The 51,877-nt window shown below is 60.1% G+C and carries 69 protein-coding genes (1 of these 69 cut by a window edge); 53 read left to right on the forward strand and 16 right to left on the reverse strand.

Annotated features, from left to right (window positions below; translation table 11 throughout):
• Positions 1-5 precede the first annotated feature (5 nt).
• Positions 6-851, reverse strand: a complete 846-nt coding sequence (locus tag B9A31_RS06920; protein ID WP_084296782.1) for a S24 family peptidase — start codon at positions 849-851, stop codon at positions 6-8.
• Between the two features lie 96 nt (positions 852-947).
• Between B9A31_RS06920 and B9A31_RS06925 the strand changes: the two genes are divergently transcribed.
• A complete protein-coding gene (locus B9A31_RS06925) occupies positions 948-1,196 on the forward strand; it encodes a transcriptional regulator (RefSeq protein WP_084296783.1) in 249 nt (82 codons plus the stop codon).
• A 48-nt stretch (positions 1,197-1,244) separates the two neighbouring features.
• Here the strand turns inward: B9A31_RS06925 and B9A31_RS26955 are convergent, their stop codons facing one another.
• The gene (locus B9A31_RS26955) at positions 1,245-1,451 is read right to left on the reverse strand and encodes a hypothetical protein (RefSeq protein ID WP_143512014.1); all 207 of its coding nucleotides are present in this window, start codon (positions 1,449-1,451) and stop codon (positions 1,245-1,247) included.
• A gap of 68 nt (positions 1,452-1,519) precedes the next feature.
• On the opposite strand from B9A31_RS26955, the gene B9A31_RS06930 reads away from it, so the two are divergent.
• The 8 genes from B9A31_RS06930 (at position 1,520) to B9A31_RS06970 (ending at position 6,604) form a co-directional block, all read left to right on the forward strand.
• Positions 1,520-2,248, forward strand: a complete 729-nt coding sequence (locus B9A31_RS06930) for a DnaT-like ssDNA-binding domain-containing protein (RefSeq protein ID WP_084296784.1) — start codon at positions 1,520-1,522, stop codon at positions 2,246-2,248.
• Positions 2,245-2,928 (forward strand): replication protein P, encoded by a 684-nt coding sequence (locus B9A31_RS06935; protein WP_084296785.1) that lies wholly within the window; start codon positions 2,245-2,247, stop codon positions 2,926-2,928. Before B9A31_RS06930 ends, B9A31_RS06935 begins: the two co-directional genes overlap by 4 nt.
• 27 nt (positions 2,929-2,955) lie before the next feature.
• Positions 2,956-3,252, forward strand: coding sequence for a DUF1364 domain-containing protein (locus B9A31_RS06940; RefSeq protein WP_084296786.1), 297 nt, complete (start codon positions 2,956-2,958; stop codon positions 3,250-3,252).
• Positions 3,249-3,677, forward strand: a complete 429-nt coding sequence (locus tag B9A31_RS06945; RefSeq protein WP_084296787.1) for a VRR-NUC domain-containing protein — start codon at positions 3,249-3,251, stop codon at positions 3,675-3,677. The genes B9A31_RS06940 and B9A31_RS06945 overlap by 4 nt, the downstream gene beginning before the upstream one ends.
• On the forward strand, positions 3,674-4,963 hold the full coding sequence (locus tag B9A31_RS06950; RefSeq protein WP_084296788.1) for a tyrosine-type recombinase/integrase: 1,290 nt from the start codon (positions 3,674-3,676) through the stop codon (positions 4,961-4,963). Before B9A31_RS06945 ends, B9A31_RS06950 begins: the two co-directional genes overlap by 4 nt.
• Positions 4,964-5,234: 271 nt before the next feature.
• Positions 5,235-5,552 carry a hypothetical protein gene (locus B9A31_RS06960; protein WP_084296789.1) on the forward strand — a complete coding sequence of 106 codons (318 nt, stop codon included), beginning with the start codon at positions 5,235-5,237 and terminating at the stop codon, positions 5,550-5,552.
• Between the two features lie 11 nt (positions 5,553-5,563).
• Positions 5,564-5,953: an antiterminator Q family protein gene (locus B9A31_RS06965; protein WP_084296790.1), complete on the forward strand. Its 390-nt coding sequence runs from the start codon at positions 5,564-5,566 to the stop codon at positions 5,951-5,953.
• Positions 5,954-6,286: 333 nt separating this feature from the next.
• Positions 6,287-6,604 (forward strand): phage holin family protein, encoded by a 318-nt coding sequence (locus B9A31_RS06970; RefSeq protein WP_256204676.1) that lies wholly within the window; start codon positions 6,287-6,289, stop codon positions 6,602-6,604.
• A gap of 39 nt (positions 6,605-6,643) precedes the next feature.
• On the opposite strand, the gene B9A31_RS06975 is transcribed toward B9A31_RS06970, so the two are convergent.
• On the reverse strand, positions 6,644-6,880 hold the full coding sequence (locus B9A31_RS06975) for a hypothetical protein (protein ID WP_084296791.1): 237 nt from the start codon (positions 6,878-6,880) through the stop codon (positions 6,644-6,646).
• Positions 6,881-7,079: 199 nt separating this feature from the next.
• Here B9A31_RS06975 and B9A31_RS06980 point away from each other — a divergent pair, with 199 nt between their 5' ends.
• The 36 genes from B9A31_RS06980 to B9A31_RS07140 all read left to right on the forward strand — a co-directional run bounded on the left by B9A31_RS06980 (position 7,080) and on the right by B9A31_RS07140 (position 35,746).
• Positions 7,080-7,310: an Acb2/Tad1 domain-containing protein gene (locus B9A31_RS06980; RefSeq protein WP_084296792.1), complete on the forward strand. Its 231-nt coding sequence runs from the start codon at positions 7,080-7,082 to the stop codon at positions 7,308-7,310.
• Positions 7,310-7,474 carry a hypothetical protein gene (locus B9A31_RS27250; protein WP_178092334.1) on the forward strand — a complete coding sequence of 55 codons (165 nt, stop codon included), beginning with the start codon at positions 7,310-7,312 and terminating at the stop codon, positions 7,472-7,474. The genes B9A31_RS06980 and B9A31_RS27250 overlap by 1 nt, the downstream gene beginning before the upstream one ends.
• 71 nt (positions 7,475-7,545) lie before the next feature.
• Positions 7,546-7,704 carry a hypothetical protein gene (locus B9A31_RS27255; RefSeq protein ID WP_178092335.1) on the forward strand — a complete coding sequence of 53 codons (159 nt, stop codon included), beginning with the start codon at positions 7,546-7,548 and terminating at the stop codon, positions 7,702-7,704.
• A complete protein-coding gene (locus B9A31_RS06985) occupies positions 7,704-8,042 on the forward strand; it encodes an HNH endonuclease (RefSeq protein ID WP_084296793.1) in 339 nt (112 codons plus the stop codon). The genes B9A31_RS27255 and B9A31_RS06985 overlap by 1 nt, the downstream gene beginning before the upstream one ends.
• A 159-nt stretch (positions 8,043-8,201) precedes the next feature.
• Positions 8,202-8,702 carry a terminase small subunit gene (locus B9A31_RS06990; RefSeq protein WP_084296794.1) on the forward strand — a complete coding sequence of 167 codons (501 nt, stop codon included), beginning with the start codon at positions 8,202-8,204 and terminating at the stop codon, positions 8,700-8,702.
• Positions 8,703-8,705: 3 nt separating this feature from the next.
• Positions 8,706-10,385 (forward strand): terminase large subunit, encoded by a 1,680-nt coding sequence (locus tag B9A31_RS06995; protein WP_084296795.1) that lies wholly within the window; start codon positions 8,706-8,708, stop codon positions 10,383-10,385.
• Positions 10,386-10,592: 207 nt separating this feature from the next.
• Positions 10,593-11,834: a phage portal protein gene (locus B9A31_RS07000; protein ID WP_263857501.1), complete on the forward strand. Its 1,242-nt coding sequence runs from the start codon at positions 10,593-10,595 to the stop codon at positions 11,832-11,834.
• A 16-nt stretch (positions 11,835-11,850) separates the two neighbouring features.
• Positions 11,851-12,708, forward strand: a complete 858-nt coding sequence (locus B9A31_RS07005) for a head maturation protease, ClpP-related (RefSeq protein ID WP_060494734.1) — start codon at positions 11,851-11,853, stop codon at positions 12,706-12,708.
• A 2-nt stretch (positions 12,709-12,710) separates the two neighbouring features.
• Positions 12,711-13,892, forward strand: a complete 1,182-nt coding sequence (locus tag B9A31_RS07010; protein WP_084296796.1) for a phage major capsid protein — start codon at positions 12,711-12,713, stop codon at positions 13,890-13,892.
• Between the two features lie 47 nt (positions 13,893-13,939).
• Complete coding sequence (locus B9A31_RS26960) at positions 13,940-14,467, forward strand: hypothetical protein (RefSeq protein WP_143512016.1); 528 nt, start codon at positions 13,940-13,942, stop codon at positions 14,465-14,467.
• A gap of 4 nt (positions 14,468-14,471) precedes the next feature.
• Positions 14,472-14,813, forward strand: coding sequence for a head-tail connector protein (locus tag B9A31_RS07020; RefSeq protein ID WP_084296798.1), 342 nt, complete (start codon positions 14,472-14,474; stop codon positions 14,811-14,813).
• Positions 14,810-15,136: a head-tail adaptor protein gene (locus tag B9A31_RS07025; RefSeq protein WP_084296799.1), complete on the forward strand. Its 327-nt coding sequence runs from the start codon at positions 14,810-14,812 to the stop codon at positions 15,134-15,136. Before B9A31_RS07020 ends, B9A31_RS07025 begins: the two co-directional genes overlap by 4 nt.
• An 8-nt stretch (positions 15,137-15,144) precedes the next feature.
• Positions 15,145-15,315: a hypothetical protein gene (locus tag B9A31_RS27260; protein WP_178092336.1), complete on the forward strand. Its 171-nt coding sequence runs from the start codon at positions 15,145-15,147 to the stop codon at positions 15,313-15,315.
• Between the two features lie 3 nt (positions 15,316-15,318).
• Positions 15,319-15,819 carry an HK97 gp10 family phage protein gene (locus B9A31_RS07030; RefSeq protein ID WP_069942539.1) on the forward strand — a complete coding sequence of 167 codons (501 nt, stop codon included), beginning with the start codon at positions 15,319-15,321 and terminating at the stop codon, positions 15,817-15,819.
• Complete coding sequence (locus B9A31_RS07035; protein WP_084296800.1) at positions 15,812-16,198, forward strand: DUF3168 domain-containing protein; 387 nt, start codon at positions 15,812-15,814, stop codon at positions 16,196-16,198. The genes B9A31_RS07030 and B9A31_RS07035 overlap by 8 nt, the downstream gene beginning before the upstream one ends.
• 56 nt (positions 16,199-16,254) lie before the next feature.
• Complete coding sequence (locus B9A31_RS07040; protein WP_084296801.1) at positions 16,255-16,755, forward strand: hypothetical protein; 501 nt, start codon at positions 16,255-16,257, stop codon at positions 16,753-16,755.
• A gap of 39 nt (positions 16,756-16,794) precedes the next feature.
• Positions 16,795-17,124, forward strand: a complete 330-nt coding sequence (locus tag B9A31_RS07045) for a hypothetical protein (RefSeq protein WP_084296802.1) — start codon at positions 16,795-16,797, stop codon at positions 17,122-17,124.
• A 107-nt stretch (positions 17,125-17,231) separates the two neighbouring features.
• The gene (locus tag B9A31_RS07050) at positions 17,232-17,375 is read left to right on the forward strand and encodes a hypothetical protein (protein WP_371851085.1); all 144 of its coding nucleotides are present in this window, start codon (positions 17,232-17,234) and stop codon (positions 17,373-17,375) included.
• 42 nt (positions 17,376-17,417) lie between these two features.
• Positions 17,418-17,753, forward strand: coding sequence for a hypothetical protein (locus B9A31_RS07055; protein ID WP_084296804.1), 336 nt, complete (start codon positions 17,418-17,420; stop codon positions 17,751-17,753).
• Between the two features lie 53 nt (positions 17,754-17,806).
• Complete coding sequence (locus B9A31_RS07060) at positions 17,807-20,998, forward strand: phage tail tape measure protein (protein WP_084296805.1); 3,192 nt, start codon at positions 17,807-17,809, stop codon at positions 20,996-20,998.
• Between the two features lie 44 nt (positions 20,999-21,042).
• On the forward strand, positions 21,043-21,627 hold the full coding sequence (locus B9A31_RS07065; RefSeq protein ID WP_084296806.1) for a hypothetical protein: 585 nt from the start codon (positions 21,043-21,045) through the stop codon (positions 21,625-21,627).
• Positions 21,627-22,229: a hypothetical protein gene (locus B9A31_RS07070; protein WP_084296807.1), complete on the forward strand. Its 603-nt coding sequence runs from the start codon at positions 21,627-21,629 to the stop codon at positions 22,227-22,229. Before B9A31_RS07065 ends, B9A31_RS07070 begins: the two co-directional genes overlap by 1 nt.
• Positions 22,230-22,231: 2 nt before the next feature.
• Entirely contained in the window at positions 22,232-22,630 is a 399-nt protein-coding gene (locus B9A31_RS07075) for a DUF6950 family protein (RefSeq protein ID WP_084296808.1), read from the forward strand.
• Complete coding sequence (locus B9A31_RS27420) at positions 22,627-29,808, forward strand: phage tail tip fiber protein (protein ID WP_084296809.1); 7,182 nt, start codon at positions 22,627-22,629, stop codon at positions 29,806-29,808. The genes B9A31_RS07075 and B9A31_RS27420 overlap by 4 nt, the downstream gene beginning before the upstream one ends.
• A 63-nt stretch (positions 29,809-29,871) precedes the next feature.
• Entirely contained in the window at positions 29,872-30,216 is a 345-nt protein-coding gene (locus tag B9A31_RS07085) for a hypothetical protein (protein ID WP_256576181.1), read from the forward strand.
• The gene (locus tag B9A31_RS07090) at positions 30,216-30,947 is read left to right on the forward strand and encodes a hypothetical protein (RefSeq protein ID WP_084296811.1); all 732 of its coding nucleotides are present in this window, start codon (positions 30,216-30,218) and stop codon (positions 30,945-30,947) included. Before B9A31_RS07085 ends, B9A31_RS07090 begins: the two co-directional genes overlap by 1 nt.
• Positions 30,948-30,957: 10 nt before the next feature.
• Positions 30,958-31,443 carry a hypothetical protein gene (locus B9A31_RS07095; protein WP_084296812.1) on the forward strand — a complete coding sequence of 162 codons (486 nt, stop codon included), beginning with the start codon at positions 30,958-30,960 and terminating at the stop codon, positions 31,441-31,443.
• Between the two features lie 9 nt (positions 31,444-31,452).
• On the forward strand, positions 31,453-32,037 hold the full coding sequence (locus tag B9A31_RS07100; RefSeq protein WP_084296813.1) for a tail fiber assembly protein: 585 nt from the start codon (positions 31,453-31,455) through the stop codon (positions 32,035-32,037).
• A gap of 62 nt (positions 32,038-32,099) precedes the next feature.
• Complete coding sequence (locus B9A31_RS07105) at positions 32,100-32,330, forward strand: hypothetical protein (protein ID WP_084296814.1); 231 nt, start codon at positions 32,100-32,102, stop codon at positions 32,328-32,330.
• 58 nt (positions 32,331-32,388) lie between these two features.
• Complete coding sequence (locus B9A31_RS07110) at positions 32,389-32,841, forward strand: structural protein P5 (protein WP_084296815.1); 453 nt, start codon at positions 32,389-32,391, stop codon at positions 32,839-32,841.
• Positions 32,838-33,155: a ubiquitination-like system serine protease family protein gene (locus B9A31_RS07115; RefSeq protein ID WP_084296816.1), complete on the forward strand. Its 318-nt coding sequence runs from the start codon at positions 32,838-32,840 to the stop codon at positions 33,153-33,155. Before B9A31_RS07110 ends, B9A31_RS07115 begins: the two co-directional genes overlap by 4 nt.
• Positions 33,140-33,655, forward strand: a complete 516-nt coding sequence (locus B9A31_RS07120) for a DUF2514 domain-containing protein (protein ID WP_084296817.1) — start codon at positions 33,140-33,142, stop codon at positions 33,653-33,655. Before B9A31_RS07115 ends, B9A31_RS07120 begins: the two co-directional genes overlap by 16 nt.
• A 155-nt stretch (positions 33,656-33,810) precedes the next feature.
• The gene (locus B9A31_RS07125; protein WP_143512017.1) at positions 33,811-34,491 is read left to right on the forward strand and encodes a hypothetical protein; all 681 of its coding nucleotides are present in this window, start codon (positions 33,811-33,813) and stop codon (positions 34,489-34,491) included.
• The gene (locus B9A31_RS07130) at positions 34,491-35,204 is read left to right on the forward strand and encodes a hypothetical protein (RefSeq protein WP_143512019.1); all 714 of its coding nucleotides are present in this window, start codon (positions 34,491-34,493) and stop codon (positions 35,202-35,204) included. Before B9A31_RS07125 ends, B9A31_RS07130 begins: the two co-directional genes overlap by 1 nt.
• Before the next feature lie 98 nt (positions 35,205-35,302).
• Positions 35,303-35,515, forward strand: a complete 213-nt coding sequence (locus B9A31_RS07135) for a hypothetical protein (protein ID WP_084296820.1) — start codon at positions 35,303-35,305, stop codon at positions 35,513-35,515.
• A gap of 24 nt (positions 35,516-35,539) precedes the next feature.
• Complete coding sequence (locus B9A31_RS07140; protein WP_084296821.1) at positions 35,540-35,746, forward strand: hypothetical protein; 207 nt, start codon at positions 35,540-35,542, stop codon at positions 35,744-35,746.
• On the opposite strand, the gene B9A31_RS07145 is transcribed toward B9A31_RS07140, so the two are convergent.
• Complete coding sequence (locus B9A31_RS07145; protein WP_084296822.1) at positions 35,709-36,404, reverse strand: SOS response-associated peptidase; 696 nt, start codon at positions 36,402-36,404, stop codon at positions 35,709-35,711. The genes B9A31_RS07140 and B9A31_RS07145 overlap by 38 nt on opposite strands.
• A gap of 108 nt (positions 36,405-36,512) precedes the next feature.
• Between B9A31_RS07145 and B9A31_RS07150 the strand changes: the two genes are divergently transcribed.
• Positions 36,513-36,806: a hypothetical protein gene (locus B9A31_RS07150; protein ID WP_084296823.1), complete on the forward strand. Its 294-nt coding sequence runs from the start codon at positions 36,513-36,515 to the stop codon at positions 36,804-36,806.
• Positions 36,803-37,108 (forward strand): hypothetical protein, encoded by a 306-nt coding sequence (locus B9A31_RS27425; RefSeq protein ID WP_084296824.1) that lies wholly within the window; start codon positions 36,803-36,805, stop codon positions 37,106-37,108. Before B9A31_RS07150 ends, B9A31_RS27425 begins: the two co-directional genes overlap by 4 nt.
• 139 nt (positions 37,109-37,247) lie before the next feature.
• On the opposite strand, the gene B9A31_RS07160 is transcribed toward B9A31_RS27425, so the two are convergent.
• From B9A31_RS07160 to B9A31_RS07180, 5 genes are all read right to left on the reverse strand, one after another.
• Complete coding sequence (locus tag B9A31_RS07160) at positions 37,248-37,598, reverse strand: hypothetical protein (RefSeq protein WP_084296825.1); 351 nt, start codon at positions 37,596-37,598, stop codon at positions 37,248-37,250.
• A 245-nt stretch (positions 37,599-37,843) separates the two neighbouring features.
• Positions 37,844-38,326: a DUF6998 domain-containing protein gene (locus B9A31_RS07165; RefSeq protein ID WP_084296826.1), complete on the reverse strand. Its 483-nt coding sequence runs from the start codon at positions 38,324-38,326 to the stop codon at positions 37,844-37,846.
• A gap of 104 nt (positions 38,327-38,430) precedes the next feature.
• Positions 38,431-38,916 (reverse strand): P-loop nucleotide/nucleoside kinase family protein, encoded by a 486-nt coding sequence (locus B9A31_RS07170; RefSeq protein WP_084296827.1) that lies wholly within the window; start codon positions 38,914-38,916, stop codon positions 38,431-38,433.
• A gap of 560 nt (positions 38,917-39,476) precedes the next feature.
• Complete coding sequence (locus B9A31_RS07175; RefSeq protein WP_019097706.1) at positions 39,477-39,713, reverse strand: Arm DNA-binding domain-containing protein; 237 nt, start codon at positions 39,711-39,713, stop codon at positions 39,477-39,479.
• Between the two features lie 158 nt (positions 39,714-39,871).
• Positions 39,872-40,546 (reverse strand): polysaccharide lyase family 7 protein, encoded by a 675-nt coding sequence (locus B9A31_RS07180; protein WP_016711143.1) that lies wholly within the window; start codon positions 40,544-40,546, stop codon positions 39,872-39,874.
• A gap of 238 nt (positions 40,547-40,784) precedes the next feature.
• On the opposite strand from B9A31_RS07180, the gene B9A31_RS07185 reads away from it, so the two are divergent.
• A complete protein-coding gene (locus tag B9A31_RS07185; RefSeq protein ID WP_016711142.1) occupies positions 40,785-41,111 on the forward strand; it encodes a DUF1654 domain-containing protein in 327 nt (108 codons plus the stop codon).
• Positions 41,112-41,148: 37 nt separating this feature from the next.
• Here B9A31_RS07185 and B9A31_RS07190 read toward each other — a convergent pair whose 3' ends face one another.
• Entirely contained in the window at positions 41,149-41,973 is an 825-nt protein-coding gene (locus tag B9A31_RS07190) for a S24 family peptidase (RefSeq protein ID WP_019097705.1), read from the reverse strand.
• A gap of 164 nt (positions 41,974-42,137) precedes the next feature.
• Here B9A31_RS07190 and B9A31_RS07195 point away from each other — a divergent pair, with 164 nt between their 5' ends.
• Complete coding sequence (locus B9A31_RS07195; RefSeq protein ID WP_016711140.1) at positions 42,138-42,452, forward strand: hypothetical protein; 315 nt, start codon at positions 42,138-42,140, stop codon at positions 42,450-42,452.
• Between the two features lie 75 nt (positions 42,453-42,527).
• Here the strand turns inward: B9A31_RS07195 and B9A31_RS07200 are convergent, their stop codons facing one another.
• Positions 42,528-42,710: a hypothetical protein gene (locus B9A31_RS07200; RefSeq protein WP_016711139.1), complete on the reverse strand. Its 183-nt coding sequence runs from the start codon at positions 42,708-42,710 to the stop codon at positions 42,528-42,530.
• Positions 42,711-42,804: 94 nt separating this feature from the next.
• A complete protein-coding gene (locus B9A31_RS07205) occupies positions 42,805-43,149 on the reverse strand; it encodes a hypothetical protein (RefSeq protein ID WP_025752674.1) in 345 nt (114 codons plus the stop codon).
• Positions 43,150-43,310: 161 nt separating this feature from the next.
• Here B9A31_RS07205 and B9A31_RS07210 point away from each other — a divergent pair, with 161 nt between their 5' ends.
• The gene (locus B9A31_RS07210) at positions 43,311-44,132 is read left to right on the forward strand and encodes a shikimate 5-dehydrogenase (protein ID WP_084296828.1); all 822 of its coding nucleotides are present in this window, start codon (positions 43,311-43,313) and stop codon (positions 44,130-44,132) included.
• A gap of 56 nt (positions 44,133-44,188) precedes the next feature.
• Here the strand turns inward: B9A31_RS07210 and B9A31_RS07215 are convergent, their stop codons facing one another.
• The 3 genes from B9A31_RS07215 to B9A31_RS07225 all read right to left on the reverse strand — a co-directional run bounded on the left by B9A31_RS07215 (position 44,189) and on the right by B9A31_RS07225 (position 45,641).
• Positions 44,189-44,431 carry a hypothetical protein gene (locus B9A31_RS07215; protein WP_019099472.1) on the reverse strand — a complete coding sequence of 81 codons (243 nt, stop codon included), beginning with the start codon at positions 44,429-44,431 and terminating at the stop codon, positions 44,189-44,191.
• Positions 44,432-44,528: 97 nt separating this feature from the next.
• Complete coding sequence (gene gloA / locus B9A31_RS07220; protein WP_016711135.1) at positions 44,529-45,056, reverse strand: lactoylglutathione lyase; 528 nt, start codon at positions 45,054-45,056, stop codon at positions 44,529-44,531.
• Positions 45,057-45,281: 225 nt separating this feature from the next.
• Positions 45,282-45,641, reverse strand: coding sequence for a histone-like nucleoid-structuring protein, MvaT/MvaU family (locus B9A31_RS07225; protein ID WP_016711134.1), 360 nt, complete (start codon positions 45,639-45,641; stop codon positions 45,282-45,284).
• A gap of 361 nt (positions 45,642-46,002) precedes the next feature.
• On the opposite strand from B9A31_RS07225, the gene B9A31_RS07230 reads away from it, so the two are divergent.
• Both B9A31_RS07230 and cobF read left to right on the forward strand, forming a co-directional pair.
• On the forward strand, positions 46,003-47,292 hold the full coding sequence (locus B9A31_RS07230) for an OprD family porin (RefSeq protein ID WP_019099471.1): 1,290 nt from the start codon (positions 46,003-46,005) through the stop codon (positions 47,290-47,292).
• Between the two features lie 67 nt (positions 47,293-47,359).
• Positions 47,360-48,103, forward strand: coding sequence for a precorrin-6A synthase (deacetylating) (gene cobF / locus B9A31_RS07235; RefSeq protein WP_084296829.1), 744 nt, complete (start codon positions 47,360-47,362; stop codon positions 48,101-48,103).
• A gap of 53 nt (positions 48,104-48,156) precedes the next feature.
• Here cobF and B9A31_RS07240 read toward each other — a convergent pair whose 3' ends face one another.
• Complete coding sequence (locus tag B9A31_RS07240; RefSeq protein WP_019099469.1) at positions 48,157-48,507, reverse strand: response regulator; 351 nt, start codon at positions 48,505-48,507, stop codon at positions 48,157-48,159.
• A gap of 247 nt (positions 48,508-48,754) precedes the next feature.
• On the opposite strand from B9A31_RS07240, the gene B9A31_RS07245 reads away from it, so the two are divergent.
• A protein-coding gene (locus B9A31_RS07245) for a response regulator (RefSeq protein WP_084296830.1) crosses the window boundary here: on the forward strand, positions 48,755-51,877 show its 5' portion. Its footprint extends 348 nt past the window's final position; only the first 3,123 of its 3,471 coding nucleotides appear in the window; the start codon lies at positions 48,755-48,757; its stop codon lies off the right edge, out of view.

Genomic DNA, 51,877 nt, shown 5'->3' on the forward strand with positions numbered 1-51,877 from the left:
CCTGGCTAGACCAGGTGGGCATTCCACACCAGCAGCACCCTGGCCTGGATGTAGGTCATGTCACGCCGAATCAGCCGATCCTTGTGCCGAGGGTTGTCCGAAATCATCTCGTAGTGGTCCTCATCAGCCACCTGCAGGCGCTTGATGTAGAGCAGGTCATCCCAGACGAATAGGTACACCCCATCGCCCACGAAGTCGCGGACGTTGATGTTCACTATCAGCGGGTCGCGGTGCTTGATGGTTGGCTCCATTGACTGGCCCCAGCCGGTGACCACCTTCAGGTGGTAATGCTGTTCGAATTCGACGCCGATTTCCCGCAGATGACTGGGACTGACGCGAATGTCCTTGAGCATTTCCGGGTAGTCGTGCGGGAGCTGACCGCCGCCCATTGCCGCGCGAATGTCGTAGTGGGCGATCCGAACCTCGTCGCCTACCAGTCCTGGTCGCGAGAAGTCGACGGTAACCACATTCCCTTCATCGCTTGCCTCAGCCGCAGCCATGAGCTGCGCACGGGCAGTCTCTGAAAGCCTCTTTCCCTGCTTGGCGAGCATGTTGCGGACGATATCGGCAGCAGAGGTGGAAACAGACTCATCTGGTGAAGGCTCGGAATCCGCGTCCGACAGGCTTTCGAAGGTAAACCCTGGGCGTAGACCCCAGTGCTCAGGGCCGACCACATCAGCGAAGTATGCGATGACATCCATCAGCTTGGATTTGTCGATTCGGCCGTTTTTCACCCAGCCCTGTACCGACGGAGGCTTCACCTGGAAGTCGTCTGCGATTTTCTTCTTCGATACGCCCTTGGCGATACGCGCGGCCTCAATGGCTGCGCCTAATTCTGGTCCGGTAAGCATTGCCTAATTAGGCCTATGCAGTTGTCGGTTAGGCAATGGCTTGTGCAAAATAAGGTAATGCCTTATCTTCACGAGTAAATCTCCTGGAGAGAAGTCATGAAATCAGCTGAAGCAGCCAAAGAAGCATCCCGCTTGCTGGGCAGTCAGGCGGAAATGGCGCGCAGGCTGAGCGTTTCGGCGCCGACTGTAAACCAATGGTGTTCAGGGGAGCGCTCAGTCCCAGCTAAGCGCGCCCTACAAATTGAAGCTCTAACTAATGGGGCAGTACGCCGCCACGATCTCTGCCCTTCGTTCCCGTGGAACCAAGTCAGTTGCAACTTGAACCAGCCGCAGTCCGCTGCTTAGGCATCAGCATCTGCGAAGTGCACTGTCGGCTCAGCTACAAGGCAGAACTCAGAGCAATTTCAGAGGCGGTGAAGTTTCCATGAGTCGAATTATCCAACGCCCGGCATTGCGCCAGTAGATGACCGAAACACCTGCTGATCCATCCAGTACCTGAATCGCAGGCATAAAAAAACCGGGTGGCAGCCCGGCTTCTTCAACAGCATCAAATCGAGGTCGATTATGCACCGCATGGCCGATGCAGGCAATACCACGCATTCCACGTCAGGTTTTGGTATTTCGTCGAATCTGACGCGTCAGGCTGTAAGTCATGGAGGGCGATCGTAATGGCGCGTATCCGCACCATCAAGCCTGAGTTCTGGACCAGTGAACAGGTCATGGAATGCTCGGCGATGGCTCGGCTCCTGTTCATCGGGATCTGGAACTTCTGCGACGATGCAGGCAACCACCCGATGTCCCCGAAGACCATCAAGGCCCTCGTTTTCCCTGGAGACGACATCACTGCGTTAACGGTGGAAGGGCTGCTCGCTGAGCTGGTATCGAACCGACTGATCACCATCTACGAGGCGGCATCGAAGCAGTACCTGCACGTCAACGGATGGCACCACCAGAAGATCGATAGACCTACTGTAAAGCACCCTGAATTCGTTGAGCCCTCGCCGAGTGCTCGTCGAGAAGTCGGCGAAGGCTCGTCTAGCGGTGATCGAGTCCTCACCCCCGGAAGGGAAGGGAAGGGAAGTAATACACACTCTCCGCGTGAGCCGTTCGCGATGTTCCTCGAATGGATTCCCGACCAGGTTCAGCTTGAGGCTTACGCCAAGCGTTCCGGGGTAGCTATCGACGAGTTCTCGGAAAAAGCCATTTCGGGTTTTGTCGTCCATCACGACGCGAAGGGGCTGGCCAAAACCGAGAGCCAGTGGATCGCCGACTTGGTCGGCTGGAGAAAGCGCGACCTTGCGAATGCCGCGAAGGTTGTTCCTCTGCGGGCAGGATCTGGTGGCCAGCAGCTCGACGACAGTGATACGTCGTGGATCGAGCAAGGAAGCGCCCAATGAATCCAGTCGCAGTTGTAACTCATGGCCTATGGGCCAAGGTTCAGTCTGGTCAGCACATCTCTGCTGGATACGATCTGCCCGATGACGTGAAGGCAGAGCTCAACCGGAAGACAGCGAAGGTGATCAACGATCTGTTCCGTGATCTGCGATCGATCTGCACCGCCTGGAAGCAGGCTTGGCCAGACCAGGCCACCTACGACGCGTCTAAGCAGCAATGGCTGACCGCCTTTCTTGAGGCCGGCATCTGCAATCCCGAGCAGTTGCAGTTCGGGCTAATGCGCTGCCGCCAGTCGGGTGCAGCATTCATTCCTCCACCCGGCGAGTTCATCCAGTGGTGCCAGCCATCGCCCGAAATGCTTGGCCTCCCAGCATTGGCGAACGCCTTCCGAGAAGCGACTCGCAATGCACATCCTGCGATGGCTGGCCGTGGCAAGTGGAGTCACGACGCGGTGTGGCACGCGGCCAAGGAGTGCGGCTTCGAGAACCTCAACAAACTGCCGTCCGATGCCAGTTCGAAGCTGTTCGAGCGCAACTATGTCATCGCGGTTCGTCGCCTCATGGCTGGTGAGCCGTTGCAGAAGATGCCCCTGGCACTTCCCTCCGAGGTAGCCGCCCGCCGTACCCCACAAGTCGGGAATTCTGCCCTGGCAGCCCTGCGTGCCCGCTTGGCGGGGCGCTGATCAATCAACCTGCAAGGAGGCGATTCTGTGCGCCAAACAAAACTGACCAAGGCCGCACGCGGCCGCGAATGCCAGGTGCGTATCCCTGGCGTATGCAACGGTAACCCCGAGACCACCGTCCTTGCGCACTACCGCCTGGCTGGCACCTGCGGCGTCGGCAAGAAACCACACGACATGCAGGGCGCCTGGTGCTGCAGCGCTTGTCACGACGCCTGCGACGGCCGCAGCCGGGGCATTGATCGTGAGACCGCCCGTCAGTACCACGCCGAGGGCGTCATGCGCACCCAGGCGCTGCTCATCCTTGAGGGGGTGCTGATCGCATGAATGCGCCCGCCCTTCGCCCGTTCAAGGCCAAGCCGGCCCGCGCAAAGCCCGTCGACAGGGAAGGGCAGGAGCAGGCTGCCCTGCTCGAAGAGATCCAGCTGCGCTATCCCGAGGTCTTCGAACTGATTTACCACGTCCCGAACGGCGGTCACCGACACAAGGGCGTGGCGCTGAAGCTCAAGGCGCAGGGCGTGAAGGCCGGAATCCCTGATCTGGTGCTGACCATGGCCCGAGGCGGGTACTTCGGTCTTTACATCGAATTCAAGGCGACCGTTGATCCGGCGCCCGTCTCGTCCAGCCAGCAAGCGTGTATCCGCCGGTTGAACGACCAAGGCTACCTGGCCGTTGTGTGTCAGGGGCATTTCGACGCCATGGAGTGCCTGAGGGCGTACCTGGCCCTGCCTAAAACGGAGGTTGCAGCATGACCAAAACCGCCGCTGTGAAAATCAGCGATGCAGAGATTCGCCGGCAGGCCGCCGGCCAGGTGCGTGACCTGCGCGCACTGGGCAACCAAGGCCTTTACTTCCGGTTTCACCGTTCCCGTGAGCGCGGGTCCTGGTACCTGATCCATAAAGGCAAGTGGTGCCGGATCGGCTCGTACCCTGACCTGAGCGCCGCAAAGGTTGCTGCAGCACTGCCGGATATCCGCTTGCGTCTCGAGGCTGGCGAAAGTTCAAGCCTGTCGAGCTGGTTGCTGACTGGCGAGTTGCTGGCCTGGTTCGCTGAGCGCATGTCCCGTGATCGCAGCCTGTCGGCCAAGCGCAAGAGCACGGCGGCGTCGGCTATCAAGCAGCACCTGATACCGCGCCTTGGTTCTACCCCTCTTGCCCTGATGGATAAGGCACTGCTCGATCGCGGACTGATGTGGCCGCTACAAGAGTCGCTGTCGATCGACTATGTGCGCTTGGTGTTCCAGCTGCTGGCTCTGGCCTTCCGGCAGGCCGCCAAGCTCGGGCTGATCAGCAGCAACCCCATGGCCGGCATCCGCTTCCGTGACTTCTCCAAGGCCAAGGTCACGGTCAAGCCGTCGCGACTGCGTGGTGTGCACCTGGAAGACTTGATAGCGCGCATGAAGAGCACGCTGGCCCACAACCCGCAACATGGCCTACTGGCCCTGATGATGCTGTGCCACGGCACCCGACTGGGCGAGACCCGCATGGCCCGCTGGAGCCATATCAGCCTGGCCGAGCGGGAGTGGTTCATTCCCGCCGAGCACACCAAGACCGGCGTGCAGCACCGCCTGCCACTGACCGACCAGGTGCGCTTCCTGCTGATGGCCTGCCGCGAGATCCAGATCAATCAGGGTTACGAAGGTGAGTTCTTGTTCCCGGGCCGGCAAGGCAAGCCCATGAGCGAGTCGAAGGCTTCTGCAGTGTTCTCGGTCATGGGGGAAGGCAAGTGGACCAGTCACGACCTGCGCAAGCTGGCCCGTACCAGTTGGGCCGATCTGGGTGTTGACCACCTGGTGGGCGAACTGATGGTCAACCACGCCATGGGCCACAACGTGAAGGTGTACATCCAGTCCGACGTTATGGCTCGCAAACGCGAGGCGCTGGAGAAGTGGCACGCACACCTTGATCAGAAGGGTTTCGAGTCGGTTCACGGCTTGACCGGCGATAGATCAGCGGATTCATGGATTCTCTCCAAGGCCGCAGAGCGCGCGGGCTTCGAGGCCCTTCCGGCATCCACCATAAGCGAGGATTCGAAATGACTGGAAAGCCCTCAGGGCCAGCCATGCCCGACTTGAACGCGATGTCTCCAGCGGCCCGCTCGGCGGCAATGCGCGGCGGGATGGAGGGTTGGGGTTTTGTCGGCGGGCTGCCTGGGCAGATCTGCTATCAGGAACAGGTTGATTCGAAGTCGCGACGGCGCTGCAACTGCGGCTGCGGGCGCCGGGCAACCCACCGGGGAATGGCCAACGGGGTCTGCTTGAAGATGGGGTGCGAGCTGTCGGTGCGGCGCTGGGTAAAGGCGTCCAACGCATGAGGAAGAGCCACGGCCCAGCCTTCAAGAAGGCTGTGATCGAGCTGGAAGAGTGCCCTTTGTGCCGTGGGAGAGCGGTCATTAAGGGTTTGTTTCACGAACTGCCGTGCGACCACTGTAACGCCTCGGGCTGGGTAGTGGCGGCAACTGGCGAGGCCCTGGCCCTGGATGAACTGGTGACCCAGCTCAGCATGAGGCTGCAGGGCGCGACACGGCAGATCGAGCAATTGAAGAACCCTCAGGCATCCGGGCCTGAGGCGACATATCAGGGAAGCAACCGGCGCGGCGCCGGCGGCACCAACTACACCGGGGATTGAGGGGGAAGGACATGAAAAAACGAACCTACGTAGACAAGGCCCTTGGTGACACCGCGTACATGCTCGAGCAATGGGGCTGGTGGCGCATGGATGGGATGGGCGTGCCTCAGTATGTCTGCCCGCTCTATGCACTCATGAAGGAGCACGTCCCAGCGGAAGGCGGGCTAAAGCAATACGTGATCACGGACGACCTAGCCCTGGCGGTGGACGGCGCCGTAGCCAGGCTGAACAAGCGCAACCCGCAGATGGGCGGATTCATCTGGTTGTACTTCGGCGCTAAGTGGCCTGCGTTGCGCATCGCCCGTGAGCACAAGATGGGTGAAGCCAAGGCGCGCGAACTGATCAGCACCGGAGTGGCATGGATCGACTGTGCTCTGGAGCAATTGCGCGAGGCTGCATAAAAAGCTTTCCGCGCGGATAAACACCTGTTTTCATAGCAGCGTGTCCAGCTTGCAAGAAACGCGACACAGACAAACCCCAGACATCGCGCTCTGGGGTTTTTCGTTTATGCGGATGACGCGCCCTGGCAGCAGGGCTAAGTCGGTAGTGGCGTTCAGTCAAACCCGTGCGGTCACTGATGGACAACGCGATGAGAGTCTGGGGTACGTGACCCAGCGATCCAGACCACCAAGCCGGGTAAGTGCCGGCCCTCCGCACCCATTCAAGGGCTCGCCATAACAGCGGGCCTTTTTCTTTTTCCGCTCCCCGCAACGGGAGGAATCGAGATGGCCCATATGCCGCCAGAGAAAGACCCATCCTTCTGGGTGCTTGTACTAACAGCCCTAAGAGAGAACGGCCTGGCTATGGGCCTGACATTCGCCCTGACCTGGTTGCGTATTCAATACGATGGCCAGGAAACCCGCCCAGTCCGACAGCTGATTGAGGCTACTCTTGGCGCGTTGATCGTGATGGTGGTTGGCCTGACCGTGAAAGAGTTCGGCCTGAGCATCGCCTGGTCGTTCGCCACTGCTGGCTTTGTCGGCGTGCTGGGCGTCGAGCAGGCGCGCCAGCTCGGTAGACGCTGGGCAGAGCGCAAGGTCGATGGCCCATAACCTGCGCCACAAAATCTAGGTGCGCGGTTTCGTGGTGTCTCATTCTGTGCGCAGTAATGGGAATCGCTCTTCAGGGTTGCGTGAACCAGCGTTCAGTTTCTCGCATTCTGCAGCCGCCGCCGTCCTACTGGTGAAGCCGCGCTTCAGCCTTTCCTTTTCTTGATTGTCGTAGATGTCGAAGCCGCCCGAAGTGGTGGCGGCATAGAACCGGTTACCGATTTGGAAGGACTCACCTTCGATAGGCACAGCCGGAACGATAACGAATCGTGGTTGCATGACTTAGGCCTCCCCAGGCAGATACCCAAGTATTAGTTCGATTGCAGAAAGCCAGCAATATGACTCATCGAGACGAATTGATGGCATTCCGTGTCACTAGCGTCAGTGGTCATCTGGCTCGTTCAATTAGGCCAAGAGTTGCTCCGCGCCACAAAACAGACATGCGCCGTTTCCTGGCGCGCCCACATGAGGATTCACCATGGACAACCAGCACAAGAAGATCACCGGCTACCACGACCTCTCCCAGAGCGAGATCGACGGCATGAACTCGATCAAGGCCCTGGAAGCCGACGCCGGCGAGCTGTTCAAGCAGATTGGCCAGATCGAGGGCGTGGATCAGCGCACCCTGGCCTTGGCCAAGACCAACCTGCAGCAGGGTTTCATGTGGTTCGTGCGCTCGATCGCTAAGCCCGCTGATCCTTTCAGCTGATGGCCAAGGCGCCTTACACGCGATGCAAGCTTTACGTGGACGGCGTTGATGGCATCGCGGTCGGCGATTTCATCACCACTGCAGCCGGTTCGGCCTACCTGGTGCAGACGCTGCGGGTGAATCGCAATCGGCCGGAGCGTAAGCACATGGACTGCCTGCGCTAGCCGATCGCCGAGGTGCCGCCTGATGCACGGTGCTATGAGATGACTTGGTACAAGAGGTGAGGAGCGCCGGCATGGCTAGGGTGTATGCAACGATCGTTTGCCGCCATCGCTGGTGGTTGAAGTACTACCTGGCTGGCGTGCTGGCCATGGCGCAGGTCACAGGATGTGAACCGAACCCCAGTCGGGTTGCCTATTGGGTCGGTCGCGGCCTGAAGGTTGAGGTGCGCTGATGGCCAGGCTCAAGACGCTCGGTTCTCGCATCAAGGAGAGCGCAGGCTCACGGGTCAAGGTGGTGAGCCCTGGCAGTTGGCGAAGCGGCATGACCAGCTCCCAGCGCGGCTATGGCTACAAGTGGCAGCAAGCCCGAGAGCGGTACCTGCGCGACAACCCGCTTTGCGTCTATTGCGAGCGGAACGGCCGCACAACTGCCGCCAGGATTGTCGACCACATCGTTGCTCACCGCGGAGACATGGCTCTCTTCTGGGATGAGACCAACTGGCAGAGCCTCTGTAAGCCGTGCCATGACTCCGTCAAGCAGGCCGAGGAGGCGGCGGGACTGGGTGGCTGAGGCGTCAGCGGATCGTCGAAACCCCGCGGACGGCGACCTAGCGGCACGCCAGTGACGTGCCGCGAAGGGGTAGGGGGGTCAAAAGCTAGGGATTCTCATCTAGCTAGACCGCCACCGACCCCACGTAGACATTTTTCTCCCCCCTAAAGGTTTTTGTTAATGGTGTTAACAGACAAACAGCGACAGTTTGTTGACGCTAAGGCCCGGGGCGCGTCCAACAAAGAAGCAGCGGAAGCCGCGGGCAGTAAGCCCTCGACGGCTGCTGCAGCTGGTTCGCGCTGGGCCAATGATCCGAAGATCGCATCCGCAATTCTGGCTCGTAGAGCAGAGCTCAGTGTTAACCCTGAGCCGAAAAGGCGGCGCAGCAAAGCGAAGGCCGATGAAGCCAATGAAGACCCCGTCGAGATCAATGAGGCCGACGGAGAGTTCCTGAGTTGCCTGCCTTCAACTGATGATCCATTGGTGTGGCTGCTCGCGCTGATGAACGAGCCCCGGGCGAAAGTCTTCGACCGGCGCAACGCTGCGCAGACCGCCGTGCCGTATATCCACGGGAAGAAGGCCGAGGCGGGCAAGAAAGAGCAGAAGGCGGAGGCCGCCAAAGAGGCTGGCAAGGGCAAGTATTCCCGAAGCAAGCCGCCCCTCACTGTCGTCAAGGGGTGACGCATGCTTTGGACCACGGCCTGCCCTGATTGGTGGCGGCGTCTGGCTGCCGGCGAATCCATCATCCCTGAACCGCTGTTCCCACTGGAGGCAGAAGAGAGCCTGGAGGTGTTCAAGGGGCTTCGCATTGTCGATGCCCCGGGCAGCCCGACTATTGAAAGCGCTTGCGCCCCATGGGTGCTGGCTTTCGCAGGGGCTGTATTCGGCAGTTACAACAGCGAGACCGGTGAACGCCTCATTCGGGAGTTCATGCTTTGCATCCCGAAGAAGAACAGCAAGTCGACTATCGCCGCCGCGATCATGCTGACGGCCCTGGTCCGCAATTGGCGCATGTCAGCCGAGTTCATCATCCTCGCCCCGACCAAAGAGATTGCCGACAACGCCTTCGTGCCGGCGAAGGACATGGTCAACAACGACGACGAGCTGAAGGACCTGCTGCATGTGCAGCCACATCTTCGGTTGATCACTCACCGTGAGACCGGCGCCACGCTGAAGGTGGTCGCCGCCGACAGTGACGTGGTGGGTGGCAAGAAGGCCGTTGGCGTGCTGATCGATGAGGCCTGGCTGTTCGGCAAGAACCCGAAAGCGGCTGACATGATTCGAGAGGCCACGGGTGGCCTGCTATCCAGGCCAGAAGGCTTCGTCATCTGGCTGACCACGCAATCGAACGAGCCGCCGGCTGGTGTGTTCCGGTCGAAGCTGAACTATGCGCGCGGCGTGCGCGATGGCCGCATCAACGACAATCGCTTCTTGCCGATCATCTACGAATTCTCGAAGGAGATGATCGACAGCGGTGCAGCCCGCAGGCCGGAGAACTTCCACCTGGTGAACCCCAACATGGGGTTCTCGGTCGACCGCCCGACGCTTGAGCGCCTGTTCATGCAGGCGGAGATCGATGGAGAAGCAGAGCTACGCGGCTTCCTGGCCAAGCACCTGAATATCGAGATCGGTCTTGCTTTGATGTCCGACGCTTGGGTCGGCGCTGAATTCTGGGAACCGCAAGGCGCTACTTGGCTCAGCCTGGACGAAATACTGAAGCGGTGTGAGGTGATCGATGTTGGCGGTGACGGGGGCGGCCTTGACGATTTACTTGGCCTAGCAGTCCTAGGGCGGGAGACCGGGTCGCGTAGGTGGTTCCACTGGGCTCATGCCTGGGCCCACCCTTCAGTGCTTGAACGGCGCAAGTCGGAAGCCCCCCGACTGAAAGACCTTGAGTCAGCTGGTGATCTGACCATCGTGAAAAGGATCGGCGACGACGTTGAGCAGTTCGCAGCCATAGTGGCCCACATCAATGAGAGTGGTCTGTTGGACAAGGTTGGGCTCGACCCCGCTGGCATTGGCTCTGTTCTCGATGCCTTGGCTGACGCGGGAGTCGAGGAAGACAAGATCGTCGGTATTTCACAGGGCTGGAAGCTGACTGGTGCAATCAAGACGACAGAGAGAAAGCTCGCGGAAGGCACCCTGCTGCATTGCGGTCAGCCGCTTATGGCCTGGTCATGCGGTAACGCCAAAGGCGTGCCGTCGGCCAACGCCTTCCTGATCAACAAGCAGGCCTCGGGCACCGCCAAGATTGACCCATTGATGGCCACATTCAACGCCGTTTCACTGCTCAGCCTCAATCCAGAAGGACGCGGGGGAATGGACAACTTCATGGCTGGTATTCGGGACCCACTGATCGCATGAACGCATTTCATATTTTCATCGCCTGCGCAGTGGTCGCTTTCTGCTTGGCATGCAGCGGGGTCTGGCTGTTGGCTGGTACCGGCTGGGCTTTGTTGGCGGGATCACTGAGCTTCTTCTGCATCGCCGGCTTCATCCGCAGAGGGCTTGTCAGTGATTAAAACCCTATCCCAGGCATTGGGCGCTGCTGCCACCAAGCCATCAGCCAGTATGAGTGAATGGCTGGGCAAGACTATCAAGCTGTCGGACGGAGGTTTCTGGAGTGCCTTTAACGGTGCCCAGTCCAGTAGTGGTAAGTCAGTCAGCGTCGACAAGGCCATGCGCCTGTCTACCGTGTGGGCATGCGTCCGTATCATCTCGACTTCTGTAGCCGGCTTGCCATTGAGCATCTACCGGCGGATGCCCGATGGTAGCCGAGAGAGCGCCCGCGACTTCCCGTTGTACGATGTGGTGCACAACAGCCCCAACGAAGACATGGCTGCCTTCCATTTCTGGCAGGCCGTCGTCGCCTCGATGCTGCTGTGGGGCAACGCCTACTGCGAGATCCATCGCTCTGCCGGGCGCGTCATCGCCCTGGACTTCCTGATGCCGTCGAGAGTCGACCTTGAGTTCGACGACGATGGACGACTCAGGTATTTCTTTAGGCCCCGAAAGGGAGCCCGCCGAGAGATCCAGCGGCAGGACATGTTGCACATCCCAGCATTCACCCTGGATGGCCGAGTCGGCCTTTCTGCTATTCGGTACGGCGCGGATGTGTTCGGTTCTGCGATGTCTGCAGATGATGCCGCCAACAGTACGTTCCGCAACGGCATGATGCCCACAGTCGCTTTTTCGGTCGACAAGACGCTAAACCCCGCTCAGCGCGTCGAGTTTCGTGAGTACGTTAAGACAATCTCCGGAGCATTGAACGCAGGCAAGAGCCCAGTGCTTGAGCAGGGCGTGAAGCCGGAGATGATCGGTATCAATCCTGCCGATGCACAGCTGCTGGAGTCGAGAGGACACAGCGTCGAGGAAATTTGCCGATGGTTCGGCGTTCCCCCCTGGATGGTGATGAAGACCGACAAGGGCAGTAACTGGGGCACCGGCCTGGAGCAACAACAGATCGCGTTTCTCACGTACTGCATCATGTCCTTCACGGCGCCGATCGAGCAGTGCGTGAACAAGTGGTGCATGACGGCGGTTGACCGGATCAAGTTCTACGCCGAGTACTCACTTGAAGCGTTCCTGCGTGCGGACAGCGCCGGCCGTGCAGCCTATCTCAGCACGATGGGGCAGAACGGCTACATGACCCGAAACGAGGGTCGGCGGAAAGAAAACCTTCCGAGCATGCCGGGTGGCGATGTACTGACCGTGCAATCCAACCTGGTGCCACTTGACCAGTTGGGCAAGCAAAACGATAGCCAGGCCGCAAGGGCCGCTCTGATGAACTGGCTCCAACAGCCGGAAAAGTAAATCACGGGAGTAATCCATGAAGCACAAGATCCAGTCTCGCGGCCTGCGCAGCGAGATGAGCCCGCGCGCGCTCGACAAATGGAATCCCGCGATCCAGGCGGCCGTTGAAAACACCTCGGACACCATCACGGTGTACGGGGTGATTGGTGAAGACTGGTACGGCGAGGGAGTCACGCTAAAACGAATCGATGCCGCTCTGCGGGCCATCGGTGAGCGGGATGTAACCGTCTACATCAACTCGCCTGGCGGTGACATGTTCGAAGGCATCGCCATCTACAACCGTCTGAAAGAACACAGCCACAAGGTCACCACCAAGGTGCTTGGCATGGCTGCCAGCGCCGCATCGATCATCTACTTGGCCGGAAGCGACCGGCAGGTGGCCAGCAGCGCCTTCCTGATGATCCACAACTGCTGGACGTTCCTCGCGGGCAACCGTCATTACCTGCGCGATGTGGCTGATGACATGCAGGAGTTCGATGCCGCGATGGCCGACCTCTATGCCGAAACCAGCGGCCAAGCTGTCGACGACATGGCCGAACTGATGGATGACGAGACCTTCATCCGTGGCAAGCGAGCTGTGGAACTGGGCCTGGCTACCGGCGTCCTGTCGTCAACCGAGATCACCGAGCGCGAGACCGAAGAGTCGACGCAGAGCAATGCGCTCAAGGCCATGGACGTCGCATTGGCGAAGGCTGGAATGCCTCGTTCTGAGCGCCGCGAACTGTTCGCCAATTTTAAGTCCGGCATGCCTCGCGCTGCCGGCGGGGGTACGCATAACGCTGCCCCGCCCGACAAGCCTAGCGCTGTCGCGCCAGACCTCTCCGCCTCTCTGAGCGCGGCAACCAATCTCCTCAATTCTCTGAAAGGAAAGTGACCATGGACTTTGAAGCCCAAGTCAAGGAACTCAACGCCAGCCTCAAGGGCATTGGCGATCAGATCAAAAGCCAGGCCGAGGCGACCGAGAAGCAACTCAAGGCTTCCGGTGAAATGAATACCGAAACCCGCGCCAAGGTCGATGAACTGCTGACCAAGCAGGGTGAGCTTCAAGCGCGCCTGGGCGAGGCAGAGCAGAAACTGGTGAATGCAAGCCGCGATCGGGGTCGTCAGGAAGAGCCACAGAAGTCGGTAGGCGCTCTCGTAATCGAAAGCGAAGAAATGAAGGACATGAACTCGTCCTTCCGTGGCTCCCGCCGTGTCTCCGTGCCGCGCGCGGCCATCACCACCGCAACCGGCGGTGACCTGGTACAGACTGAGCGCTTGCCGGGGATCATTGCCCCGCCTCAGCGCCGACTGACCGTCCGCGACCTGGTCGCGCCAGGTACAACCGAATCAAACTCCATCGAGTACGTCCGTGAAACCGGCTTCGTCAACAACGCCCGCACTGTGGCGGAGAGCACTGCCAAACCGTACTCCGACCTGACCTTCGGCCTGGCCACGGCGAACGTGCGGACCATCGCCCATTTGTTTAAAGCCAGCCGCCAGATGCTGGACGACGCTAAGGCGCTGCAGAGCTATATCGATGGTCGTGCACGCTACGGTCTCACCATGGCAGAAGAAGCGCAGTTGCTCTATGGCAACGGCACCGGGGTGAACCTGCAGGGCCTCATGACCGTTGCACAATTGTACGCGGCACCGGCTGGCGTAGCCGTAGTGGGTGAGCAGCGTATTGACCGCCTGCGTCTGGCGCTGCTGCAGGCCGAACTGGCCGAGTTTCCATCCGACGGCATCGTGCTCAACCCGATCGACTGGGCGGCCATTGAGCTGACCAAGGACGGTGAAGGCCGCTACATCATCGGCCAGCCCCAGGAAGGCACCAACGCGAAGCTCTGGAATCGCCCCGTGGTCTCTACCCAGGCCATGACCCAGAACGACTTCCTCGTAGGTGCGTTCAAACTCGGCGCCCAGATCTTCGACCGCATGGAAATCGAAGTGCTGATCTCGACAGAGAACAGCGATGACTTCGAGAAGAATATGGCAACGATTCGTGCTGAAGAGCGCCTGGCCTTCGCCATCTACCGCGATGAAGCGTTCGTTACTGGTCCGCTGATCACTCCTTAATTCCTTGCGCTGGGGCGTCAGGAATGGCGCCCCTCAGGAGTATTTCCATGGCACGTAAACAGGAAAAACCAGAGTCCACGGTTGAGCCGAAGGATACTGCCTCGACCACTGAGTCGAGCGGCAGCCAGCCTCAAGATGGAGCGTTGTCCCTCTCGCCTGGTGAAGCCGCCTCGCCAAATCCTGGCGAGGCGGGCGCTCCCGCAACTGATTCAGTCTCGGGCGCAGAGCAGACACCGCCAGAAGCACCGGAAGAATCGGGGGGCGGATTGGGCGTCGCCGCAGGGGACCTGGGCGCCAGTGCCGGAGCTCCCGCTACGGAAGCAGGGGCATCGGTAGGTGATGGCCAGAGCGGGCCGACGGTGATCGAGGCTGGCGACGATACCGACCAGCCAGCTGCAGGGGATCTGGTTGCAGCTAACCCAAATCCAGTGACTCTTCAGATCTACCCGATGCGATCCTACATGGATGAGGGCGAGCTGCGCCGCCGGGGCGGTCCAGCCTATGTGGTGCCACGCAGGCACGCGGAGGAGCTTGTGCAGCGAAAGTTGGCATCGCTCGAACCGCTGAAGGAGTGAAGACATGCCGGTGATCAGTTTGACCACAGCCCGTCATCACCTGCGAGACCCTGACGATGATGACGAGTACCTGGAGCTCCTGATCGAGGCGGCTGAAGGGCAGGCGATGGACTATCTGAACCGCCGCGTCTATGTCGATCAGCAGGAGCTGGATGATGCTGTCGCCGCCGGTGATGCTGGCGAGTCTCCCATGCTCAGCAACAAGCAGATCCAGGCCGCATGCTTGCTGATCCTCGGCCACCTTTACGCCAACCGTGAGGACGTTGTGATCGGGACTATTGCCACCGAATTGCCGAAAGGTTCGGTCGCGCTCCTGACCCCGCACCGTGTCGGGTGGGGGGTATGAGAGCCGGGCCGCTACGTCATCGGTTCGAGGTGACCCACCGACATGAAGAGCGCAATAAGTCCGGGGGAGCCACAGTGACATGGCTTCCTGCAGCCCGCCCTGAAATGTGGGGCGAAGTCCGCACCCCTTCTGGGCGAGTAACGGCAGTTGCTGAAAAGCTGAGCGCTGTTGTCACGGCCGAAATCATCGGCAGGCCGCGATCAGACATCTTTGCCGGGTCGCGTCTGACGCGCCGCGGGGTCACTTACCAGGTCGAGGCAATTTTGCCGGACAACGAGAACACCCTGATGAGGCTGCTCTGCTCATCAGTACCGAATCCATGAGGTGAACCATGAAAATTCGAGCATTGGGCCCGCTGACGGGTGCGTCTGGCGATCGTGAGAAAGGCGAAGAGTTCGAAGTCGCCAAGGAGTACGGCGAGGGGCTGATTGCTCGCGGCTACGCCGAGGCGGTGGAAGAGAAGACCGCCAAGCCGGCGAAGGCCGACCAGGCCAAGGAGTAAGCCGTGGCCCGCCGGTCAAGCATTCGCGGCGATATCCGGCTACGCCGCACGCTTCGCAACATCCACCGGACGATGGACAACGAGCTGCAGCCGGCGATGCTGGAGGCGGCAAACCGCATATTGGAAACCCAGCGGCAGTTGATGCCCAAGGACACCGGTGCGGCCGCCGCAGCGCTGAGGGTGTACGTCTCGCCCAGTGGCCTGGACGCCCAGATCGGGATCCGCGGCAAGCGAGACAACCGGCGGTTCTTCTACCTGCGGTTCATCGAGTACGGGACCAAGGGTTACCTTGGAGGAAAGCGCGCTGGCAACCGCAATCGGAAGGCCTCTAACAAGAGCGACGGCACGCACTTCTTTGGCAAGTATCCCGCCATGCCTGCCAGGCCTGCCCACCCGTGGCTCCGGCCGTCGATGCAGGTCAACCGGGAGTACGTTATGGCAGACATCGAAGCTGCAGTGCGCCGAACGCTGCGAAAGGCAAGCCAGGGAGTAGGAAATGGCTGATCCTTCATTGGCTCTGCAGGAGGCCATGTTTGCCAGGCTTCAGGCCGAGGTCAGCTGCCCGATCTACGATGGCGCGCCGCTGAACGCAGAGATGCCGTACGTCTCGATCGACCGGGAGATATCAGTCAACAGCAGCCCGATCTCGGGCCGTAAGCGCGAAAACCGGCTGGTGTACCTGTCGGTCTGGTCCGATGCCGTGGGCCAAGCCGAGGTCAAGCGCATCAACGGCGAGGTCATCGCTGCCTTGGACGAGCGCCGCCTCCCACTGGAGGTGGGGCGTGCCGTTTCCGTGCGAGTAGAGCAGGCCGACGCACAGCGCGATGCGGATGGCATCACTTACCAGGGCTCGATCACTGTCCGCGTGATCACCACCCACTGAATCACCGACTGGGCCGCGCCGCGGCTTTTATCCAATGTGCCTTTGGAGGAACCCTCATGGCCGACGACAACCTCAACACAGCCGCCGGCTGCCGCTTCTTCATCGGCGGCAAGACCGGCGCAGACACCGAAACCAAGTACAAGGCCGACACCTACGTTGAAGTGGGCGAGATCGAGGACCTGGGTGAGTTCGGCGATACCTTCAGCAGCGTGAACTTCACGTCGCTGAAAAACGGCCGCGTGCGAAAGTACAAGGGCACTGCCGACGCTGGCGACCTGACGCTGACCGTAGGCCTGGACAACGGCGATGCTGGCCAGAATGCCGTCAAAACTGCGCACAAGGATCGCAGCAAGGGCGATTACAACATCAAAATCACCCTCAACGACGGCGACCCGGATGCCTCCCCGGCGATCAGCCCGACCACGTTCTACATGCGCGGGAAGGTGATGAACAACACCGTGGCGCCTGGCGCTGCTGACAATGTGGTCCGTCGCAACATTACCATCGGCATCAACTCGGACATCCTCGAGTTGCTGCCGGCACCGGTCACCCCATAACACCCGGGGCTTCGGCCCCGGCGACACAGGACCTGATCCATGAACAATACGCTGCACGGTACTGTCACCGTGAAACTGGGTGACGAAGAGTTCACACTCCAGCCCACCCTCAAGGCCGTTCGCGCAATCGAGAGCCGCTTTGGAGGCCTGCGCGGCGCCTCTGGAGCCCTGCATGCAGTAGGCGTGGATGCGGTGGCCTTCATCATTGCCGCCGGCGCTGGCCTGGAAGGGAAGGCTGCTGAAACGCTGCCCGAGAAGGTCTGGCAGGAAGGCGTAGCCGGGCTGACACCGTCAGTCACCAGGTACCTTGGAGCTCTCTACAATCCGCGAGGCGGTGACCCGGGAAACGATCAAGCCGGGACGGTGTAAGCGCTGTCGAAGACGGCAGCTACGTCGACCGGCTGTATGGGATCGCCACCGGCTGGCTGGGCTGGGCGCCTGATGTGGCCTGGTCTACGCCGCTCCCTGAGCTGTTCATGGCGATGGATGCCAGGATTGAGTGGGCGCAGATGACCAACCCGTTCGGCAGCGGTAAGGCCTCGGGCCAGCAGGGCAAGCCGAAGGCCTCTAATGTGGCGGATAAGCTGCGGCAGGCGCTGACGGGAAGACGGGCCAATTAGCGTTTTGTTAGTCTTCCCTGTTCGAGTGCGAGGGAATGACCAATGCAGAAAATGATACTGATGCTTCCTGCTTTTCTGCTGCTGGCAGCATGCGGGCAATCGGATGCGAAGAAGGCAGAAAGTGCAGCCGCAATGGCTGAGATAAGAAACCAGCGCGTTGCTAGAGAATTTGTGGGCGGAGTCTTAAAAGATCCAGGCAGCGCTGAGTTTCGTAATCAGCACGGGCTTTGTGGCGAGGTGAATTCCAAGAATTCGTTTGGGGGCTACGTTGGTTTCAGGAGATTTATCGCAGCAACCAAGGAAATGGTAGTTTTCGAAAATGATGGCCGCATGAGCCCACGCGATTTTGAGACAGCCTGGTCGAGGCACTGTCGTTAGTTTTCCCGTTTTACCACCCGCTTCGGCGGGTTTTTTATTGCCCGGAGAAAAGCATGGCAGACCAACAAGTCCAGGGGATGCTCGTTCAGATCGAGGCGACCACCGCCCAGCTTCGCCGCGAGTTGGCCAGTGCTGACCAGATGGTGGCGCGCAGCACACAGGCGATTGACCGCAACTTGGCCACTGTCGATTCGGCTTTTGACAGAGCGGGTGCAGCGGCTGATAGCGCTGGCGCGCTAATGCGTGGAGCCTTCGCTGCGGTTGCTGGCGCTGGGCTGATTGGCGGCATCATTCAGCAGGTCGATGCTTATGGGCAGATGTCCGATCGCATGAAGGCCGCCGCTGGCAGCGCTGGTGAGTACCAGAGCGTGCAGGAGCACTTGCTTCGCACTGCTCAGGAAACCTACCGGCCACTGGCTGAAGCGCAAGAGTTGTACATCCGCACTGCAGACGTCATGCGCAGCCTGGGCTTCAACACCCAGCAGACGCTGGACATTACCGACAGCTTCAGCTTTCTGCTGGTGACAAACGCCGCGGCCGCCGACAAGGCCAGCTCCGCGCTGGATGCCTATTCCAAGGCGCTGCAGACCGGCAAGGTTGAGGCCGATGGGTGGGTGTCCATTCAGGACGCCATGCCGACCATCGTCACCGCGATCGCTACCGCCACCGACAAGAGTGCCGAAGAGATCCGCAAGCTCGGTGTCCAGGGCAAGCTGTCGCTCGATGACATCAACACCGGCTTACTGCGCACCGTGGAGGTCAACCGCAAGGCTGCGGCTGACATGTCCACCAGCGTGCAGGACGCGATGGTGAACATCAGCAACGCCACTCAGACCTTTCTGGGTGGCATGGAGGAGCGGACCGGCGCAGTCGCGGGCCTGTCGAGCGTGCTGATCGCCCTGGCCGACAACGTTGATCTGGTGGCGGTTGCCATGGGGGGGGTGGGCGCTGCGGCTCTTACCCTCTATGTCGCCAAGGCTGGCATGGCGCTGAAGGCCGCCCTGGCCCAGCGTATCGCTGAGGTCCAGAACGCCCAGGCAGCACTGCGAGGCGCTGAAGCACAGCGCATTTATGCCCAGGCGCAGGTACAGCAGGCGGAGGCTTCGGTAGCTGCCGCGACAGGCCTGCAACGGCTCAATCTGGTTCAGACTCAGCTCTTGCCAAAACAGGCGGCGCTCACGGCTTCCACCGAGGCGCTGACCATTGCCCAGGCCAACCTGACACGCGCCGCCACCGGTGGTTTGCTGTCGGCACTCGGCGGCCCGATGGGATTGGCACTGCTCGCCGGTACCGCAGCGGCCAGCTTCCTGTTACTCAGCGACAACGCCGACCAAGCGGGCGTCAGCCTAGACGACCTGCACAAGCCGGTTGCTCAGCTGCGAGAAGAGTTCGCCAAGCTCAACAAGGACCAGCGCGAAGCCTCGCTGGTGAAGTGGCAGCAAGAACAGGTCAATGCCGCCGACAAGGTCAAAGACGCCTATGGCAACCTAACCCAGTCCATCCGGTCGGCTGTGGTAACGGCTCCGGCGCGCGACTCTGGCGGCCAGTACAACCGGCAGTTGGCTGAATACCAAGGCCTGATTGACCGCCTCAATGAGGCGCGTGCGTCTGGACAGGGTTTATCGCCCGTGTTGCAGGAGGTAGCGACACGGCTGCAACTGCCGGCCAGCACGGTGCAGCAGTGGATCACCCAGGCTGGAGCCGTCAGCGACGCCGATCAGCGGTCGAGCCTGATCGCGGAAACCCTGCGAGTTCTCACCGGTGTCACCGAAGCTAACACTTCGGCCACCCAGGCGAATAATGCCGCCAAGGTCGGTATGAGTTCGGCGGGCCAGACGTATTTGGAAACGCTGCAGAAGCAACTGGCCGGCCTGCAGGACAATGGCGACGCGATGAAGATCGCCAACCGCTACATCGCCGAGAACGCCGATCTCACCGAGACCGACCGCCAGGCGATCCTTTCGGCAGCTAGCGCGATCGAGGCACAGAAGAAGGCCAACCAAGGCGCCAAGCAGGAAACGAAAGACGCCACCTCTGCGCAGACGAAGCTGAATCAGCAACTGAAGGAAGCAGAGACCGCTTATCAGCAGTTGAAAAAGGCTTACGACCCGGTAGGCGCTGCGTCCGATGAGTTTCAGAAGCAGACCAAGAACCTTGATCTACTGCTGGCGCAGAAGAAAATCACCACCGAAGAGTACGGCAAAGCTGTTGGTGCGCTCGCCGAGCAATTCAATAGTGCGGTGCAGGCCTCGACCGGCCTGTCGCGGGCGATGAAGTACCAGGCCGATCTTGAGCGTCAGTTGGCGATCGCCCAGCAGCAGGGCGACGCTGCCGCTGCAGCGGTTGGAATGGGAGACAAGCGGGCAAGTCGTGCTCAGTCTCGCCTGGCGCTTGAGCAGGAGAACAACAACAAGATCCTGGCCCTGCGCGATGAGTTGGCCACCGCTTCGAACGAGAAGCAGCGGCAGGAGCTCGAAAAGCAGATCGCCTTGAGGCAGGAGTACGGCGCGAAGCTAGTGCAGGTTCAGGAGGACACTTTCATCAAGATCGATGCCGCCCAGGCGGACTGGAGTAATGGCGCCTCGGCAGCCTTCGAGAACTACCTCGACAGCGCTGCCGATGTTGCCGGCCAGACCGAGGAGCTGTTCACCAACGCGTTCAACAACCTTGAGGATGGCATTGTCCAGTTCATCAAGACCGGTAAGGCGTCGTTCAAGGACTTCGCGGACGCAATCATCGAAGACCTGATCCGCATCCAGGTGCGTCAGGCTGCTGCGGGTTTCCTTGGTTCGGCGTTTAGCTTCCTCAGCGGCGGCAGCTCGGCGCTAGGCCAAGGAACCATGACCGGATTCAGTGAAGTCATTCCCAATGCCAAGGGTGGCGTGTACGACTCTCCGAGCCTGTCTGCCTTTTCCGGCGGGGTGTATGACAGTCCGCAAATGTTCGCATTCGCCAAGGGAGCGGGGATTTTCGCTGAAGCCGGGCCAGAAGCAATTCTTCCGCTCCACCGGGGGCCGGATGGTTCGCTTGGTGTCATGGCCGCCGGCGCTGGAGGTGACGGTGGTGCAGCCTCAATCTCTTTTGGCGGTATCACCCAGCACATCCAGGTAGGCGGTCAGGCTAATGCCGCCACTATCGCCGATGTTCGACGCGCTGCAGAGCAGGGTGCACGCGATGGTTACGAGCTCATGCTGCGAGACTTCAAGACCAACGGCGCCGGGCGGCAGATGCTGCAGCGGCGGTAACTATTCTTGGCCCGCTTCGGCGGGCTTTCTTTTGGGAGTGACCAATGGCGGAGGAATGGCCCGAGGACTTGGAGCCCACTGAGGTCACCTGGGGTGTCGTCTACAACAACCGGGGGTTCACTTCCTCGCTGTCAAATGCCCAGCAGATCGCGGCTCAGCCAGGCGCCTACTGGAAATGCACCATGACCTTCGGTGTTCTGTACGACGAAGACGAGCGCGAACTGACATCGCTGCTGGGCCGACTGCAGGGCATGTTCGGCACGGTGAACATTCCGTACCTGACCCGGGTGCGTACAGACAACATCGGCGCACCGACCGTGGCTGTCGCCAACGCTCAGTCAAGCGTCATGCAGTTGCAGGGCATGCTGGCCAGCCGACCGGTGTTCAGCCGGGGCGATCTCATCACCATCATGGGTGAAATGTTCGAAGTCGTCGAGCGGGCCACGTCTGACGCCACCGGCAAGGCCCTGGTCTCGGTGAACAAGCGCATCCGCAAGGTGATCCCGGCCGGCAGTGTGGTCGAGTACAGAAACCCCTATTGCGAGATGCGGCGCATGGACGACACCAATGAATGGACCACCCAGCCGGTGGTCTCGAACTCGACCCTGCAATTTCGAGAGGCATTCTGATGGCTGGCGTTTTTCCATTTAGCCAGACAGTCGTCGACATCATCGCCCAGGGCAACTTCATGGCGGTCTATGCCTGCCAGTTGGACTTCCCCGATGGCATGGTCTTCGCGCACACCGGTACCGGTGATCTGGTGATCGACGGCATCACTTACCAGGGTGTTGGCAGCTTCGGGTCGGTTGGCCAGTCGCAGGAGAGCAGCAACTCGGGGTCGCCTATGTCTGTTGAGCTAACCCTCAACGGCCTGGACACCCAGATCATCACCGAAACGTCGATCAAGGGCTGCCGTGGACGCAATGGCAAGCTGATGTTTGTCGTGTTCGACAAGGACGGCACCTATGCCGCAGACATCTTGTTCAGCGGCCGCATGGATGCCGCCAAGTTCTCCTACGCGGGCAACGGCGAGGCGGGCAACAGCATCACGGTCCCGCTCATCGACCGCATGGCGGAGTGGAACAGAACCGGTACCGAGCGCTGGACCGATGAGAACCACCGGGCGCGCCGGCAGGATGACCGCTTCTTCTTCGCCATCGCGCAGATTGCCGACTGGCCTATTTATTGGGGCGCCTCCAAGGATGCTCCGAAGTTCACCTACGAGACATAGCCATGCGAAAGCGCGATTGGACGACACAGCTTGCCAACACGATCAAGGCCGCCACCGAGCGGCCTTTTTCATGGGGCGAATTTGACTGCTGCCTGTTCGCCGCCGACTGCGCCCTAGCAGTGTGCGATGTCGATCCTGCCGAGGCCTACCGAGGGCGGTACTCATCTGAGGCTGGCGCCAAGCGCCTGCTGAAGAAGCTGCACGGCTCGTTGGAGGGTGCTTGGGATGCCCGCTTTGCCCGAGTCCAGCCTGGCCTGATCCAGCGGGGCGACATTGCCCTGTACGACGGCCCCAATGGGCGGGGTGTAGCGGTGTTCTGGGCAGATGAGTTCTGGTCTGTGTCCCCCGACGGTGTCGGGCGGATCGAGTGCGAGCCGTTGACGGTGTGGAGAGTTGAATGAGTTCAGCAGTCAAGAAGGTTGCCCAGGTCGCCATCGGCGCAGCCATCGGCTTTATCCAGGGCGGCCCATGGGGGGCGGTCGCTGGCGCGGCGATGGCGTTCTATGTCGCCTCGCAACAGGACAAGCTCGACACCGGCTCGCTGCGTTCGGGTGAGCCCTCCAGCCAGACTCTGCGCTCTTCCAAGGCCGCTGCCCGGTACGTGCTGGGCCGTGTCAGCACCGGTGGCGTTCTGGCTTGGGGTCAGGAGCAGGCAGGCGACCAGACCGATGGCGAGTGGCTGCACATGGTCTATGTGCTGTCAGAAGGCGAGATCGACGGGCTGGAAGAAATCTTCCTGGGCGAGGAGGTTGTCCAGACCTACGGCGAGCACGCCAGCTACGAGCTGGTCACCAATCCGACCCAGGTGAATGCCTTTCTCAAGGCCAACAGCCCGGATTGGCGCGACACCCAGATCGGCCGTGGCCTGTCCTTCGTGCGGCTGTCGTTCAGGTACAGTGCCGAGAAGTACCCCTCCGGCATCCCGGATGTACGGTTCGTGCTGCGCGGACGGCGGGATATCTACGACCCACGGACTCGCACTACCGGCTACAGCGAAAACACCGCGCTGCATATCCTCTGGTTCCTGCGCAATCGCTGCGGGGTGCCTGATGATGAGATCGTGTTTTCCAGCTTCGCCAACAGCGCGAGCGTGTGCGACGAGATGCTGTCCAACGCGGACGGCAGCACCTCGGCGCGGTATCGTTCGGGCTGCGTCATCGGCGCCGACGAGTCGCGCACCCAGGTGATGCAGAAGCTCGAAGCCGCGTGTGGCGGCAAGCTGATCCGTGTTGGCGGCCGCTGGATGCTGCAGGTTGGCGCCTACTACGGCCCATACGACTTCGAGATCACTGAGGACATGGTTATCGGTACCGTCACCGGTAGCACCGAGCCGACCAACGACTCAGCGACCAACACCGTGCGCGGCACCTTCGTGGACCCGTCGCAGGCCTGGGCCGAGACCGACTACCCCGAGGTTTCGGTCAGCCAGTGGGTGGTGGACGACGGTGGCGAGGCGGCAGAAACCTTGTCGTTCTCCTACGTCAGCAATCCGTACCAGGCCCAGCGCCTGGCCAACATCGAACTGCGCCGGCGGCGCGCAGGCGGGACCTTGTCGATCCCCATGAACTTCATGGGCTACAACTGCCGACCAGGCCGCTCGGTCAAGGTCAACCTGCCGTCGCTGAACATCGTCGGCGAATTCATCGTCACCGACTGGTCGATGAGCCCCGACAGCGGCTGCAACGTGTCGGTGGCACAGAACGAGCCGGCGATCTTCGATGACGCTGTAGGTCAGCCATACAACCCGATCGGCTTCATCAGTCTGCCAACCGGCGGCCTTGGCAGCCCTACCGGGCTCACCTGGTCGACCGAAGACAATGCTGAGGTAGTCCAAGGCACCTTGGCGTGGGTCGCCCCTTACGGGGTGGTCACTGGTTACGCCATCACGGTGCGTCAGGGCACGGCGGCCGTGCAGGCGCAGCAGGTGCCGGCCACCACGCTCAAGCTGCCGCTCTCTGGCCTGCCGTCCGGCAACTACACCATGAGCGTGGCCGCTTTGGGGCCGCTGACCCGCTCAGGCGAAGCCAGCATCACGGTGAACATCGATGGCCCGCCAGTGCCGGAGGCGTGCGTGGTGCAGGCCACCATCGATACCATCACGCTGTATCCGAGCAACACGCTGCACGGTCTGAACGGCGGTACCTACGAGTATTTCTATTCGACCAACCCGCAGGCCACCCAGGGTGAATACCTGGGGCAGGGCCTGACGCTGAGCCACACCGGCCTCGCGTTTGCGACCAACTATGCCTACTTCATTCGCTCCAAGAACGCCTACGGCGTCAGCGCCTTCCTGAAGGTGGTGGCCTCCACGTCGACCGATGTGAAGACCATGCTCGATGCGCTCAAGGACAAGATCGAGGGGGGCCAGCTGGCGCCCGCGCTGCGCCAAGAGATTTCGCTGATTTCTGGCCCGCCGACTTTGGCCGGCTCCGTGGCCCAGCGCCTTGCTGCGGAGGCGAGTGCTCGTGGCCAAGCCATAGCCGCCGAGGCTACGGCCCGTGGCCAGGCCATCGCCGCTGAAACGACGGCCCGGAACCAGGCCATTGCCACCGAGGTGGTTGACCGCAACCAGGCGATCGCCGTCGAAACCCAGGCGCGCACTAAGGCGATCAGCGATGAATCTGCCGCCCGCGCTCAGGGCCTACTGTCCGAGGCTCAGGCTCGCGGTGCGGCTATCACCAGCGAAGCCCAGGCCAGGCAGTCGGCTGACGGCGCGCTGGGCCAGCGCATTGATACGGTCACCGCATCGACTGGCAACAACGCTTCGGCCATCCAGTCTGAAATCACGGCGCGCACCAACGCGGATAATGCGCTGGGTCAGCGTATCGACACTGTGGCGGCCGGTACCGCCTCGAACGCCGCCGCGATCAGCAACGAGACCACGGCGCGGACCAGTGCCGATGCCGCCCTGGCCTCGCAGATCGCAACCCTGCGCGCCGAGTCCGGTGGCTTTGACTCGGCACTAAACTTCGGTTTCGCTTCGACCGTCGAGGGCTGGACCGGTACACGCTGCACGCTAACCATTGAGAACGGCCGCTTGATCGTCACCAATGACGACGCCGGCGCTTCGTACCTCAATTCACCGGTTGTGTCGCTCAAAGGCCGTGACCATGACCGCATTCGCTGCCGCATCACCCGGCGCGCAGGTTCAGGCTGGAATGGTCAGGTGTCCTATGTCACGGCCAGCCATGGGTCGTCGACCTCGTACAACAAGATCATCCCAAACCCGGGGCTGGCGGTTGGCCAGACCGTGGTACTCGAGTGGGATATGTCGCAGCTGACCAATGGCGGCAGCGACTGGTCGGACAATACGATCACCAGGTTCTACCTGTGGCTCAGCTCGGCGGCCGGCGATGTGTTCGAAATCGACTGGATTGCCGTCGGCCAGATCGCACCGTCGGCATCGGTCGCCTCGGTCGTGGACGAGCGAACCGCCCGGATCAGTGGTGATGAGGCGAACGCCTCGGCCGTCACCGCCTTGGGCAGCAGCCTGACCACCACCAACCAGAACGTCACCGCTGCCCAGCAGGCCGCTCAGGACGCTGCCACGCTGGCGGGTGGCAAAGGCAAGGTGCTGGTGCAGGCGACTGCGCCGGCCGTGGCTGACCGCCTGGCGCAGAACCTGTGGATCGATACCACCGGCAACGCCAACACCCCGAAACGGTGGAACGGTACTGCCTGGGTGGCTGTGACAGACAAGGTGGCCACGGATGCCGTCGCGGCTGCACAGTCGGCACTGTCACAGCTGGCCGGCAAGGCCGATGCTTCGGCGCTACAGGCGCTCAGCACCACGGTGACCAACCAGGGCAACACGCTGTCGAGCCAGGGCAGCAGCATCACCGAGCTCACCAACAGCCTGCAGACCACCAACGGCAACGTCGCCACGGCTCAGCAGGCGGCCCAGGCTGCGGCCAGTCTGGCCGGGAGCAAGGGCAAGGTGCTGTATCAATCGGCGACGCCGGCGGTGGCTGACCGGCAGGCCGAGAACCTGTGGATCGACACCACCGGCAACGCCAACACGCCGAAACGCTGGAACGGCACTGCTTGGGTGGCCGTCACCGACAAGGTGGCGACCGATGCCGCTGCGGCGGCGGCCAGTGCGCTGGCGCAGGTAGCCAACAAGGCCGATGCCTCGGCGCTACAGGCGCTGAACTCGACCGTGACCAGCCAAGGCACCACCCTGACCAGTCAAGGGGCGGCGCTCACCCAGCTCAAGGCTTCGATCGGCCAGCAACCTGACAACCTGATCCTCCGCGGTAGCTTCGAGGATGGCCTGGTCGAGCCTTGGACGGCTGACCCGGTGATCAACAACATCTCGGCGCACCCGTCGGCCGGCAAAGGCATCGCGTTCTACGGCAACAGCTTCTGCGGTGTGGGCTTCAACGTCCTAACCAAGGGCGGCGAGCAGTTCGACCTGGCGGCTGATATCTGGCCGAACTACATGACGGCGGGGCAGACCACCCGCTTGCAGATGCAGTTCTACGACAAGGCCAACAACAACCTCGGATACTTCACCGCGTTCACGGTGCCGGCTGGGACTGGCGGCTTCAAAACCTCCACCGGCCGCATCACCGCGCCAGAGGGAGCGGTCTCGGCTCGGTTCGTGACCCGTACTGAGCCGGCAGACGGTACCGGCCGCTCCCTGTGGTGCAACATCCTGGCGCGCCGGGTGACGGCGGCTGATGCAGCCAATGCAGAGGCTGTTACCAACCTAACCACCACGGTCACCCAGCAGGGCACCACACTGACCAGCCATGGCCAGGCCCTGACCCAGCTGAACAACGACCTGCAGACAGTTGCCCAAGGGAAAGCGGACGCCTCGGCGCTGCAAACCCTGAGCAACACGGTCACCAGCCAGGGCAACACCCTGAGTAGCCAGGGCGCAAGCATCACCCAGCTGAACAGCGGTCTGCAGACCACCAACGGCAACGTGACGACGGCGCAGCAGGCTGCCCAGGCAGCTTTGGACAAGGCTGGCGCCAAGGGTGAGGTGATTTACGGTACCTCGGCGCCGGCCACGGACAAACGCCTGGCGCAGAATCTTTGGATCGACACCACGGGAGGGGCGAATACACCCAAGCGCTGGACGGGATCGGCCTGGGTAGCCGTGACGGACAAGGCGGCAACGGACGCAGCCGCAGCAGCAGCCAGCGCCTTGGCGCAGGTGGCCACCAAGGCTGAGGCCGCTGCGCTGCAGACGTTGAGCAACACCGTGACCAGTCAGGGCAATACGCTGACCAGCCAAGGGAATGCTCTCACCGGGTTGCAGGCCTCGATCGGCAATCTGGGCGGGAACGGTGCCAACTTGCTCGGTAGCGAGTACAGCTGGCTGGCCTTGAGCATGCTACCGGCACTCAGCGGTCAGCTGCTTACCCGCACTGGCGTGGCGGTGCCGGAAGCCGACTCCGGGTTCGGCCTGCGCCTGGTGACCACCGAGGCGAACAACATCTTCGCCTATGTGACCCTGGCGCCGTCGAACAACGCGGCCGGGTTCAACATGCGAGTGGAGGCGGGCACCTACCTGGTGTCGATGTACGTCAAGGGTGACGCAGCCGGCCAGATCATGGCCAACCTGTACGACGGCACCACCTCACGCTCGGCCACGCTGAACTACACCACCGATCGTCAACGCCTGACTTTCGTCCTCACGATCACGGCCAGCTCTAAAGTCGGCCTGCTTATCTACCCGAACCGCCACGCTGCGGCCAGTGCCTCGATGGTGGTGGACTCGATCATGGTGGAGAAGCGGGTAGGCGAGAGCAATGTCCCCTCGCCATTCGTGGCGGGGCCGTCGGCGCGGGCAACTGGCGTGCTGGCGGCGGCCAACCAGGCACTGGATGTGCGGGTGACGCAGACCGAGGCCGGTTTGTCCTCGAACAGCGCAGCGGTAACAAGCCTGGGCAACAGCCTGCAAACCACCAACGGCAACGTCAGCACTGCCCAGCAGGCGGCACAAGCGGCCGCTGACTTGGCGGGCAGCAAGGGCAAAGTGCTGTACCAGACCGCTACGCCGGCCGCTGCTGATCGGCAAGCGGAGAACCTGTGGATCGACACGACCGGTGCAGCCAACACCCCGAAGCGATGGAACGGTTCGGCGTGGGTAGCGGTGACCGACAAGGTGGCCACCGACGCGGCAGCCGCTGCCCAGTCGGCGCTGACACAACTGGCCTCCAAAGCGGATGCGTCAGCGCTGCAGACCCTGCAGTCGACGGTCACCAGTCAAGGCAGCACGATTACAAGCCAAGGCAACTCGCTGACACAGCTGAAGGCTTCCCTGAGCCAGCAGCCGGACAACTTGGTGCTGCGCGGGACGTTTGAAGATGGCTTGGTCGACCCATGGACGGGTAACCCTGGGATTGCCGGACTGACGGCGCACCCGTCCGCCGGCAGGGCGATCGCTTTCTATGCCAACAGCTTCTGCGGTACGGGGCGGATCATTGTCTCGGGCGGAGAGCAGATCGACATGTCGGCGGACGTGTACCGCGCGTATATGACGGCAGGACAGACCGGTAACTTCCAGCTGCAGTTCTTCGACAAGACGGACGCCAGCCTAGGCTACTTCAATGCCTTCACGTTTTCGGCGGGCGGCGGCTTCCAGACCTTCTCGGGACGGCTGACCGCACCGGCGGCGGCTGTGTCGGCACGCTTTGTTACGCGGATACAGCCGGCAGACGGAACGGGGCGGGCACTGTGGTGCAACATCGTTGCCCGCCGGGTAACCGCAGCGGATGCGGCCAACGGCGAAGCGATCAGCACCCTGGGCACCACGGTGACGCAGCAAGGCACAACGCTTACCAGCCAAGGGCAATCGCTGCTGAGCCTAACCAACCGCATGACCGATGCCGAAGGTGTGAACAGTGCCCAGGCAACGGCCATCAGCCAGATGGACACCACGGTCAAGCAGCAGGGTACCGCGATCACCGCGCAGGCCAGCCGCCTGGACGGGCTGTATGTCCAGGTGAACCCGGAAATGGAAGGCGACAGCACCGGCCTGGCCGGCGCAACAGGGGGGCTGGTGGGTGTCTGGACGGAGCAATCGGCCCGGATCGAGGACGGTATTGCCATCGGACGGCAAGTCGACACGGTTCAGGCGCAGGTAGGGCAGACCAATGCCTCGGTCCAGCAGGTCAGCGAGGTCATGGCTGACATCAACGGCAGGGTGTCGGCTCAAACCACGCTGAAGGTCGAAACGAACCAGGGCGGCCGCAAGGTCGTCTCGGGCATCGCGATCGGCAGCAATGGGGAGGAGGGCGAGATCCTGCTAATGGCCCAACGACTGGCGATTATCGACAACCTGAATGGCCAGACGATCCTGCCGTTCGTGGTCGAAGGTGGGCAGGTTTTCATCAACCAGGCGGTAATCAACAGGGCTTTCATTCAGGAGATTGTTGCTGGTATGACCATTCGATCTGCCGCGCTCAATGCCCAGGGCCTACCACTGCTTGAAATCAACTTTGCTGCGGGAACATTCATCCTGCGCGGGCAGGATGCATCCGGTTCAACTCTGCTGAATAACGGCGGCTTCTATGTCTACGACGCCAACGGCGTTGAACGCACGGCGATTGGCCGTCTCGGCTGAGGAACAATCATGGCGCAATATGGAATCCGAGTATCAAACTCAAACGGTGTTGAGGTTTTTGGCATGGGTGATTTCACCCTGCAGAAAATGGCGTCCATGATCCTACCCGCACGGGCGCGTACATTTGGGGATGGGGTCAGACGCGACCACATCCCCATGGATGTGCCCGGCTATGACCCTGCCACTTGTTTCGTGATGATTACCCCAAGGGTTTATGCCGGGTATGCACAGCCCGGCTACCCCGATACGTGGGGGTACTTGCCAACTTACAAAAACTTAGGTGGAACACTCATCGGGATTTATACCTATGTCAATTTTCGACAACCCACCAACGTGGGAGGTAACTATCGAGATAAGTGGGTAGAGCACACCGTCGAATGCGTGGTTGAAGCGGTGAGGGCCATTTAATGAGCAGCTATGGCTTTTCTGCAAAAAACAATTATGGCTCGGTGATCATCACCAGCGAGCGTAAAGTGTTGGTGTTCTCCGAACGTGGAACATTGAACATTACGTCTCGCTACACCGACCGTGGGGGCTACGGGGAGGCGGTGTTTATCAAGCCGATCCGCACCCAGGAGCCGCCGCAGGTGTTTATCCGGCATGTCAGCGGTCTGCACTCAAGCCTGGGGCTTTCCGCCACCATCAAGGGCGGGCCGGGGGCCTGGACAGGCTTTAGCCTCGACTCGGCGTCCTCCGGTGGCAACACGCTACAGAATTTCCTGATTGAGTATGTAGCCTGCAAGTTTTCAGACACTGCCGAAACGTCGGGCTACGGCATGAATATTCGGGACGCCAGCGGGCAAATTGCGTTTTCCACCAAAGATAAACCGGTGCGATACGGGAAGTTTGCGACCTCATGGACGCAAACGCTCTTTGATACATACCAATTTATATTCACTCCCAACGTGACAATTGACGATGATGATTTTATCTGTATCTCGGCCATTGATCGCGGGGTCAATTGGTTCGCTCAGAAAGCGCAGTTTGCCGGAATGAATATCTTGGCGGGCGGTAAGCCCAACATGAATATCTATTGCCAAGTGATGACCGCCGGTGGTGACTGGTATTACGACGGTACTGCCGGCACCACGCTTGGTGTTGCTGTCTGCAAATTTCCAGAATCGCGCTATTACAACTAAGGGCTAAAATATGGCCAAGCAAACTATCAACCTTGGGACCGCGCCAACTGGCGCAGGCGGGGACGACCGGCGAAGCGCCTGGTTAAAGGCTATCAACAACTTCAACGAGCTCTACAGCGCCTTGGGGGCGCCCGCCAACGGAGCAATTCCGGCAGGTATCGCTGCAGCAGCACCGATCATCGGTGACCCGGCAGCCGGCGCTTTGATGCGGGCTGGCTCGAACTCCAACGGTTACTACTTCCAGTTCGCCAGCGGCCTGTTGATCTGTGTCGTGGCGTTTACCGGCTATACATCGAACGTTGTGAAGAGTGTGCCTTGGCCATTCGCGTTCATGGCCGGCACTAATGTCGGCATTTCTGCCTCGATCACTCCGAGTACCGGCTATGACAACTCGTCCCCGACATACTGGGGCACCACTAGCCAAGCCAATTTCATCTCCAGCCTTAGCCGTGCACAGAACGCTGTCGTGATCACGGGTACGGGCTTCTGGAAGTAGGGGGCCAGCATGATTATCAAACTTTCGCCTCAGGAGATGCATCCGCCGCAGCAGCTCGCTGTGTGGAAGAACGGCGAGCAGTTGAACATCAATGGCTTGACCATTGACCTGGCTAACCTCGTGGAGGGCGCCGCGCTTCCCGTTAACGCCATCGGCTCGGCATGGCTAGCCACCCCGATCCGCCGTATTGGCGGTCAGGTGGTGCTGACCCTTTTTCTGCCGAACAGCCCGGAGTCGACCGAGGCCGAGCGCTTCCCCAGCGATCTGGTGGATGTGCCCGACGGCCGCGTCGCTCTTCCTGGCAAGCCAGCCGAAGAGCATTTCCCGACGCTCGGCTTCGCCCAGATTGACTGGAGCCTCATGCAGACGGTAGCCCAGCAGGCCGAGGTGCTGACGCTGGCCACCATTGCCCACCTCCGTAGGGAGGCTGACCTGGCTGTGGCGCCTCTGGCCGATGCCGTGGCTTTGGAGATGGCCAGCGAGGAGGAGGCCGCCAAGCTTAAGGACTGGCAGCGATACCGTGTTCTGCTGAACCGAGTGCCAGAGCAGTCCGGCTGGCCAACTGAAATCGACTGGCCTGCGCTACCGGCCTGACTCACAGCAACACCTAAACCCAACCGCCACCCGGCGGTATTTTTTTGCCTGGAGAAAAACCGATGCCTTACATCGCCATCAACCTCAGCAACGCCTACGACCCTGAGAACAACACCCGCTTTGCCGATCCCGAGGATGCTGACGCCCGCGCCCGCGCGATCCTCAACCAGTTCCCGACTGCCCAAGTATTCACCGCCCAGGTACTGAAGGAGTACAGCGCCAAGGTTTCGATCACCGCGAAAGAGCCGGCTGAGCCCGAGACCGCACCGGCGCCTGAAGAGCCCGCTGCCTAACTCCCTGAAACCATCCCAGGCCCGCCGAGTGCGGGCTTTTTTGTGCCTGGAGAAACCTATGACTACAGCCACACCTCGCGGCGTCCGCAATCGAAACCCCGGCAACATCGATTTCAACCCACGCAATGCCTGGCAGGGACAGCTGGGCATTGAGGTAGGCGTGGCCAAGCCGCGCTTCGCCAGGTTCGACCAGGCCGAGAACGGGATCCGGGCCTTAGGCAAGTTGCTGCTCAACTACCGGGGCAAGGACGGTTTGCCCGGAGTTGGTCGCCCAGGTATTGACACCCCGCTGGAATTCATCAGCCGCTGGGCACCCTCCAGCGAGAACAACACCTTGGCCTACGCGCAGGCCATTGCCAAGCGCCTCGGCGTTGGCGTGCGCGACTCCATCGACATCTCCAAGCCGCAGGTGCTGCGCGAGGCGGTGGTGGGCATCATCGTCCACGAGAACGGCGGAAACCCATACTCACCGGCGGTCATTGATGAGGGCGTGCGGAGGGCGCTGGCATGACGATCAAAACGATTGGTCGATGCCTCGGCCAGGCCGAAGACGGATCGCTCTGGTTCTTCTGCAATGGTTGCAAGCTCCCGCATAGCCTGAACGTGGGCGCAGGCCGTGGCCCGCGCTGGGGGTACAACGAGAATGCAGACGCACCGACTTTCACGCCGTCTGTGCTGTCGCGGTACCGCATGGGTAGTAAAGAAACGGTCTGCCACTCCTTCGTGACCGATGGCCGCATCCAGTATCTCGCCGACAGCACTCACGGCCTGGCCGGGCAAACGGTCGACCTTCCAGAGTGGGAGGCGGCATGGAACAGCTGGTAGCGAAACTTTCACTCCCACTGCGCTTGCTGGCCGTGCTCCTGGTGTTCGGCTCCTACTGGGGTGCCTACCAGCACGGCCGCTCGGTAGAGCGAGCGAACGCCGGACAGGTAACAGCACAACGAGACAGCGGTGACCGGCTGGCCGAAGTGGTCGGTGAGCGCAGCGCCCGGCAGGAAGAACAACGACGCGCCACGGCGCAGGAGGAGGCGAGAGCCAATGCCCAGAAAGAACGAACGATTGCTGATGCTGGCGCTGCTGACGCCGATGCTGCTGGCCAGCGGTTGCGCGACGAAGGAGCCAAGCTCGCCGCCACCGTCAGTTGCCCCGGCACGGATACCGCCGCTATCGCCAGAGGCCAGGCAGCCACCCGCGCCGCCATGGTGCTCTCCGACTTGCTCGAGCGGTCTGTCGAAGCGAATCGAGAGTTGGCGAAGGCGTATGATCGAGCCCGAGTAGCTGGCGACCAATGCGTACTTGAGTATGACGCTTTCTTCGAGTGATTCAATCCTCTCTCGTAAACCACATGATCATCCTTTAAGAAAATCCTCGCTACCGCTATCCTTTGGAGCAAGTCGTCCTTGGCGTTGAGGGGAGATGCCCTTCCTCCTCCTCTGTGCTCGAGATTGAGAAGTCCGTTTCTAATTGCGAGATCAGTATGTTTGATAAAGGTTTTTTTTATTCTTGCCAATTGGCCCTTTTTGTCGGTAGTGGAGCGGTTCGAGCGGATGACTTAAGCTCTCTAATTCGGAGTAGGCTTGATATCGGAGAGTATGAGCCGATGTTAATTCCTGAGCAGCCAGGTATGCCTTCGGAATTTCCTCGATTGCATATCAATACGGCTGAAGGTTATCGTTTGTCAATGAGCAGGGCTCGTATTGACTTTATTCTTGAGCTACCGCTGGGGCTTGATCAGTCGCATATCGATAACTTCAGAGTTAAGTGTGAGGCGCTTGGTAGTCTATTAGATGAGAAAGGGTTTAATTTCACAAGGATTGGTTGGATAAAAAATGCCTTCAGTCAGAGCGACACGCCAGCGCAGGACATGATAGAAGCCTTAGCAAAGTTTTCTTCAGAGCAAGTCTCTGATTTTTCCATGTCTGTAACGAAGAAGGCTACCATTGGGGAATGGTCCGCGAATAGCCTATACACCATAACAAATGGGGTCGGTCCAGCTGGCCTGACAGGAGTTGTGTGCGTGCGTGATATCAACAATGATCCACTGCATCCTGTAGTAATAGCGGCATCTCAAGTTGGCTCTATAGTAGAGGCTTTTGATCAGGTCGCGTCGCTCGATAGTATTGAGCTGTTTGTCAATAGCGGCGAAGGGTTGTTCTAATGGATAATAAAAGCTCGTCCGGAGCGAATTCCGATTTGATAGCCAAGCTCTTTGCCCAAAGCTTTAGGTCCGCCTCTGCGAAATCGACTTCCAGTTCAAGCGTTTCTTCCAATATACCGACAGCCTCGTCGAATCCATCGCCACAGGTGTCGACCTCGGTAGATTCAGAGATTGATGCTAATAAGAAAATTGACGACTATATGCAAGTGGCTTTTGCTCAGGTTAATGCGAAGCTAGATGAGCTTTATAAAGAAAAGGCTACATTTATCTCTCAGGCAGAGAGGAAGGTGGCTAAAATGTTGCGTGATTCGACTGGCATGATGAACTCTATTCAAGCGAGCCTTGATTCAGCTCGAGAACTCACGGAAAAATCAATTGAGACACAAATACGCTTGCAGGAGGAAGTAAGTTCTATTAAAGGGAATGCGGTGTCTGCATTGTCTATATTTGTATCGTTTTTCGCATTTATCACGGTGTCGATCAACGTTTTTTCCAAGGCTCAGAATGTCGCAGCAGCTTGTGGTCTGGTTCTGGTTTTTTGGTGCTTACTCATCGGCTTTAATGTTTTGATTGGTTGGCAATTTAATACATTGCGGCACTCAGGCATCGCATGGTTTGTTTTGGTCGTCGTGCTGTTTTTGTCGTTTGTATCGATGATCGCTATGTATCATTTTGCACCCGACCTTGTTTCTGCATCTAAATCAGTGATGTGATTTAGTGGGGTGGCATCTTCAGGCTTTTATGAGGAAATCTTATGCTAAATCGCATGAGTCGGCCTAACATTAGACGGTTAAATTGATGGAGCACTGTATTGGACAAGCGCACCTTCATTGGCATGGTCGAGGCTGGCGAGCCGCTGATACAGCAGGCCATCGATGCCATGCGGGATTACCACCAGGCCCAGGACCGTGGCGCGCCGCCGGAAGAGGCCGAGCGCCTTCGCCTGCTGGCCGATTCGCTATACCGAGCGGTTATCGATTACCAGTTAATCCAAGCAGGGCGGGCACCGTCTACCATTCAGTGATGGCCTCCTCAGGATGGATCCCCGATGAAGTGTAAGCCGCCGATCCTTTTCCCTGACCATCCAATGTATGCCAATGCCGTGGACGCCATGAAGCGTTATCACGAAGCCCAGGGTGCTGGCAGGCCAGCCGATGAAGTTGAGCGGTTGCGCCTGATTGCGGAGTCGCAGTTCCAGGCGGTCACCGACTACCAGCTCAAAGTGTTAGGCGGTCCTGCTGGCCCGGTTCACTAATTGGCTTGATTAGTTCGGCGCCTTGATTACGCACATTGCCAACGGCCGTGCTAACTTGGTACCACTCGAAGGCCTCGGCCGGCTCGCCTAGTTTGAGCACCAGTTGCTCCGCATGCTCGCTCGGCATTCCTGCCGCGATCCACTCGTATGCCAGCTCAGGTGACAGCACGACAGGCCTACGATCGTGCACGTCGACCATGCCGCCCTGGGCATCGGCGGTGAGGATGACAAACCCGTCGTGCTCGCCACCCGCAAACTGGCCGATGCTGGCACATAGGGCGGGGAGCCCGTCACGACGGCGAATGTAATACGGCTGCTTCTTCGGTCCACCCTCATCAACCCATTCGTACCAGCCGTCGATGGGGGTGACTGCTCGGTGCGGCCAGATCGCTCGGAAGAATGGGCCGTGCGCCACCTTTTCGACCCTGGCATTTATCGGCGCAGCACGGTCGGTCGCCCAATGCGGCCGCCATCCCCACCTCACCAGGTCAGCGCGCGGGCCTGCGTCATCAACCCTCAGCACTGCCACCGGCGTGGTCGGCGCGACGTTGTACCGGCCAAGAGGCTCGTCGCCGACGTTGTTCTTCCAGGCCTCTGGCAGGCTCAGGGTTTCAACGAAGTCGTGTATGCCTCGGTACTGACTCAACCTTCCACACATACGCCGCCCTCCTGCATGAGCAAACAAGCATAGTCCGCCGAGCGGTACTGGCGCGGTTGCTTTTCCTGATGCTGAAATACTGTATCTATATACAGTGCATGGTGCAGTATGTACTTCCTCCTCGTTCGCCGCCGCGTGAATGGCGTGGCCATCCCGTCCGATCAGCTCAGGAGGATCCAGCCCCTGAAGGCCGACATCCACATTGGTGACCACCACAGCGAGCCTCTGGGCCGGGTATCGACCCAGGCCTGGGTGTTCAGCCCTGCGCCGGGGCCCGACATCATCCCCCGGCTGCACGACGCGAAGGTCAACGGTATGGCCCAGCTCGGCATCAACATTAACGGGATAGAAGAGGTTGACGGCGTGCTGTATGCGCAGTCTTGGTGGTGCAGAGCAGAATGATGGCCGGGATACCGCAAGCATGGATGGATGAACTGAATGACCGATTTGCCTTGGTTACAGATCCCGATGGGCGCGCTGCCGTGCTCGCCGAGATGGCCTATGCCGCCCATCGTCGTCGAGAGGTTGGAGACGATGACCTGGTTGATATGCTGGAGCTGGCGGAATCGGCACGGGCGTGGGCGCTGCTAGAGCACGAAGAAGCTCGGCACTTGGGCCTTTTCGAGTATGAGGGTTGGGTTGAGCGCGAGCCAGGAAGGATCGCTGTCGGCGGGACGCCGGGAAGGGGGAAGAGAGCTGTCTAAAACTGAGCTTAAGCTTCTCGGTTTTGCTGGGCGAAAGCCGGTGAAACTCGCCGAATCGTATTAGACAGTTGCGATTCGCAGGCCGCTAGCGGCGCGGCCTGAGGACCGTTTCTCACACTACTGCTGCATTACTGAATGCTCAGTAGCAGCCGTAGCTATTGCAGGTCGAGCGATAGGCGTTTCCGCGGGAGTCCACACCACTGTTGATAACGGTGTTGCCTATCCGCTGACTGGTTCCGTTCCAAGAATTCCCATTTGCAGAGGTACCGTTATGGAAGGTGGTATTGCCGATGGTGGTGCTGTGCTGGTTCCATGACGAGCCAGTGCCAGCATTGAACCCTTGTACATTGGTGGTGTTGCCGAATCGCTGAACGTTATAACTGTTCCCGCTGTTATCGGTACATGTCTGGAACGAGCCGCTACCGAAGCAGCCTGCGAATGCAGCAGGAGAAAGGGCGATCAATCCGATTACCGCAGCAAGCCTTGTCATGGTGCTAGCTCCAAGTCAGTGATGGCGCGCGCAAGCATAGAGCGTTTGATGTCACGATGCCATGACCTCAAATGGCTACCGGATGGATGGCAATTGGGCTGAAAATCGATTCCAAAACCGAAACGGCGACCCTTGCAGTATGCGGCTTGTAGCCGTGCCGTTTCGTCTTTGTTTTGGGATCGAATTTGCCCCTCATGCCGCATGGATAGGGCGCTTATACCACGGTCTTGAAAGCCGCTGTCTTTTTATAGGTCTCCACCTGGAGGAACAGCTAGGGCATCTTTCATAGAAGGGCTGGCAGTGGTTGTCAGCCGGCGCGCCTTGGATAGATCGAGCTCATAGTTTCCGGTTGGCGGGTAGTAGCGGGCTGCTGCGATTGCCTGCGTGATAGGTCCGTAATACACAGTGGATAGCGCACCGTCTTGGTATTGGATGACCATTAGGTCGTCAACTCTGTCGATGGTCGACCTACCGATAGGAACAAATCCGTTTTTCTGAGCCGTCGTCTTAACGCTTACCTTTCTACCACTCCTGCAGATCACATCGAAGCCATGCTGGTTGGTTAGGTGAGCGAGGGTGCCTTCCAGCTCTAACGCGCAGTAGAACTCCCCCAGGCGCCCTAGAAGGTGGCGTACCTCCGTAGCGCTTACACCGAATTCAACCGTCTCCAATTGAATCAGCTCAAAGTATTTGTCGAACAGCTGCTGGATACGGTCTTGGGTGATCATCGTATGCGGACGTCAAGGTCAGCTTTGGCCGTTCAGTTATACAGGATTTTCATAATCCGGCCTCTGCGGAGCGAATGTTCGGTGTAGCCGACCCCAGCGGTGCGTCAAATGCGATGAATTTCGATCTGGAGCCCCTCATTCTTATCGGGCGCCTGAAAGTAGCTGGTGATCAGATCAAACTCGGCGTCGGTCGCAGCAAATTCATGTTCGGCACGGCTGTTACGAATATGCAATCTGCTTCGACAGACATCGTCGTGTACCTCGAGGTAATGAACGCAATGGGCAACCTCGGCCGCGTCAGCCAGGCTCCGCAACCATTGCCGATCCTGGAGAGTGTTGGCAGGGAAATCCAGGACGACTGTCACTCCGGCACGCAACATATCAGTGACGAGCGGGCCCACCACCTCTCTAATCTGGCGCGAGAAGCGAACGTAATCGGTCACTGACTTGACCTGGCCTGGGTAAAGCTTTGAGAGCCAATGATCCTCGCTTAACAGAACCGCCGACAGTTCGGTAGCCAAACTTTTTGCCAACGTTGATTTGCCGGATGCAATCTTGCCAGTCATGAGATGAAGCGGTGGTGTGGGCATGGGGACGTCTCCTTGTCGAGCCCAGATGATGCTTATTGAATAGCTTCGAAGCAACCAGCGGCCACTCACTGTCTGCTTTGGGTCGAAAGCGGACAGATAGCGACAGCTATCGGCTGAAACCAATTTTGATACCACTGAAAGGGAAATGAGGGTGGTGGCGGGGTGTTTGCGCCAATGAAATCAACCCTCCGCCACCGCTAACCACCCCTGAAATACTGCATGGTGATGTTGGCGGCATGGGATGAGGTTTGGTGACGGAAAACCGCTGTATGTGCGTACAGCCAGCTCGTACCAATTTTTGTACCAATGGCTGTGTTTTCCAGTGGGATGCAGTGTATCGGGATGGGCTGGAAGGCCCGTAAATACGGGCTTTCCTCACTTTCGAAAACTCGCCAAACCCCAAAAAACATCTGTGGAGTATGGCCCAAACGCTGTCGAATGCCTTATGACTAAAGGGCGCAAGGTGAAGGAAATTTAATCCTGTAGCGGAGCAGGGCCTGATTTCAGGCGCACGGCCGCGATGGCCGCTCGGCGCGGCCTTGATCAGGTCGGATAGCAAATCAGTCTGTACGCAGGATGGGAAACAACTCTTTTGGGTTGCGTGATTCTGCGTTCATCAATGTGCACGCGGCCGCCGCTTCGGACTTGTTGACATAGCCCCGCTTGAGCCGCTGTTTTTCCTGGTTGTCATAGATATCGAAACCGCCCGAAGTGGTAGCGGCATAGAACCGGTTACCGATGCGCAACGCATCACCTTCCACTGGCACGGCAGGGACAATAACGAATCTTGATTGCATGTTTCGCGCCTCCCCAGGCAGACAGTCAATTATTAGTCTGGGAGCGGGAAGGCAACAATATGACTCATCGAGACTAATCAATGGCTCGGCGTGTCACGGCGATCCCGGCGCAACCCGTGTTGGGCAGGGCACCGGGATGCCTTTCGGGCTTGCATCGTTCAGCGGTGGATCAGCGACAGTTCGCTGATGATGCAGATCGAGCCGTCATCGGCCGGTGTTGTATCGGTGTAGTCAACCTGGTTGTAGATGCCGCCGTGGAATTCGAACAACCGTGGCGCCCAGGTACTGTCGAGTTGCAAATTACCTGACGAGCCGGAAACACCATTGTATTTGGCCGTCACGTTGACCACGCCGGCAGACGTGGTGTGGATGCTGACGATGAACCTGCCCCCCAGCGGCACGCCTTTCAGCACTGTCGAGTTCACCGGGTCGGCCTGGTTGTAGGTGCGCCGAAAACCCAGCGTGATGTTGCCCTTGTTCCAGAACACCTTCACCGGCGGGCTATCGTCCCCACGTACGTGCATCTGGGCGATGACCACCTTCTGCGCAGCGTTGACCTTGGTCAGCGTCATGGTTTGGTAGTTCCAGTGATCCTGGGCACTGGCCAGCGTCCAATCCTCAGTTTCCGTCCACTCGCAGCGGGTCCTGCGGGTGCTTTTGCTTGAGGCGCCTTTAGTGGGGGCTGAGAACTGGATCGAACCATCGCTGAGGACCTTGACGATGCTCGGGTAGCTGGCAATCGCTTCGGCACCGTTGAGTTCGAGTGCAACGGGGTTGGTCGAGGATACGGCTACCGGCGTAGCGATGATGAGGTTGCTGATGTCTACGGTCATATGAACTCCTGACGCAAAGCGAGGATTGGCTGGGGGCTCTGGCGGCCGCGTTTGCGGCTGCGGGATAAAAATTAGCGCTAGGCTAAATTCCAGTCAATAGCTTAAGGCTAAATAAATTTCGCTTTGCGCAAATTTACACAATCGGGAAAATTTTCAGCGGGGGGCTTTACGCTGGATTTGGCGGTGAGATAAGCTTTTCTCGGATACTGTACAGATATACAGCTTTCAGGATGAGAATATGTCTATGCACATGCAGTCAACTTCCCGGCAGCGTCAGGCAATGACCGGAATCGAGCGTCTTAGCCTGCGGGTGTCGTCGATGATCAACCACCCGGTCGCGCAGACCCAACGCTGGGTTGTGGTGCATCGCCTGGACACCGACGGTGATGCGGAGTGGGAAGAGGTGATGGGCCTGTTGTCCGAAACGTCCGAGTTGGACCTTACGTTCAACGATGACGAGAGCGTTACCGTACGTTGGGCGCGCAGCAGTGTGGAGGAGCGCGATGACTTCATCGTTGAGCAGGACAGCAAGGCGGAGGAGGTCGAAGCGCAGGCGCCGTTCTGAGCCTCATGAAGAGCCCGCCTGGGGGCGGGCATGGGCGTTATACCAAGTGTGCATTCCACACCAGCAGCACCCGGGCCTGGATGTAGGTTTCTTCGCGGCGAATCATGCGGTCCTTGTGCCGTGAGTTGTCTGAGATCATCTCGAAGTGGTCCTCATCCGCGATTTGCAGCCGCTTGATGTAGATGTGATCGCCCCAGGAAAAGAAGTAGATCCCGTCGCCCACGAAATCCCGGATGCTCACGTCCACGATCAGTGGGTCACGGTGCTTGATGGTCGGCTCCATTGACTGGCCCCAGCCGGTCACCATCTTGAGGTGGTGGTGTTCAGTGAATTCCACACCCAGCTCGCGAAGATGGCTGGGACTGACGCGAACGTCCTTGAACATTTCCGGGTAATCGTGGGGGATCTGGCCACCGCCCATGGCAGCCCGCACGTCGTAGTGGGCAATCCATACTTCATCACCCACCAGGCCAGGGCGGACAAGCTCAGCTTTCACCCGTGTGGCGTCCAGCGGCTCTTCAGCTGCGGCCAGCAACCGCTGCCGGGTTTCTTCGGGGATGCCTTTGCCACTTCTGGCAAGCATCTGCTTGACCAGGTCGGCCGCAGAAAGCTTGCCGTCGCCGGTTTCGACCGGCAACTGTACCGGGTCACCTGTCGACAGTGCGTCGAACCACCCGCGTGGCAGGCCTTCGATGCCCTCGATCCGGCGGGCCACGTCATCGCCCAGGTTTTTTGCGGTCTTGTCAGAAAGGATCTGGCTCAGGTGTGCAGGCGCCATCCCCCAGCGCTCTGCGCAGGATCCCTTTCTCTGGCTGCCGATCAACTTGACCAGGTTGTGTTTGCGAATGCCGTAGATGTCCATAGGGCAAAGCATGCCAGTGTTTAGCTCGCTGCTAAATGTGCGCATGGCTAAATTGCCTCTTGTGATGAAATTAGCTGTAGGCTAAATTAAAGCGGCAAACAAGAAAAGCCAGCGAGACACTTTTCTCCAGTGCTCATCACATCATCATTGGTAATGAGGTTCACATGGATCCGACCGACCTCGGCCCGGGCACAGTCACTTGGCTGAGCGGTACGGGCACTGTGCTGCTAGGTGCGTTTCTGTGGCTGCGCAAGTGGTTGTCCAAGGATGCGGCCGAACGTGCGATGGACAGCGCGGATGTTGCAGTCATTCGCCGCCTGACCGAGCTGCTGGACATTGAGCGGGATGCCCGCCGAGAGGCAGAAACCAAAGCGGACCAGCTGGCCAGGGAGCGCAACGAGCTGGTACTGACGGTAGGGCGGCTTCAGGGCAAGATCATGGTGCTGAGCAGCCAGTTGAGTCGTAGCTCGCAACGCTGAGGGGCCCAGGCAAAAAAAAGCCCACCATCTTGGCGGGCCATAAGGGCGTAGGGAGCGACGCACAACACATTCGGGTCAGGCAACCAGGGTGCCGGGTTGCAACTGTTCAACCAGTGCCTGGGCCGAGGCCAGTGTCGGCATCGGGCCGCTCACGGCTTCACCGTTGCGTACCAGGTACCAGCAAGCCAGCAGGCCCTGCTCACGCAGTGAGGCGGGAACGGCGCTGCCGACGACGGACATGATATGGATAGTGGCCATGGGGACCTCCTGCAAGACATGGCCCTACCATACGCAGCAGCCGGGGCGGTTTGAAATCAACGTGCTCAATAGTGGTCATTAGTTCTATCAACCTTTACCAGCGCGGCGGGCCGTAATACACCGGCGGTGGGCCGTAGTAGGTGCGGTAGCCCGGGGGCGGTGGTGCTGGGGCGTAGTACGGCTGGTAGTACACCGGCTGCGGTGGCGGTTGCACATAAACTGGCGGCGGCCCGTAGTAGACCGGCTGGCGTTCGACATACACGGTACGGTCACGTCCGCCATACACCGTTGCCCCGACCACCGCGCCGACCACCGCCGCGCCCAGCAGTGGGCCCGGCCCATACCAACCGCCGCCGCCATGGCCGCCATGCGCAGCAGCAGGTCCGCTGACGGCCAAGGCACCGATCAGCAAGGCAATTCCGGGAATGAGACGGTTCATAACGCAACCTCGCAGGAAAACCCCTCGTTCGGGGCCTTACTACTATGACTCCGGTCTCCGTCAGCTGATTACAGGGAAACGGTAAAGGTTATGTAAGGGACGACCAGTGGTTGGCTCTGGTACGCTGAATAAACGTTTCAGTTATGACAAAGGAGCAGGTTATGTCGACAACTCCCAGCAGGGACACGGTATTGTGCATCTCCCTGGCCGGGCGCCCCGGCACCTTCGGCGTGCGTTTTCACAACCACCTGTACCAGCAGTTGGGCCTGGACTTCTATTACAAGGCCATGCGCACGGATGACCTGCCCGCGGCGGTGGCGGGTATCCGAGCGTTGGGTATCCGCGGTTGCGGTGTGTCGATGCCGTACAAGGAGGCCTGCATGGCCCTGGTCGACGAAATTGACCCGTCGGCTGCGGCCATTGAATCGGTGAATACCTTGGTCAACACCAATGGGCACCTGAAGGCTTACAACACCGACTACCTGGCTGTTCGCCAGTTGCTGGCACAGCATCAGGTCGACCCGGGCACTGCCTTTGCCCTGCGCGGCAGTGGTGGCATGGCCAAGGCCGTGGCCAGTGCCTTGCGCGATGCCGGCTTTGCCGAGGGCATGATCGTTGCGCGCAATGAGCAAGCCGGGCGCCAGTTGGCGGATATCTGTGGCTATCGCTGGGTACCGGACCTGGGAGACATCTGCCCGCCGATGCTGGTGAACGTGACGCCGATCGGGATGGCGGGAGGACCGGAGGCCGAAGAAATGGCGTTTTCCGAGCTTGCCATTGCAGCGGCTGAGCGGGTGTTCGATGTGGTGGCGATGCCGGCGCAAACCCCGCTGATCCGCCGGGCGCAGGCGTTGGGCAAGCCGGTCATCACGGGCCTGGAGGTGATTGCGTTGCAGGCGCTGGAGCAGTTTGTGCTGTACACCGGGGTAAGGCCGACACGGGCCCAGGTGGATGCGGCAGTGTCGTACGCGCGGGATATCTAGTGGCTGCTGTGCCGGCCCTTGCGCAGCTAGAGGGCCGGTACAGGTTCAAGGCAGGGTCAGAACACCTTGTGCCCCTCATCCAGTTGCTGGTCAACCAAAGCCCGGCCGTGGGCCAGTGACACATGCTGCGCATTCTCAAGGTCCGAGAAAAACTTCATTGGCATCGACATGCGCCTGCTGGTGTGCCCGTCAGGGGCGGTGATCAGGCAGCCGGCGGCATAGGGCAGGGGGGAGTCGGGGTGCGGCATCACGCTGGCGGTGATGGTGTGCTTGCGGTATTCACAGTGAAGAGATTGCATCGTCCTTACCTCGCTGTGGCATGTGAAGCAGTTACCTTCATATACCACAGCAAGGGGCCGGGAGTTCCCGGCCCGACGAGCGCACGGCGATAAACGCTTAGCCTTTGAGCTCGGTTGGCTGGATCACTTCCACCCAGTAACCGTCCGGGTCTTTGACGAAGGCCAGGTGGTTCATGCGCCCGTCCTGCAGGCGTTTCTGGAACGGTACGTCCAGTGCTTCGAAGCGTGCACAGGCGGCGCGCACGTCCGGCACCGAAATGCAGATGTGGCCAAACCCGCGTGGGTCGGTGTTGCCGTTGTGGTAGGCAAACTCGGCATCGTTTTCGGTGCCGTGGTTGTGGGTCAGCTCCAGTACGCCAGGGATCGACTTCATCCACTGGTGGCGTGCGGCGTCATCGGCAGGGATCTGCGCCGGGTCGACCAGGGCCAGGAAGTACAGGCTGAAAGCGGCTTCGGGGAAGTCGCGCTTGTCTACCAGGCGAAAGCCCAGCACGCGGGTGTAGAAGTCCAGCGATTTCTCGATGTCCTTGACCCGCAGCATGGTGTGGTTGAAGACGAACTGGGCGGTGGCGGTGTCTGGCTGGGCGGTGACGCCAGGCAGGGTTTGCAGATCGTGCAGGCTCATGAGAACTCCTGAGACGGGGCCGGGCACAGGGCACCGGCAAAACGGACAGGCTGACCATGATACGGCAGTGCGCCAATAGCGCAAATGAAAGCGCCCTGCACAAGGCAGGGCGCTGGAATTAGAGGCCCGCATGTGCGGGCGCGTGATGGGGTCGCTAGTCCTTTAGCTGTCTCGATACTGAGCCAGCCCTTGTGAAAAAAGTGTGAAGTACACGTGGACGTTTCATCAGCGTACCCAGCTTTCTACCGTCGCGGCGCCGTACTGTTCTTTCCAGGCCTTGAGCCCGCGGTGGTTGCCGCCTTTGGTCTCGATTCGCTCGCCGGTGTGCGGGTTTTGATACACCTTCACCACGCGTGGGCGGCGCTGTTGCTTGGGCGCGGCGCCGGATACCCGGGTCACGGCTTTCGGGTCGAGGATGGCGATGATATCGCGCAGGTTCTTGTCATAGCTTTTCATCAGGCCGACTAGTTTCTGCTCGAATTCGATTTCGCGTTTTAGGCCGGCATCCTTTTTCAACGCCTCCAGTTGCGCCATCTGTTCCTGGAGCGCTTTTTCGGCAGCACGAAACTCTGCAAGTCTGGACACTGTAATCACTCCTGTACGTCGGTCGTGGCAGGGCGTGACGAACATTGAAGAAGAATGAAAACGCCGGCCACGCGGGTGGGTTCTGCTGTTCGCTGATATCGAGTGTAGTCATTCATGGGTACTGGGTAAACTGCTAACTTTTTGTAAGTAAGTTGGGAACTTTCCTAGTTTTGCGTGCGTTGTTTCGCCGGTTTTCTGTGGTGGCCTGCCTGGGCGCTTAGACCATGGTCCAATGGCCCGTGCCAGAGCCTTTGCGCGATCATTTCAGATGATGGCCGGCTACTGTTCTGGCCTGTCGCAGTACCGTGGCCAACACGTGCCACAGGTTGTTAACCCGTTTTCATTCTGGATGTTTCCTCGCATGTTTGCCCCTTTCCCCCTCGCCCCCGGGCGTCGTGTTGCCGGCCTGTTCCTGTTGTGTGCCGGCGTCAATGCCCAGGCCGCCGGTTTTATGGAAGACAGCAGTGCGAAGCTTGAAGCACGCAATGTCTATTTCAACCGGGATTTCCGTGACGGCCACAGCAGTTCCAGCCAGGGTGCGTCCAAGCGCGAAGAGTGGGCACAAGGCTTCATCCTCAATGTGCAGTCGGGTTATACCCAGGGCCCGGTAGGTTTTGGTGTGGATGCACTGGGTATGGTCGGCTTCAAACTGGATTCCAGCCCGGCCGACAGTAACAGTGGTTTGCTGCCGTCTTCCGGCCACGACCCACGGCACTCGGCCGACCAGTACGCGAAGATGGGCCTGGCGGCAAAGGTCAAGGTCTCCAACACCGTGCTCAAGTACGGTTCGATGATGCCGGATGTGCCGTTGCTCAAGTACAACGATGGCCGCCTGCTGCCGACCATGTTCCATGGCGCCATGCTCACCTCTGAAGAACTGCACGATCTGAAGTTCACCCTGGCTCGCCTGGACAAATACACCGCTCGGGATTCCACCGACCGCCAGGACATTCGCGTGCACTGCAAGAACAAGCGCTATGCCTGCGATATCGAAGCCGACCACTTCGACCTGGCCGGTGTCGATTACCGTTTCAACGAGCGCTTCAGCGCCCAGTACCAGGTGGCCAAGCTGGAGAATATCTACCGCCAGCACTTCCTCGGCCTGGTGGCCAGCCAGCCGTTGGCAGTGGGTAGCCTGTCGGCCGACCTGCGGCTGATCAAGAGTGACGACATCGGCAATGCCCGCGCCGGGGCAATCGACCACCGCGCTTTCAGTGGCATGCTCGGCTACAGCCTGGGGGGCCACAAGATCAGTGCCGGCTGGCAACGCATGTATGGCGACAGCGCCATGCCGTATCTGGATGGCAGCAACCCGTACCTGGTCAACTACGCGCAGGTCAACGACTTCGCCGCCGCCCAGGAGCGCTCCTGGCAGGTGCGCTATGACTATGACTTCAAGGCGCTGGGTGTGCCCGGCCTTACCTTCTTCACCCGTTACATCAACGGCGACAATATCAAGGTGCCGGGCAGCACGGCTGAAGGCAAGGAATGGGAACGCGACACCGAGTTCAAGTACCAGGTGCAAAGTGGCACATTCAAGGATGTCAGTGTACGCCTGCGTAATTCCACTTACCGCAGTAACTACGAGAAGTGGGCGCGTGACATGGACGAGACACGGGTAATTGTCAGCTATAACTTCTCGATCTTCTAAGCGACTGCTTTGCCAAATACCAGCAGCCAACTGACAATGGCGGCTGGTTCCCGCAAAGGGCAGGACAATGAAAAATCTGTTGTTGATCGGCATCGGCCCGGGTGACCCGCGCCAGGTCACCTATGAGGCAGTCGATGCGTTGCGAAAGGCCAGTGTGTTCTTCGTGCTCGACAAAGGTCGCAACAAGGATGAGCTGGTGCGTCTGCGCACGGGCATTCTGCAACGCTACCGGCCTGAGGGCGGCTATCGCCTGCTACAGGTAGCCGACCCTTTGCGCGACGCCCGGGCGGATGATTACCTGGTAGCGGTGCAGGCTTGGCACCGGCAGAGGGCTGCGCTGTATGGGCAGTTGATCGAACAGGAAATTGGCGACGGCGAAACCGGCGCTTTTCTGCTGTGGGGCGAGCCGACCCTGTACGACAGCACCTTGCGCATACTCGACCTGGTCCGTGAACGCGGCGTGGCGCTGCGCCTGCAGATTATCCCTGGCATCAGCAGTGTGCAGGCGCTGGCTGCACGTCATCAGGTGCCACTCAACCGCATTGGCGAGCCGCTGACCGTGCTGCCAGGGCGGCGCCTGACCGAACAGGGGCCTATCGACAACGTGGTGGTGATGCTCGACGGGCAGTGCGCGTTTGCCCAGCTTGATGACCCGGCGTTGGTCATCTACTGGGGCGCTTACCTGGGGACTGAGGATGAAGTGCTGATTGCCGGGCCGCTACAGGCGGTGAAGGCGCAGATTCTGGAAGTGCGTGAGCGGGAGCGGCGGCGCAAGGGGTGGATCATGGATACCTACCTGTTGCGCAGGTAGTTGTGAGGTGTATTGCCTGCGCGCGCGAAGAGGCCGGTACAGACGACCCCATCTCAAACCGGGCCGAGAATGGCCACCACCTTGTCCCGCAACTGGTCGATACTGAACGGCTTGCCGATCATGTGCATGCCCTCGGGCACATTGAGGCTGTCTGCATAACCACTGGCAAACAGCACAGGCAGCAGCGGCCGCAATTCGCGCGCTTTACCCGCCAGTGCTTCGCCACGCATGTCCGGCAAACCCACATCGGTCATCATCAGTGCCAGCGCCTGGCTCGGATCTTCGAGCACCCGCAGGGCGGCCGCGGCATCTTCTGCCTGGATCACTTCGTAGCCCAACTCTTCGAGCACTTCGACCATCAGCATACGTACGATGTCGTCGTCTTCGACTACCAGAAGGTGCATGTTTCAGGTCCTGTGCAATGAATGTCTTTAATCTGTGCTCCGGTCGGCACCAGAAGTTCCCGAGGATACCCATCCATGCAATCAGATGGAACGATTGGCGCACGCCACCTTCAAATACTGGCTAAATGCCCTGCCAGACCCGCCAAAGCTGGTTAGACTCGCTTAACAGGACGGTGCAGTGGCAGATAACGATAGCGGTAGATCCGCCACGCTTTTCAATGGACTTTTCTTGCTCGGGCCCTTTCACATGATGCAATCAGCCTCGATGGACCAACGAAGCTTTCGCAAGCTGTTGAGCCGCAACATCGGTCTTCCTCTGGGGGTTGGCCTGTTGGGCGCCGTGGCCTTTGTCGCGGTGATCAACTACCTGCTGTCGGCCATGCAGTGGGTCGAGCATACCGACCGGGTGATCGGTAATGCCAACGAGACGCTCAAGCTGTCGATCGACATGGAAACCGGCATGCGCGGCTTCCTGATCACCGGCGACGAGCGCTTCCTTGACCCCTACGAGGTGGCAAAACCACGCATTCTGGGCAGCTTGCAAAGCCTGCGCGGCCTGGTCGAGGACAACCCGCAGCAGGTCGACCGCATCGACCGGCTGGTTGCCCTGCAGCAAGCCTGGAACAGTTTCGGCAGCGAGATGATCGCCCTGCGCCGCAGCCAGGGCGATTACCAGGCGTCGATCGGCAATGGCCGGGGCAAGCGCCTGACCGACGAGATCCGCAAGGAGTTCGACGGCCTGATCGGCACCGAACAGCAATTACGCATGGCCCGCAACGAGAAAGTCAGCAGCGTTACCGTCACTGCCATTTCAGTGTTCGTGCTGCTTCTCGTCGGCCTCAGCGCTTTGTTGGCCTACCTGGGCCGGCGTGACCTGCTGGCGTTGTCGGGCAGTTACGAAGCAAACTTCAAGGCCCAGCAGCGTGCGGCGGAGCGCCTGGAACACCAGGCCTGGTTGCGTAATGGCCAGACCCGACTGGCCGAACAGGTGCTGGGGCAGCTGACCCTGTCCATGTTGGGTGACAACATCCTGCGCTTCTTTGCCGACTACCTGGGAAGTGTGGTGGGGGCGGTGTATGTACGCGATGACCATGGCCGCCTGGTGCGCGTGGCCACCTATGGCCTGAGTGCTGAAGAGCAAGCCCGGGAGCAGGTAAAGGGCGATCACGACGGCCTGCTGGCTCAGGCCGTACGTGAAGGGCGCCTGCTGCATCTGGAAGAACTGCCGCAAGGGTATTACCAGCTGAGTTCCGGCCTGGGCAGTGGCCTGCCACGCAGCGCCGTGTTGCTGCCAGTCAGCGACGACGGGCAGATCAATGGCGTGCTGGAACTGGGCTTCCTGCGCCCATTGGACGACCGCGACGCCGAAATGCTGGAACGCATTGCCGGCAACCTTGGTATTTCCATCGAAAGTGCCCGCTACCGCCAACGCCTGCAGGAAGTGCTGGCCGAAACCCAGCAGTTGAACGAAGAGCTGCAAGTGCAGCAGGAAGAGCTGAAAACCGCCAACGAAGAGCTGGAAGAACAATCCCGTGTGCTCAAGGAGTCTCAGGCCCACCTTGAAACCCAGCAGGCGGAGCTGGAGCAGACCAACGAGCAGTTATCCGAACGCACAGAGGCGCTGGACCTGAAAAACGACGAGCTGATGCAGGCTCAGCACGAGCTGCAGGCGCGCGCCGACGAGTTGCAGCGCTCGAGCAAGTACAAATCCGAGTTCCTGGCCAATATGTCCCACGAGCTGCGCACGCCGCTGAACAGCTCGCTGATTCTGGCCAAACTGTTGTCGGAAAACGCCGAAGGCAACTTGAGCGAAGAACAGGTCAAGTTCGCAGATTCGATCTATTCGGCCGGCAATGACCTGCTCAACCTGATCAACGACATTCTCGACATTGCCAAGGTCGAGGCCGGCAAGCTCGAGGTGCGCCCTGAAAGCACACAGGTGGAACGCCTGGTCGAGGGCCTGCGCGGCATGTTCGAACCGCTCGCCGGGCACAAGGGGCTGGCCTTCGAGGTAAACGCTGAACCGAATGTACCCGCCACCCTGTACACCGACCGCCAGCGCCTGGAGCAGATCCTCAAGAACCTGCTGTCCAATGCCGTCAAGTTCACCGAGCGTGGCCAGGTCAGCCTGAACATCGGCTACCAGGCTGGCACTGGCATTGTTTTCGCTGTGCGCGATACCGGCATTGGCATTGCCGCCGACCAGCAGCAGGCCATTTTCGGTGCCTTCCATCAGGTCGACGGTACCAGCAACCGACGTTACGGCGGCACAGGCCTGGGCCTGTCGATCTCGCGCGACCTGGCGCATTTGCTGGGCGGGCAGATCAGCGTTGACAGTAGCCCTGGCAAAGGCAGTGTGTTCAGCCTGATCCTGCCAGAACACTACGAAAGTGTGGGGCACAGTGTGGAGCCCCTCAGCCTGCGCCCGGCGGTCGACACGCTGCCGCCCGCCGCCCCCCAGGTGCCGGTGCCGGCTGCGCCAAAGCACCCGCTGCCGGCGTTTGACGACGACCGTGAGCGCGCGCCGTTCGGCAACCGCTGCATCCTGGTGATCGAAGACGAACCCAACTTCGCCCGCATCCTCTTCGACCTGGCCCATGAACTGGGTTACAGCTGCCTGGTGGCGCAGGGCGCCGACGAAGGGTTCGAGCTGGCCGCCCAGTACATCCCCGATGCGATCCTGCTGGACATGCGCCTGCCCGACCATTCCGGCCTGACGGTGCTGCAGCGCCTCAAGGAGCAAGCCAGCACTCGGCACATCCCGGTGCATATCATTTCTGTCGAAGACCGGGTCGAGGCCGCCATGCACATGGGCGCTGTCGGCTACGCGGTCAAACCCACCAGCCGCGACGAGCTGAAAGAGGTGTTCGCCCGCCTGGAGGCCAAGCTGACCCAGAAGCTCAAGCACATCCTGCTGGTGGAAGACGACGACCTGCAGCGCGAAAGCATTGCCCGCCTGATTGGCGACGACGACGTGGAAATCACTGCGGTGGCCATGGCCCAGGACGCCCTGGAGCTGCTGCGCGAGAACATCTACGACTGCATGATCATCGACCTCAAGTTGCCCGACATGCTCGGTAACGAGCTGCTCAAGCGCATGACCGCCGAGGATATCCGCTCCTTCCCGCCGGTGATCGTGTATACCGGTCGCAACCTGACCCGCGAAGAAGAAGCCGACCTGCTCAAGTATTCGCGTTCGATCATCATCAAGGGCGCACGCTCGCCGGAGCGCCTGCTGGACGAAGTCACGCTGTTCCTGCACAAGGTAGAGTCGCAGTTGTCCAATGAACGCCAGCGCATGCTCAAGACCGCACGCAGCCGCGACAAGGTGTTCGAAGGCCGTAAGATACTGCTGGTGGACGATGATGTG

This window comes from Pseudomonas sp. URIL14HWK12:I5 (genome assembly GCF_900176445.1).
In the GTDB taxonomy this organism is placed as follows: domain Bacteria; phylum Pseudomonadota; class Gammaproteobacteria; order Pseudomonadales; family Pseudomonadaceae; genus Aquipseudomonas; species Aquipseudomonas monteilii.

What these genes read in the sequence shown, in the direction of transcription:
- B9A31_RS07215 (WP_019099472.1), bottom strand. Translation starts at nt 44,431, where the DNA reads ATGCAATCTCTTCACTGTGAATACCGCAAGCACACCATCACCGCCAGC.
- B9A31_RS07175 (WP_019097706.1), bottom strand. Translation starts at nt 39,713, where the DNA reads ATGCAATCAAGATTCGTTATTGTCCCTGCCGTGCCAGTGGAAGGTGAT.
- B9A31_RS06950 (WP_084296788.1), top strand. Translation starts at nt 3,674, where the DNA reads ATGACCAAAACCGCCGCTGTGAAAATCAGCGATGCAGAGATTCGCCGG.
- B9A31_RS27260 (WP_178092336.1), top strand. Translation starts at nt 15,145, where the DNA reads ATGAAAATTCGAGCATTGGGCCCGCTGACGGGTGCGTCTGGCGATCGT.
- B9A31_RS07010 (WP_084296796.1), top strand. Translation starts at nt 12,711, where the DNA reads ATGGACTTTGAAGCCCAAGTCAAGGAACTCAACGCCAGCCTCAAGGGC.
- B9A31_RS06980 (WP_084296792.1), top strand. Translation starts at nt 7,080, where the DNA reads ATGGACAACCAGCACAAGAAGATCACCGGCTACCACGACCTCTCCCAG.
- B9A31_RS07230 (WP_019099471.1), top strand. Translation starts at nt 46,003, where the DNA reads ATGTTTGCCCCTTTCCCCCTCGCCCCCGGGCGTCGTGTTGCCGGCCTG.
- B9A31_RS27420 (WP_084296809.1), top strand. Translation starts at nt 22,627, where the DNA reads ATGAGTTCAGCAGTCAAGAAGGTTGCCCAGGTCGCCATCGGCGCAGCC.
- B9A31_RS06930 (WP_084296784.1), top strand. Translation starts at nt 1,520, where the DNA reads ATGGCGCGTATCCGCACCATCAAGCCTGAGTTCTGGACCAGTGAACAG.
- gloA (WP_016711135.1), bottom strand. Translation starts at nt 45,056, where the DNA reads ATGAGCCTGCACGATCTGCAAACCCTGCCTGGCGTCACCGCCCAGCCA.
- B9A31_RS07055 (WP_084296804.1), top strand. Translation starts at nt 17,418, where the DNA reads ATGCAGAAAATGATACTGATGCTTCCTGCTTTTCTGCTGCTGGCAGCA.
- B9A31_RS07140 (WP_084296821.1), top strand. Translation starts at nt 35,540, where the DNA reads ATGAAGTGTAAGCCGCCGATCCTTTTCCCTGACCATCCAATGTATGCC.
- B9A31_RS07060 (WP_084296805.1), top strand. Translation starts at nt 17,807, where the DNA reads ATGGCAGACCAACAAGTCCAGGGGATGCTCGTTCAGATCGAGGCGACC.
- B9A31_RS06985 (WP_084296793.1), top strand. Translation starts at nt 7,704, where the DNA reads ATGGCCAGGCTCAAGACGCTCGGTTCTCGCATCAAGGAGAGCGCAGGC.
- B9A31_RS07210 (WP_084296828.1), top strand. Translation starts at nt 43,311, where the DNA reads ATGTCGACAACTCCCAGCAGGGACACGGTATTGTGCATCTCCCTGGCC.
- B9A31_RS07105 (WP_084296814.1), top strand. Translation starts at nt 32,100, where the DNA reads ATGCCTTACATCGCCATCAACCTCAGCAACGCCTACGACCCTGAGAAC.
- B9A31_RS07150 (WP_084296823.1), top strand. Translation starts at nt 36,513, where the DNA reads ATGTACTTCCTCCTCGTTCGCCGCCGCGTGAATGGCGTGGCCATCCCG.
- B9A31_RS07165 (WP_084296826.1), bottom strand. Translation starts at nt 38,326, where the DNA reads ATGATCACCCAAGACCGTATCCAGCAGCTGTTCGACAAATACTTTGAG.
- B9A31_RS07020 (WP_084296798.1), top strand. Translation starts at nt 14,472, where the DNA reads ATGCCGGTGATCAGTTTGACCACAGCCCGTCATCACCTGCGAGACCCT.
- B9A31_RS07170 (WP_084296827.1), bottom strand. Translation starts at nt 38,916, where the DNA reads ATGCCCACACCACCGCTTCATCTCATGACTGGCAAGATTGCATCCGGC.
- B9A31_RS07075 (WP_084296808.1), top strand. Translation starts at nt 22,232, where the DNA reads ATGCGAAAGCGCGATTGGACGACACAGCTTGCCAACACGATCAAGGCC.
- B9A31_RS07195 (WP_016711140.1), top strand. Translation starts at nt 42,138, where the DNA reads ATGGATCCGACCGACCTCGGCCCGGGCACAGTCACTTGGCTGAGCGGT.
- B9A31_RS07115 (WP_084296816.1), top strand. Translation starts at nt 32,838, where the DNA reads ATGACGATCAAAACGATTGGTCGATGCCTCGGCCAGGCCGAAGACGGA.
- B9A31_RS07040 (WP_084296801.1), top strand. Translation starts at nt 16,255, where the DNA reads ATGGCCGACGACAACCTCAACACAGCCGCCGGCTGCCGCTTCTTCATC.
- B9A31_RS07200 (WP_016711139.1), bottom strand. Translation starts at nt 42,710, where the DNA reads ATGGCCACTATCCATATCATGTCCGTCGTCGGCAGCGCCGTTCCCGCC.
- B9A31_RS07205 (WP_025752674.1), bottom strand. Translation starts at nt 43,149, where the DNA reads ATGAACCGTCTCATTCCCGGAATTGCCTTGCTGATCGGTGCCTTGGCC.
- B9A31_RS07045 (WP_084296802.1), top strand. Translation starts at nt 16,795, where the DNA reads ATGAACAATACGCTGCACGGTACTGTCACCGTGAAACTGGGTGACGAA.
- B9A31_RS06990 (WP_084296794.1), top strand. Translation starts at nt 8,202, where the DNA reads ATGGTGTTAACAGACAAACAGCGACAGTTTGTTGACGCTAAGGCCCGG.
- B9A31_RS07120 (WP_084296817.1), top strand. Translation starts at nt 33,140, where the DNA reads ATGGAACAGCTGGTAGCGAAACTTTCACTCCCACTGCGCTTGCTGGCC.
- B9A31_RS07000 (WP_263857501.1), top strand. Translation starts at nt 10,593, where the DNA reads ATGAGTGAATGGCTGGGCAAGACTATCAAGCTGTCGGACGGAGGTTTC.
- B9A31_RS07085 (WP_256576181.1), top strand. Translation starts at nt 29,872, where the DNA reads ATGGGTGATTTCACCCTGCAGAAAATGGCGTCCATGATCCTACCCGCA.
- B9A31_RS06920 (WP_084296782.1), bottom strand. Translation starts at nt 851, where the DNA reads ATGCTTACCGGACCAGAATTAGGCGCAGCCATTGAGGCCGCGCGTATC.
- B9A31_RS07190 (WP_019097705.1), bottom strand. Translation starts at nt 41,973, where the DNA reads ATGGACATCTACGGCATTCGCAAACACAACCTGGTCAAGTTGATCGGC.
- B9A31_RS06975 (WP_084296791.1), bottom strand. Translation starts at nt 6,880, where the DNA reads ATGCAACCACGATTCGTTATCGTTCCGGCTGTGCCTATCGAAGGTGAG.
- B9A31_RS07125 (WP_143512017.1), top strand. Translation starts at nt 33,811, where the DNA reads ATGTTTGATAAAGGTTTTTTTTATTCTTGCCAATTGGCCCTTTTTGTC.
- B9A31_RS06965 (WP_084296790.1), top strand. Translation starts at nt 5,564, where the DNA reads ATGAAAAAACGAACCTACGTAGACAAGGCCCTTGGTGACACCGCGTAC.
- B9A31_RS07070 (WP_084296807.1), top strand. Translation starts at nt 21,627, where the DNA reads ATGGCTGGCGTTTTTCCATTTAGCCAGACAGTCGTCGACATCATCGCC.
- B9A31_RS26955 (WP_143512014.1), bottom strand. Translation starts at nt 1,451, where the DNA reads ATGCGTGGTATTGCCTGCATCGGCCATGCGGTGCATAATCGACCTCGA.
- B9A31_RS27250 (WP_178092334.1), top strand. Translation starts at nt 7,310, where the DNA reads ATGGCCAAGGCGCCTTACACGCGATGCAAGCTTTACGTGGACGGCGTT.
- B9A31_RS07240 (WP_019099469.1), bottom strand. Translation starts at nt 48,507, where the DNA reads ATGCACCTTCTGGTAGTCGAAGACGACGACATCGTACGTATGCTGATG.
- B9A31_RS07145 (WP_084296822.1), bottom strand. Translation starts at nt 36,404, where the DNA reads ATGTGTGGAAGGTTGAGTCAGTACCGAGGCATACACGACTTCGTTGAA.
- B9A31_RS07160 (WP_084296825.1), bottom strand. Translation starts at nt 37,598, where the DNA reads ATGACAAGGCTTGCTGCGGTAATCGGATTGATCGCCCTTTCTCCTGCT.
- B9A31_RS07025 (WP_084296799.1), top strand. Translation starts at nt 14,810, where the DNA reads ATGAGAGCCGGGCCGCTACGTCATCGGTTCGAGGTGACCCACCGACAT.
- B9A31_RS07090 (WP_084296811.1), top strand. Translation starts at nt 30,216, where the DNA reads ATGAGCAGCTATGGCTTTTCTGCAAAAAACAATTATGGCTCGGTGATC.
- B9A31_RS06935 (WP_084296785.1), top strand. Translation starts at nt 2,245, where the DNA reads ATGAATCCAGTCGCAGTTGTAACTCATGGCCTATGGGCCAAGGTTCAG.
- B9A31_RS06925 (WP_084296783.1), top strand. Translation starts at nt 948, where the DNA reads ATGAAATCAGCTGAAGCAGCCAAAGAAGCATCCCGCTTGCTGGGCAGT.
- B9A31_RS07180 (WP_016711143.1), bottom strand. Translation starts at nt 40,546, where the DNA reads ATGACCGTAGACATCAGCAACCTCATCATCGCTACGCCGGTAGCCGTA.
- cobF (WP_084296829.1), top strand. Translation starts at nt 47,360, where the DNA reads ATGAAAAATCTGTTGTTGATCGGCATCGGCCCGGGTGACCCGCGCCAG.
- B9A31_RS07095 (WP_084296812.1), top strand. Translation starts at nt 30,958, where the DNA reads ATGGCCAAGCAAACTATCAACCTTGGGACCGCGCCAACTGGCGCAGGC.
- B9A31_RS07130 (WP_143512019.1), top strand. Translation starts at nt 34,491, where the DNA reads ATGGATAATAAAAGCTCGTCCGGAGCGAATTCCGATTTGATAGCCAAG.
- B9A31_RS06960 (WP_084296789.1), top strand. Translation starts at nt 5,235, where the DNA reads ATGAGGAAGAGCCACGGCCCAGCCTTCAAGAAGGCTGTGATCGAGCTG.
- B9A31_RS07185 (WP_016711142.1), top strand. Translation starts at nt 40,785, where the DNA reads ATGTCTATGCACATGCAGTCAACTTCCCGGCAGCGTCAGGCAATGACC.
- B9A31_RS07035 (WP_084296800.1), top strand. Translation starts at nt 15,812, where the DNA reads ATGGCTGATCCTTCATTGGCTCTGCAGGAGGCCATGTTTGCCAGGCTT.
- B9A31_RS07100 (WP_084296813.1), top strand. Translation starts at nt 31,453, where the DNA reads ATGATTATCAAACTTTCGCCTCAGGAGATGCATCCGCCGCAGCAGCTC.
- B9A31_RS06970 (WP_256204676.1), top strand. Translation starts at nt 6,287, where the DNA reads ATGCCGCCAGAGAAAGACCCATCCTTCTGGGTGCTTGTACTAACAGCC.
- B9A31_RS26960 (WP_143512016.1), top strand. Translation starts at nt 13,940, where the DNA reads ATGGCACGTAAACAGGAAAAACCAGAGTCCACGGTTGAGCCGAAGGAT.
- B9A31_RS27255 (WP_178092335.1), top strand. Translation starts at nt 7,546, where the DNA reads ATGGCTAGGGTGTATGCAACGATCGTTTGCCGCCATCGCTGGTGGTTG.
- B9A31_RS06995 (WP_084296795.1), top strand. Translation starts at nt 8,706, where the DNA reads ATGCTTTGGACCACGGCCTGCCCTGATTGGTGGCGGCGTCTGGCTGCC.
- B9A31_RS07050 (WP_371851085.1), top strand. Translation starts at nt 17,232, where the DNA reads ATGGCGATGGATGCCAGGATTGAGTGGGCGCAGATGACCAACCCGTTC.
- B9A31_RS27425 (WP_084296824.1), top strand. Translation starts at nt 36,803, where the DNA reads ATGATGGCCGGGATACCGCAAGCATGGATGGATGAACTGAATGACCGA.
- B9A31_RS07005 (WP_060494734.1), top strand. Translation starts at nt 11,851, where the DNA reads ATGAAGCACAAGATCCAGTCTCGCGGCCTGCGCAGCGAGATGAGCCCG.
- B9A31_RS06945 (WP_084296787.1), top strand. Translation starts at nt 3,249, where the DNA reads ATGAATGCGCCCGCCCTTCGCCCGTTCAAGGCCAAGCCGGCCCGCGCA.
- B9A31_RS07110 (WP_084296815.1), top strand. Translation starts at nt 32,389, where the DNA reads ATGACTACAGCCACACCTCGCGGCGTCCGCAATCGAAACCCCGGCAAC.
- B9A31_RS07065 (WP_084296806.1), top strand. Translation starts at nt 21,043, where the DNA reads ATGGCGGAGGAATGGCCCGAGGACTTGGAGCCCACTGAGGTCACCTGG.